Below are 43,582 nucleotides of genomic sequence, written 5' to 3' on the forward strand. Positions count from 1 at the left end.
AGGGCCGCCGCGGCGTGATGGTGGCGCTCAACCCGCCGACGGTGGACTACGTGCCGCTGGCCGAGGCCACCAGCCGGCAGAAAACCGTTCCGCTGGACTGCGATGCGATCCAGACCGCCCGGGACATGGGCATCCGGTTCGGCGATGAAGGCCTCGCCGATGGCTGAGCGGGAACCGCGTCGCGGCGACTACGGTGTCGACGGGTCGTTCAAGCGGGTGCCGCTCGGCGGGCAGGTCGCCGGGCTGGCGCTGGGGTGCAGCGCGCTGGCGATCTACGCCGGCATCGCCTTGGCCCGGGGACCGGTCTGGGCCGGCGTGGTGGCATTGGTGCTCGACGCCGGCATCCTCGCCCAGGTCGGGCTGTACTGGCACGCCACCCGGGCCGGCAAGTTCACGGTGTGGGAACGCATCCTCGACGGCCTGCGGCTGCGCGGCGACGAAACGGTGCTGGATATGGGTTGCGGGCGCGGTGCGGTGCTCTGCGCCGCGGCCAAGCGGCTGCCGGCGGGCCGGGCGATCGGCGTCGACCTGTGGCACGCCGACCAGACCGGCAACTCCGCCGACGCCACCCTGGTCAACGCCGCACTGGAGGGGGTGGCCGAGCGGGTCGAGGTGCGCACCGGTGACATGACCGCGCTGCCGCTGGCCGACGCCAGTGTCGACGTGGTGGTGTCGAACCTGGCGATCCACAACATCCCGAGCCGCGATGGCCGTCGCCGCGCTGTGGCCGAGGCGGCCCGGGTGCTGCGGCCCGGCGGCCGGCTGGCGATCGCCGACCTGTGGGAGGTGCGTGCGCACGCCGCCCAACTGCGTGAAATCGGTTGGGGTGACGTGCGATGGCGCAACCTGGGATGGCGGATGTGGTACGGCGGGCCGTGGACCGCAACCCGGCTGGTGACCGCGACGAAACCGGGCTGAGCCGCGCACCGGAGCTGCCCGCATCTTCGCGTTCGGGCCCGACTCTCGTCGTGCCACGGGGACATCGGCATGAGGTATGTGCCCACCTCCGAGCGACAACCAACGTTATGTCAGGTGCGCGGGCCGGGTGCGAGCGGGGCGCGATGGCCGGGTGCGATGGCCGGGTGCGCGAGCCGGCGCGGTGGGCCGGGTTGCGATGGGCCGGGCACGTGGGCCGGGCACGTGGGCCGGGCGCGCGGGCCGTTGTCGCTCGGAGGCGGGCAACAGCCACATTCCCCTGGCGCCGCAACGGGTCGAGCCGATGGCGCCGCAACCGGGCCGATGGCGCTGCAACGGGTGGGGCCGATGGTGAACGAGCCGGGTGAGAAGGCGTCAATACCCAACCGTGAACCCGTGCCGCAGCACCAGATCCGCGGTCACCTCGGGGCGCTCCGACAGCGGCCACGACTCGACCTCGAACGCCTCGACGGCGAAGAACGCGTAGTTGACCGAGGTCTCCGGGGTGGTGCGCGACCGGTAGACGATGGCGTCCGGGCACTCGTCGGGCTCGGGCCACCAGCGCCGCACCGCGTCGGCCAGGCACTGGCAGGTGGCCCACACCGCGTCGTGCTGACCGGTGCTGATCTGGTCATCGACTCCCAGGGCGTCCAGATTGCGTTCGGTGCGCAGATCCAGCACCCGCAGATGCCTTGCGGCGGTCAGCCGCACCAGGTGGTGGCCGGCGTGGTCGGCCGGGATCATCAGCCCGGTCAGCCGGTAGCGCTCCCGGAACGCCCCGAGCAGATCGGTTGCGCCGTAACGGGTGCGGAACGCCCCCGACGGCGGGTCGAACCGGTAGCGCGGCTCGTCGAACCCTTGCCACGTCCAGGCGTCCGGGGGCTCGGCGTCCAGCCGCCACAGCTGCGTCCCGGCGGTGATCCGGCGGCGGCGTAGCCCGATCGGCCGGGCCTGCGGCAGCGCGGCCCGGTAGCCGGCGGGAAGCTCAGGCACCGAGCGAGGTCAGCATCCGCCGGGCGGCCGGCGCGGTCTCGGGGTGGCGCAGCGCCTCGGCGATCGAGACGCCGCCCAACTCGTCGTGGGTGAGCCGCATGATGCGGTCGGCGGCCAGCGGGTCGGAGGTGAACCGCCCCAGCAGCTCCAGGATCTCGGGGAGGTCGGCGCGTACCCGGGCGTCGTCGAATTGCCAAGCCGGGAACCAGGTTTGGTTGCCCACGGCCGCTCCGGTCAGCTTGCCCCGGCTCCGCAGCCGGTGCACCGCCTGCGGCGTGCCGAGTCGCAGCAACTCCTGGACCTTGGGGGTGGGCAGTGCGCCGGCGACGAAGTCGTCGATGAGCGCGGCGCGGCGCTGGTCGTTCAGCGCGTGGGCGGCGATGCGCTCCAGGGTGCCCTGCGGCGCCGTCGGCGCCTCCAGCAGGACATCGAGCACCTGGGCGAACCCGGCATCGGTGCGGGCGCGCTCGGCGACCTGGCGGGCGATCGGTGCGACGGTGGTGGGCATGGGTCCAGCTTACCTGCCGCTGGCCGCAATTGAAACAATCGAAACAACTTAATCAGGTGTCGCGCCGGCGCGCCAGCGCCCGCCAGCCCAGTGCCACCGCCGCCAGCGCCACGATCGCGCCCAGCAGCGGCCAGACGCCCAGCGCGTCGACTCGATCGGCCAGCCAGGACTGCACGGCGCCGGCCGCATGGATCACCGGATCGTCGGCTTCAGCACCGGCGAAGTACAGCCGGATCTCGTAGTAGCCGTAGTAGGTGACGTACAGCCCGGTCAACAACACGATCACCCCGGCGATCCGGCCCACGTACGGCAGCACCCGCCGCAGCGCCGAGGTGGCCGACGACCCGGCCAGCGCCACCGCCAGGGCCGCCACCCCGACGGTGATGCTCATGCCGGCGGCGTAGGCGACGAACGCCAGCACGCCGGCCAGCGCCGAACCCTGCTGGAAGGTGGTGCTGATCACCGCGAGAAACGGTGCGATGGTGCACGACAGCGACGCGACCGCATAGCCCACGCCGTAGCCGTACATCGACGCCAGCCGTGCGGTCGGCGTCCCGCCGGCCGCCGGCAGCAGCACCGCGATGTCCCGGCCGGAAAGCAGCCAGGCGCCCATCGCCAGCAGCAGCACGCCGATGACCACGGTGGCGAACGGCAGATACTTCTGCGCCGAAGCGATCAACGGCGACACCGCCAGGCCGAAGATCCCGAAGACCGTCAGGAACCCGGCCGACATCGTCACCGTCGCCGCGCCGGCCCGGACCAGCGCGGCCGGGCGCGACGTGTCCCGACTACCGGCGATCACCAGCCCCAGATACCCCGGCAGAAACGCGAACCCGCACGGGTTGAGCGCCGCAACCAATCCCGCGCCGAGGGCGAAACTCAGTGTGGCGGTGTCGATCATGAATTCTTCAGCGTCTGCACCCGCGCACTCAGATCGGCCTCGGACAACGAACCCTTCACCACCTCGACTTCGCCGCCCGGGCTGATGAAGGCATACGCCGGCTGGCGGGTCACCCCGAAGCGGGCCCACACCGCCGCGTCGGTGTCCGCCAGCTCGGTGAAGCCGTCGACGCCGTACTTGGCGGTGAACTCCCGCAGCGCGTCTGGCTGATCACGGGCGCCGACGCCGACGAAGGTCACCGCCGGGTTCGCCGCGGCCACCCTCGCGACCAGCGGTGCATCCTTCTGGCACGTGGGACACCACGGCGCCCAGAACCACAGCACCGCGGGCCTGCCAGCCAGGCTCGCGCCGGAGAACGGCCGGCCGTCGAGGGTCTGCGCGGTGAAGTCCAGCTGGGTGCCCTCGGCCGGCGTCCGGGAACCGCAGCCGGCAACCAGCAGCACCGCCGACAGCAGGAACGTGAGCAGGCGAAGTCCAGGAGTCTTGGCAGGGGGCATGTCGCCGAGTATGCCATCGGGTGCTGCCGGACTAAGGTCGCTCGCATGGCCCGCGGACGTCTGGAACACACCGCCGACATCGCCGCGGCACCCGAAGCCGTCGCCGCGTTCCTGGCGAACCTGGTCAACTACGAAGCCCTGCATCCGATGCTGGTGGACGTGCGTCGGATTCCCGGTGGCACCGACGGGGCCACCCGCTATCTGGCCCCGCACCGCATGCGTCTCTACGGCGTGCCGATCCGCTTCACCTGCCGGGTGGAGCTGCGCACCGACGGCCCCGGCGACATCGTGAGCCACACCCGGCAGCGGCCCGGCATCGAGATGTGGTCGACGGTGACGGTGCGCCCGCACGGCGCCGGCAGCCGGTTGCGCGAACACGTCGACATCACCGCGCCCCGGCTGTTGATGAACACCGTGCTGCGCGACGGCGGCGCCTCGCACGCCGCGATGTGGGAGAACCTGCGGCGCCATTTCGCAGATTGAGCGACCCGGGCATGCTGGAAGCCATGAACCGAAGCGAGATCACCGAGCAGATCGTGGCCGCCCGGCTGGCCAAGGGCCTGAGCTGGCAGGAGCTGGCCGACGCGATCAACCGGCCGGTGGTGTGGACGACGTCGGCGCTGCTGGGCCAGCAACCCATCCCCGCCGAGCTGGGCGAGATCGTGGTCGGCCTGCTGGGATTGGATCGCGCCGTGGTGCCGGTGCTGGCCGCGGTGCCGATGCGCGGCGGGTCGCCCGGCGCGGTCCCTGCCGACCCGACGATCTACCGGCTGCACGAGGCGGTGAGCGTCTACGGCCCGGCGATCAAGGAACTGATCCACGAGCAGTTCGGCGACGGCATCATGAGCGCGATCAATTTCAGCGTGGACATCGACAAGAAGCAGCATCCCGGCGGTGACCGGGTGGTCATTACTTTCGACGGCAAATTCCTGCCCTACGAGTGGAATTCAGCGGACTGAGTCCGATGGCCGCCCGCCGATCCGGTACGACCGCCCCGCTGACCGCCGACCTGGTGCTGTCCGGCGGGGGAGTCCGGTTCATCGGGCTGGTCGGTTCGGTGGTCGCGCTGATGGACGCCGGTTACTCGGTGCAGCGTATCTCCGGGGTGTCCGGCGGCTCGGTGGTCGGCACCATCCTGGCCGCGGCCGCGCAAGGCGATCAGCTGACCGCGGCCCAGATCAAGGAGTTGGCGCTGTCGGTGCCGCTGGACACCTGGCGTGACACCGACCTACCGGTCCCGCTGCTGGGGGCGGCCTACGGGTTCCTGCGCGACAGCGGTCTGTACCGCGGCGACGTCGCCCACGACTGGATTCGCGGTGAGCTGGCGAACCTGGGCGTGCGCACCTGGGGTGACCTGGCCTACGACCATGACAACCTGCTGGCCGAGCGGCGCTACCGGGCGGTGGTCACGGTGACCGACGTGACCACCGGCCAGCTGGTCCGGCTGCCGTGGGACTACCGGCGGGTCTACGGACTCGATCCCGACGAGCAGTCCGTCGCCGACGCGGTCCGCGCCTCGATGTCGGTGCCGTTCTTCTACCGCCCGATGACGCTGACCAGCGCCGACGGGCGACGCTCCACCCTGGTCGACGGCGGAGTGCTGTCGAACTTCCCGATCTACACCTTCGACCGGCTCGACGGCCGGGTACCGCTATGGCCCACCTTCGGGGTGACGGTGGTGCCCGAGCTGTCCGGCGGCGAGATCGGCGACATGGTCCCCGGGCTGCGCCCACTGCGCATGTTCGGGCAGTCGCGGCTGCTGGAGAACCTGGTCAGCACGCTGCTGATCGGCCACGACCAGACCTACCTGAACCAACCGTGGGTCAGCGTGCGCGCCATCAAGGTCAACCCGACCGACGTCGGCGTGCTGGACTTCGGGATCTCCCGCGACCGGCTCGAAGAGCTCTTCAATAACGGCTACACCGCAACGCAGGACTTCCTGGCGACCTGGGACTGGCCGGCCTACCTGGAGCAGTTCCGGGTCACCCACTACCCCGGCGGCGGTCCGGCCCGCCCGGAGTGATGCCGCCTCAGTGGCGGTGCTTGCCCAGCTCCGCGCTGGCGTCACCGAGTCGCACCGTGATGTCGGTGTTGCCGGCGCCATCCAGCTGCTCGCGGCCCCGCAGCCGGTCCTGGATCTCGCGGGCCGCCCCGTTGATCCGCTCGATCTCGGCGCGGAACACGTCCGGGCGGGTCTCCTTGGACGCGTAGTGGAAGTAGCTGAGCAGGCTGCGCAGCAGCTCCAGCTTCTGCTTCTCCCGCTTGGCCAGGTCGTGCGTCGTCATCAACTCGACCCGCCGCACCGGGGGCAGGTCACCCCAGTCGAGCGTCACCTTGTTCTCGTAGCGGGTGCGCTTGCCGCGCCCGAACCAGCCTTTGGGCTCCTCGGGGGTGTCGTAGTAGCTGACCGTCCCGGTGAACCGCGACTCGATGCCCTCGCCGAGTTCAGCCCGGTCGATTGCCGAGTCCCACACCGTGCGCCACTCCTGGTTGGGCGCCAGCACCGTCAGCTCCTCGGGCAACTGCAAGGCCACCACGTCGGCGTAGCCGTCCGAGGCCGTCTCGTAGCGCGCCACCGTGGGCGGCTGGGCGAACGAGAACCCGATGTCGTAGGCGGCGGTCTTGCCGAAGTTGCGCACCACCAGCTCGATGACGTGCCAGTCCGCGGCGTGCGGCTCCATGAACATCGCCACGTGCGGGCGGGTCTGCTCGGCGGCCGCCCGCCGGTTGCGCTGCAGCTGTCGGTTCAGGTAGATCAGCGCCAGCACGGTGATCCCGATCGCCAGCCACGCGGCAAACGCCAGCCACGCCTCCGGCCCCGCATGCGTGATGTCGTACCAGCGATCCTCTACTGATCCCATCGGCTATCCCCTCATCCGCCCATCAGCATGCGCCACCGGTCCAGGCTGTCGGCGCGAAACACGTAGTTGGATCGCTTCACCTCCGAGAGCGCGGCGCTCGGGTCAGCGGAATACCAATGGCCGGGAAACACCGTCGGGTCGCCGGGCAGGGCGGCCAGCTGCTGCAGGCTGCGATACATCTCATCGGAGTCCCCGCCTGGGAAATCGGTGCGCCCGCAGCCGTCCAGGAACAACGTGTCCCCGGCGACCAGCCGGCCTTCTCGACCGGACCCGAGCAGGAAGCACTGACTGCCCGGGGTGTGCCCGGGGGTGTGCAGCAGCTCGATCTCGATGTCGCCGACACTGACCTTGTCGCCGTGTTCATGCGAGGTCAGGTCCGCCATCGCAATCCCGGTGATCCGCGAAACCCACTGGGCCTCATGGGTGTTCACGTGAACCGGGACGCTGACCCGCTCCAGCAGCTCGGCGAGGCCCTTCAGTTCGAAGCCCATCATCGAGCCGCCCACGTGATCGGGATGGTGATGGGTCACCAGCACCCCCGACAGCCGCATGCCGTCGGCCTCCACCGTGTCGAGCAGGTCGCCGGCGGCGTAGGCCGGGTCGACCACCACGGCGTCGCCGGTCTGCCGGTCACCGATCAGGTACGCGAAATTGCGCATCTGGGCGGCCATCGGGTCCCCGACCGCGAAATCGCGTCCGGAGAGCAACTGGCGGAAATACAGCCTGTCGGATTCGGGCACGCCCTCCACCCTAAAGCAGTCGATTGCAACTGCGGCGGAGCCGGGCGCAGGGGCTACCGGCCACTGCGGTTTGGTGACCTCATGGCCGAGGTTGTAACCTTCTACAGGCTTACGGCGCCGCAACGCCGCCGTGGGCGAGGCCCCCTTAGCTCAGTCGGCAGAGCGTTTCCATGGTAAGGAAAAGGTCAACGGTTCGATTCCGTTAGGGGGCTCGGTGGACGCCGGGCCTGCTGGCAGGTGTATTACCCGCGGCGATGTAGCTCAGTTGGTTAGAGCGAACGACTCATAATCGTTAGGTCGCCGGTTCAAGTCCGGCCATCGCTACAACGACAACCAGCGCAACAACAGACGAAAGAGGGCAGCTGACGTGGCCTCCAGCACCGATGTGCGGCCGAAGATCACCTTGGCCTGTGAGGTGTGCAAGCACCGCAACTACATCACCAAGAAGAACCGCCGCAACGACCCCGACCGGCTGGAGCTGAAGAAGTTCTGCCCCAACTGCGGCAAGCACCAGTCTCACCGCGAATCACGCTAGGTAGCGCGAGCCGTGTCGTTGGCCGAGCGCCTCGCCGGGGCGCACTACCGCTACCCCGACCACTACGAGGTGGAGCGGGAGAAGATCCGTGAATACGCTCGCGCGGTCAAGGCCGTGGACCCGGCCAGTTTCGACCTGCGGGCGGCCGCGGGCCTCGGCTACGAGGGCCTGGTAGCCCCGCTGACCTACATCTCGGTGTTCGGGCACAAGGCGATCTCGTCGTTCTTCGAGCACGTCGGTGTCGCCGTCGATGACGCCCAGATCGTCCAGGTCGACCAGAAGCTGGAGTTTCACCAGCCGATCAAGGAAGGCGATCGGCTCTACTGCGACGTCTCGGTCGAATCGGTTCGCCGCGCACACGGCACCGACATCATCATGACCAGGCAGGTGGTCACCAACGCTGCCGGTGAGACCGTGCAGGAGACATACACGACGCTGGCGGGCCGCGCCGGCGAGGGAGAAAAGGGTTTCACCGATGGCGTTGCGTGAGTTCAGTTCGGTCAAGGTCGGCGATCAGCTGCCGGAACGGGTCATCCCGCTCACCCGGCAGGACCTGGTGAACTACGCCGGCGTATCCGGCGACCTGAACCCGATCCACTGGGACGACGAGATCGCCCAGCAGGTCGGCCTGGACACCGCGATCGCCCACGGCATGCTGACCATGGGTCTCGGCGGCGGCTACGTCACCGCCTGGGTGGGTGACCCGGGCGCGGTGACCGAGTACAACGTCCGCTTCACCTCCGTGGTGCCGGTGCCCAACGACGGCAAGGGCGCCGAGATCACCTTCAGCGGCCGGGTGAAGTCGGTCGACCCCGAAACGAAGTCGGTGACGGTCGCGCTGACCGCCACTGCCAGCACCAACGCGGACAAGAAGATCTTCGGACGGGCGGTCGCCTCGGCGAAGCTCGCCTAGGGGAAAACGATGGCGATTAAAACCGACATCCGAGGGCTGATCTGGCGCTACCCCGAGCCGTTCGTGGTGGGCCGCGAGAAGATCCGCGAGTTCGCCAACGCGATCAAGGCCGAGGACCCCGCCTGCTACGACGAGAAGGCGGCGGCCGAACTGGGCTACGACGCGCTGCTGGCGCCGCTGACCTATGTGGCGATCCTGGCCAAGCTGGTGCAGTCGGACTTCTTCCGCAACGTCGACACCGGCTACACCACCATGCAGATGGTGCAGGTCGACCAGGGGTTCACCTTCCACCGGCCGATCAAGGCCGGCGACGTCCTCTACGCCCGGATGGAGATCGCGTCGGTCAACGAACGCTTCGGCGCTGACATCGTCACCACCCGCAACATCTTGACCGACCCCGACGGCGACGTCGTGTTGGAGGCGTTCACCACGATGATGGGCCATGAGGGCGACGATTCGGTCAGCCTGAAGTGGGACGCCGAATCCGGTCAGGTCGTCCGAACGGCCTGATTAGTTGCGGCTGTCCCGGCTTCGGCTCACCTCCGCCGTCCCTTCGGGCCGACTCCGGTGAGCCTCGCCGAACAGCCTGGTTGGTCCCGGCTGTCCCGGCTTCGGCTCACCTCCGCCGTCCCTTCGGGCCGACTCCGGTGAGCCTCGCCGAACAGCCTGGTGGGTCCCGGCTGTCCCGGCTTCGGCTCACCTCCGCCGTCCCTTCGGGCCGACTCCGGTGAGCCTCGCCGAACAGCCTGATTAGTAACTGACCCGGGCGGCGAGGTACACTCGAATCTCGGGGTTTTCCCAGCACTAGCGCGCTTTCCGTGAGCGAACGGGGAGCGCGCGAATTGTGTGGGCCGGACACGGTGCACAGGTGAAGCTCGGAACGCGCAGGTTGGCCTGCCAACCGCGAAGGGGCGTAGCTCAACTGGCAGAGCAGCGGTCTCCAAAACCGCAGGTTGCAGGTTCAAGTCCTGTCGCCCCTGCTGACGTGCCATGGTGGACAGTGGACACTGGACACTGCCGGGCACGGTACGGCAATACGTAAGCGAGAAGAACGAAGGAGCATGCGGTGACCGACGAGCTCGACCGTCCCGACGCCGCAGCCGGCGGCGACAGCGAGGCCGACTCCACCGGCCGCGGTCGCACGGCCGTGGCGAGCATGCAGGTCGGCGTGCCGCTGCGGCCCACCGGTAAGCGCTCCCGGCGCCGTGGGGCCGCCGATGGCGACGCCGCCGAGCCGGAGTCGACGGCGACGGAGCTGGGCACGGACGACACCGGCGTCAAGAAGGCCAAGAAGGCCAAGAAGAAGGCGGACGGGCCGTCGCGCAATCCGTTCGTTTTCGTTTTGAACTATCTCAAGCAGGTCGTCGGCGAGCTTCGCAAGGTGATCTGGCCGAACCGCAAGCAGATGGTCACCTACACCGCGGTGGTGCTGGCGTTCCTGGTCTTCATGGTGGCTCTGGTCGCCGGGGCGGACTACGGATTCGCCAAGCTGATCCTGCTGGTGTTCGGCGAGTGAAGTAATTAGGGAAGGACTGACAACCGTGACTACCTTCGACGGCGATACGCCCGCGGGCGAGCCGGTCGACGTGGCGGAGACGACCGAGGCGCCTGCCGAGGCCCCGGCTGAAGAGACCGTTGCGGCTGCTGACGCCGCTGAGACCGCGGAGGGCGCCGAGCCGGCCGAAGCCGAGCCGGCCGAAGCCGAGCCGGCGGAGGAGCTCGACCCCGCGGCGGCCCTGAAGGCGGAGCTGCGCACCAAGCCGGGCGACTGGTACGTCATCCACTCCTACGCCGGCTACGAGAACAAGGTGAAGGCCAACCTCGAGACCCGCGTGCAGAACCTCGACGTCGGCGACTACATCTTCCAGGTGGAGGTGCCCACCGAAGAGGTCACCGAGATCAAGAACGGCCAGCGCAAGCAGGTCAACCGCAAGGTGCTGCCGGGCTACATCCTGGTACGGATGGACCTGACCGACGACTCCTGGTCGGCGGTGCGCAACACCCCGGGTGTCACCGGGTTCGTCGGCGCCACGTCGCGCCCGACCTCGCTGCCGCTGGACGACGTGGTCAAGTTCCTGCTGCCGCAGGGCGCGGCCAAGAAGCAGGGGCGCGGCGCCGCGGCGGCCACGGCGACCACGCACGACGGCGGTCTGGAGCGGCCGGTCATCGAGGTCGACTACGAGGTCGGCGAGTCGGTCACCGTCATGGACGGCCCGTTCGCGACGCTGCCCGCCTCGATTTCCGAGGTCAACGCCGAGCAGCAGAAGCTCAAGGTGCTGGTGTCCATCTTCGGTCGCGAGACACCTGTGGAACTGACCTTCAACCAGGTCTCCAAGATCTAAGTAGTAGCGAAAGGAACACCAACACTCATGGCCCCGAAGAAGAAGGTCGTCGGTCTGATCAAGCTGCAGATCGAAGCCGGCCAGGCCAATCCCGCGCCGCCGGTGGGACCCGCGCTCGGTCAGCACGGCGTCAACATCATGGAGTTCTGCAAGGCGTACAACGCCGCCACGGAGAACCAGCGCGGCAACGTCGTCCCGGTGGAGATCACCGTCTACGAGGACCGCAGCTTCACCTTCGCGCTCAAGACCCCGCCGGCCGCCCGGTTGCTGCTCAAGGCCGCCGGCATCGCCAAGGGTTCGGCCGAGCCGCACAAAACGAAGGTCGCCAAGGTGAGCTGGGACCAGGTCCGCGAGATCGCCGAGACCAAGAAGGCCGACCTCAACGCCAACGACGTCGAGGCCGGAGCCAAGATCATCGCCGGCACCGCCCGCTCCATGGGCATCACCGTCGAGTAGTACCCCTCGACGAATCGACCGAGCACGACCGAGCGGGGCGAGGAACGAGCCCCAGCGAGGGAATGCGAGGGAGCATTCGGCGAGAAACAAGTACGTGGGAGGGCCAGCTTCGGCCCGCAAACCACAACCAACCACGAGATTGGATAACCGATGAGCAAGAACAGCAAGGTCTACCGCGCCGCCGCCGAGAAGGTGGACCGCGACAACCTCTACACCCCGTTGCAGGCCGCCAAGCTGGCCAAGGAGACGTCGTCGACCAAGCAGGACGCCACCGTCGAGGTGGCCATCCGGCTCGGCGTGGACCCGCGTAAGGCCGACCAGATGGTCCGCGGCACCGTGAACCTGCCGCACGGCACCGGTAAGACCGCCCGGGTCGCGGTGTTCGCGGTCGGCGAGAAGGCCGAGCAGGCCACCGCCGCCGGCGCCGACGTGGTCGGTAGCGACGACCTGATCGAGAAGATCCAGGGTGGTTTCCTCGACTTCGACGCCGCGATCGCCACCCCCGACCAGATGGCCAAGGTCGGTCGCATCGCCCGCGTGCTGGGCCCGCGCGGCCTGATGCCCAACCCCAAGACCGGCACCGTCACCCCCGACGTCGCCAAGGCCGTCTCCGACATCAAGGGCGGCAAGATCAACTTCCGGGTGGACAAGCAGGCCAACCTGCACTTCGTCATCGGCAAGGCCTCGTTTGACGAGTCCAAGCTGGCGGAGAACTACGGCGCCGCCCTCGATGAGGTGCTGCGGCTCAAGCCGTCGTCGTCGAAGGGCCGTTACCTCAAGAAGATCGTGATCTCGACGACGACCGGCCCCGGCATTCCGGTGGACCCGGCCGTCACCCGCAATTTCACGGCTGAGTAGGCACGCACTGGAAAAGCCCCCGCCCGCTTGCGCGTGACGGGGGCTTTTCTACGTGATCTGGCTCAGGCCGCTTGCTTGACGTAGCTGACCAGGCTGACGTCCAGGGCCTCGTCGGTGAAGTAGTACTCGCAGCCACGCAGATACTTCATGTAGCGCTGGTAGACCTCTTCGGACTGGATCGCGACCGCTTCGTCGTGGTGCGCCTCCAGCGCGTCACCCCAGATCCGCAGGGTCTTGATGTAGTGCGACCGGAGTGAAAGCGCCTCGGGCACAGTGAAACCGGCCTTCTCGCCGTGCTCCACCATCATGTCGGTGGTGGGCAGCCGCCCGCCCGGGAAGATCTCGGTGAGGATGAACTTGATGAACCGGGCCGTCTCGAACGTCAGCTTCTTGCCGCGCGCGTTGAGGTCATACGGATGGAAGCTGACACTGCTCTGGATGGCCATCCGGCCGTCGGCCGGCATGATCTCGAAACAATTCTTGAAGAAGTCGTCATAGTTCTCGAAGCCGAAATGCTCGAACGCCTCGATCGAGACGATCCGATCCACCGGCTCGTTGAACTCCTCCCAGCCCTGCAGCAGCACCCGGCGGGAACGCTCGGTGTCGATCTCGTCGAGCAGGCGCTGGGAGTAGACGTGCTGGTTTTTGCTCAGCGTCAGCCCGATCACGTTGACGTCGTACTTCTCGACGGCGCGCTTCATGGTCCCGCCCCAGCCGCAGCCGATGTCGAGCAGCGTCATCCCGGGCCGCAGGTTCAGCTTGTCCAGGTTCAGGTCGACCTTGGCGACCTGCGCCTCCTCCAACGAGATGCCCGGCGGCTCGAAGTACGCGCAGCTGTAGGTCCGGCTCGGGTCCTGGAATAGCGCGAAGAAGTCGTCGGACAGGTCGTAGTGGGCCTGGATGTTCTCGAACTTCGGACGCATCCCCGCGGCGCGTTTGGCCTTGTCCACCACCTGTTTGTCCACCATTTGTGACTGGTTGCCTTCCTGATGTAACCCGTCGTGACCGGACCTGGCGGTTGCCGTCTGGTCCGTGCCGGTCAACTGTTGCAGCTTAGCGGGTTGAGGGTGAATCGGTTGACGTGAAATGTAGCCAAGCCGTAGCCCCCACGGCAGGCGGATCCCCCGCTATTTCTCCAGCGTGTACTGGTGGACGCTGTTGTAGCCCTCGCGGAACAGCTTGATGCAGCCGTTGAGGTACTTTTCGTAGCGGTCGTAGACCTCCTGGCCCTGCAGGGCCAAGGCCTCTTCCTTGCGCGCGGCCAATGCCTCGGCCCAGTCGCGAAGGGTCGGCGCGTAGTTGGGCCCGATCTCGTCGTCGCGGGTGCAACGGAACCCGGCCTCGGCGGCGTAGAGCCGCGGCATCTCCGCCGACGGCAGCTGACCGCCCGGGAAGATCTCCTTCATGATGAACAAGGTGAACTTGGCCAGGTCCATGGTCAGCGGGATGCCCTTGCGCTGCGCTTCGTCCTGGCCGCTGATGGCGGTGATGGTGTGCAGCAGCATCCGGCCGCCGTCGGGCAGCGCGTTGTAGGTGATCTCGAAGAAGTCCGGCCAGCGCTTGCGGCCGTAGTGCTCGAATGAGCCGATCGACACGATCCGGTCCACCTTGTCGGTGAACTCCTCCCACCCCTGCAGCCGCACCTCGAAGTCGCGGCTGGTCTCCGCCTGCGACAGTTTCTTGATGGCGTACTCGCGCTGCTCCTCCGACAGCGTGAGCCCGATGACGTTGACGTCGAACTTCTCCAACGCCCGCTGCATGCCGCCCCCCCAGCCGCAGCCGACGTCGAGCAATGTCATGCCCGGACGCAGATCCAGTTTGCCCAACGCCAGGTCGAACTTGGCGATCTGGGCCTCGTCGCGGGTGGTGTCGGCACGTTCGTAGTACCCGCAGGTGTAGCCCATGGTCGGGCCCAGGAACAACTCGAAGAACTCATTGGAGATGTCGTAGATCGACTGCAGTTCTTCGTACTTGGGTTCCAATTTCGGCATGGTTCGGTTTACTCACGATCTTCTGGGGGATAGGAGGAGGCCCCGACATCGTACCGTCTGGTGTTAGCCGGACAACAATTAGCTAGTGGCCGGCGGCAAACGTGGTGGTCAACTCGGTGATCACCGGATCCCACAGCTCCTCGGGAAGGTCATGTCCCATCCCCTCGAACAGCACCAGCCGGGCCCGGTCGATGGCATCGGCGATCGCCCGCCCGCCCGATGGCCGCATCAACTTGTCGGCCAGGCCGTGGATGACCACCGTCGGTGCGGTGATCAGTTGGTTGTAGGCGGCCAGGCTCCCGCTGGCCAGAATGGCGCCGAACTGGCGGGCGATGCCCCACGGGTAGTAGCTGCGTTCGTAGGCCTCGATGACATTGGCCCGCAACTGCTCCTCCGGGGTCGGGTAGCCGGGGCTGCCGATGATCCGGCTGGCCCTCACCGCGTTGTCGATGATCACCTCCCGCGGCGAGTCCGGCGGTGGCCCGGACAGCAGCGCCAGCAACGCGCGCGGCGCCGGCGGGGGCAGGAACCGGCGGTTGTTGCTGGAGAAGATCACGCCCAGCGACCGGGTCCGCTCGGCGAACCGGGCCGCGAACACCTGGGCGATCATTCCGCCCATCGAGGCGCCGACCACGTGAGCCCTGTCGATGCCCAGGTGATCCAGCAGCGCGGCGGCGTCGTCGGCCATGTCCTCCAGGGTGTAGACCGCTGAGCCGGGCTTGCCCAGCCAGAATCGCACCATCTGGGGCACCAGTGCGCCGCGGGCATGCTTGCGGCCCAACTTGCTGGAAAGGCCCACATCCCGGTTGTCGTAGCGGATCACCCGCAGCCCCTGGGCGACCAGCTTCTCGCAGAAGCCGGTGCGCCACAGCAGCAGCTGCGCCCCCAGGCCCATCACCAGCAGCACCGGCGGGTCGTCCGGGCTGCCCATGTCCTCGTAGAAGATCTCCAGCTCGCCGGAGCGAGCGGTGCCGCTGCGCACCTCCACGGCTACACCTCCGGTGCTTCGTTGTGTTCACGGCTGACGTCGACCATGAAGTTGGCGAAGTAGCCGGTCAGTTGTGGATCGGACATCATCTGCCAGCGCGGCGCCAGCAGCTTCATGTAGCGCTCCACATAGAGGAACTGCTTGCCGATCAACACCAGCTCGCGTGGCAGCTTGACGTCGTAGGCGTCGGCCAGCGCGCCGAGTTGCCGGCCGATCTCGGCGTAAGACAGGTCGCCGAGGGTCTTCATGGTCAACGGGGTGGAGAACGCCTCCAGATCCTTGGCGGCCTGCGCCTCGGGCTTCATCGTGCCGACCGCGCCCATCAGCACCACGATCTTGCCGGCGGCGGCGTGGTCCTTTTTGACCAGCAGCGCATACACCAGCTCGCGCAGCAGCCACCGGGTGCGCGGGTCGATGCGGCCCATGATCCCGAAGTCCAGGAATACCACGCGCCCCTGGTCGTCGACGAGCAGGTTGCCGGCGTGCAGGTCGCCGTGGAACAGGCCGTGCCGCAGCCCGCCCTCGAAGGTGGAGAACAGCAGCGCCTTGACCAACTCCACGCCGTCGAAGCCGGCCTTGCGGATGGCCGGGGCGTCGTCGATGCGCACGCCGGAGACCCGCTCCATGGTGAGCACCCGCTCGCTGGTGAAGTCCCAGTGCACGTCGGGCACCTTGATGTTGCGGCCCAGCGGTGAGGCGTGCAGGTGCGACACCCAGGTCTGCATGGACTGCGCCTCGATGCGGAAGTCCAGCTCCTCGGCGAGGTTGTCGGAGAAGTCGGCGACGACGTCCTGCGCCGACAGTCGGCGGCCCAGCTTGGCCAGCTCGACGAGTTGCGCGAACCGTTTGAGGATCTGCAGGTCGGCGGCCACCCGGCGGCGGATGCCCGGGCGCTGGATCTTGACGACGACTTCCTCGCCGCTGTGCAGTGTGGCGAAGTGGACCTGGGCGATGGACGCCGACGCGATCGGGGTCTCGTCGAACTTCGCGAACAGCTGCTGCGGTTCGGCGCCCAGTTCTTCGACGAACAGCTTATGCACCGCTTCCGGGTCGGCCGGGGGAACCGAGTCCAGCAGGCCGCGGAATTCGCGCGACAGCGGCTCGCCGAACGCCCCGGGGCTCGAGGCGATGATCTGGCCGAACTTGACGTAGGTGGGTCCCAGGTCGGCGAAGGTCTGCGGCAGTTCCCGGATCACCTTCTGCTGGATGGGGCCCGGCCCGAGCAGCCGGGTGAAGACCCGGGTGGCGGCGCGGGTGAGCTGCCACCCGGTGGCGCCGATGCGGGCTGCCTCGACCGGCAGTGGCACCCGGTCCAGCCGGGCCACCTGGCGGGGTGGGGTCGAACTCATTGCTGCAGTCTGCCAAATCACCGGCGGAAGTTCTCCGCCAGCGCACCGTGCTACGCCGTGGCGCCTGGTCGCCAGGGGGTCAGCCATGCGGTCGGTTCCCAGCCCTCGAACCCGGCGATCAGTTCGTACATGGTGGCACCGTCGATGCTTTCCCGGATGATGTCGGCGTGCCCGGCGTGCCGCGCCAGCTCGTTGATCAGGTGATGGAACACCCAGCGCACCGTCCACGCGTCGACGTCGGCGGGGAACCACGGTGCGTCGCGCGGCACCGGCACCGCGGCGTCGAGGTCGGCGGACTCCAACAGGCGCAGCGTCTCGGCGTTTTGCGCCGCGAACGCCTGCAGTGCCCCGGCCAGGCTTTCGTCCTGGCGCAGTACGTACTGGTCCTGGTATTCGCGGGCCCTCTGCTCGCCCGGTCGGCTGTCCGCGGCCGGTGCGGCCGGCGCGGCGGCGACGCGGGACATCCAGCTGCGTTGCATCCCGGTGGCGTGCTTGATCAACGCGCCGATCGACAGGGAACTGGCGGTCGGGGTGGCACGGGCCTGCTCATCGGTGAGGCCGTAGGCCACCGCGAAGTAGGCGCTGTGGTGATAGGCCACGAATTGGCGCAGGGCGTCGCGTTCGTCGGTCACCGGTGGTGCAAGCCCGGGCATGGTCTAGTCCTTTCGATCGAGTCGGTGCGCGTACAGGTCACGCAGGCACGCGATTTCGGCGCCGTGATGGATGACTTCGCGGTTGATGTGCAAGACCAGCTCCGCCATGGTGCGGTCGGCCCACGGCCCCTCTGCGGCGCCGATGGGCCGGTCCAACGCGGACTCATCGAGGCCACGTACCCCGGCGAGCCAGCCCGCGTAGGCGTCGTCGAGCTGGCGCAGCGCGGTGGCGGCATCGAGGGCATAAGGCCAGCTCTGGTAATCGGCCGGCGGCCCGCCGAAGTGGTGGTGGTTGCGCATGGCGAACACGCCGACGATGACGTGCGCCATCCGCCAGGCGATGGTGGTGAACGGCGCCGGCTCGGGCGGCGGCAACGCAAAGTCGATGCCGTCGCGGCGAACGGACCAGCAGCCGGTTACCGCCTCCCACAGGTACTCGTCATCGGTGAGGCCGTCCAGCCGCGGGCGCAGCTGGTTCTGCCAGTGCCAGTCGAGCTGGTCGGCCAACAGGTCACGTGAAACGGGCATGATCCGAGCCTGCCAGCCGGGTCGGACAATTCCCACGCGTGCACTCCAGAACAAGCGGTCGCCGAAAGACTCCGCTCGGTGGGCAGCGCATCCGTACGTTTGGGGAATGCGGATCCTCGACGTCGAATCGACCGAGAAGTTCGTCGGGCCGGTCGACGCCCCCGTGCAGCTGGTCCGGGTCGAGTACACCGGTGCCACCGCGCCGACACCGGTGCGGGTGGACGGTGACGGCCTAGTAGGGGAAGCCGTCGCCGAGCCGGGCAGCGGCGTCGTCGAGGTGCCGGTGACCGTCGCAGACCCGGTGCCGGGCCGGCAGCGCGCCGCGCGGGCCAACGGCACCGGTTTCACCTTCACCGTGGCCGAGCCGGGCTGGACGATGTTCATGGTCGGGCACTTCCACTACGACCCGGTGTGGTGGAACACCCAGGCCAACTACACCAGCGCGTGGACCGAGCATCCGCTGGGCGCGTGCCGCCAGACCAACGGCATCAACCTGGTGCGCGACCACCTGGACTGGGCAAGCGAGCACCCCGAGTACAAGTTCGTCATGGCCGAGGTCGACTACCTCAAGCCGTACTGGGACACCCACCCGGCCGACCGCGCCGAACTGCGCCGGCTGCTGGCCCAGGGCCGTGTCGAGGTGATGGGCGGCACCTACAACGAGCCCTCGACCAACCTGACCGACGCCGAGACGACGATCCGAAACCTGGTGGCGGGCATGGGTTTTCAGCGCGACATCATGGGCGCCGATCCCGCTACGGCCTGGCAGCTCGACGTGTTCGGCCACGACCCGCAGTTCCCCGGGATGGTCGCCGACGCCGGGCTGACCTCCAGTGCGTGGGCGCGCGGGCCGTTTCACCAGTGGGGGCCGATGGCTGGCGGCGGGGATCCGAGCCGGATGCAGTTCGCCTCCGAGTTCGAATGGATCTCACCGTCCGGACGCGGCCTGCTGACCCACTACATGCCCGCCCATTACGCCGCCGGCTGGTGGATGGACGCCCGGGAGACGCTGGCCGACGCCGAGGACGAGGTGTACCAGCTGTTCCTCGAGATGAAGAAGGTCGCCGCCACCCGCAACGTGCTGCTGCCGGTGGGGACCGACTTCACCCCGCCCAACCGCTGGGTGGTGCAGATCCACCGGGACTGGAACGCCCGCTACACCTGGCCGAAGTTCGTCTGCGGGCTGCCGCGCGAGTTCTTCGCCGCGGTACGCGCCGAACTGGCCGAGCGCGGCGAGAGCCCATCCCCGCAGACCCGCGACATGAACCCGATCTACACCGGCTGCCACGTCTCCTACATCGACACCAAGCAGGCCAACCGGGCGGCCGAGCGGGCGCTGCTGTCCGCCGAAACCTTCGGGGTGTTCGCCTCGGCGCTGACCGGGGCCGGCTACCCGGAGGCGGCGCTGGCCAAGGCGTGGGCGCAGCTGTGTTACGGCGCCCACCACGACGCGATCACCGGGTCGGAGGCCGACCAGGTGTACCTGGATCTGCTGACCGGCTGGCGCGACGCCTGGCAGTGGGGTGCCGATGCCCGCGACGCCGCGCTGGCGGTGCTGTCGGGCTTGGTCGACGCCGGTTCCGGGGCCGGCCAGAGCGCGGTGGTGTGGAACCCGGTGGCCGCCGACCGCACCGACGTGGTCACCGTGCACCTGGACCCGCCGCCGGCGGCCGGTGTGCGGGTATTCGATTCCGACGGCACCGAACTGCCCGCCCACGTCGAGCACGGCGGCCGATCCGTGAGCTGGCTGGCTCGCGACGTGCCGTCGCTGGGCTGGCGGGCCTACCGGCTGATCTCCGACGCGGGCCCGCAGGGCTGGGCCCCGATGCCCGGCACCCGGATCTCCAACGAGCACCACCGGCTGACCGCCGACCCCGGCCGCGGCGGCGGCATCACCTCGTGGCGCTGCGACGGGCGCGAAATGATCATCGAAGGCGGGCTGGGCAACCAGCTGGCCGTCTACGACGAATACCCCAAACACCCGCAATCCGGTGAGGGGCCGTGGCATCTGGTGCCCAGCGGCAACCTGTTCACCTCGGCGGTGGCCACCGACGTCACCGTGCGGGCCTACCGCGGCCCGCTGGGGGAGCGACTGGTCGTCTCGGGGCGGATCCGGGATGTGCTGGCCTACACCCAGACCCTGACGCTGTGGCAGGGCGTGGACCGGGTGGACTGCTCCACCGCCGTCGACGAGTTCACCGGCGCCGATCACCTGCTGCGGTTGCGCTGGCCGTGCCCGGTTCCCGGTGCGCTGCCGGTCGCCGAGGTTGCCGACGCGGTGATCGGCCGCGGCTTCGCGCTGTTGCACGAGCCCAGTGGACGCTCGGTGGACACCGCGCAGTTCCCGCGGACCCTCGACACCCCGGCCAACCGCTGGTTCGGGCTGTCGGCGACGGCCCGCATCCGGGTCGGCGACGGCAGCAGGGCGGTCTCGGTGGCCGAGATCGTCACTCCGGACGACCGTGCGGCACCGCGGGAGCTGCTGGTGGCGCTGGTGCGCGCCGGTGTCACCGCCAGCTGCTCGGCGGCCGACGGGTCCCGCTACGGCGACCTCGACGTCGACTCCAACCTGCCCGACATCCGGATCAGCCTCGGTGGGCCGGACCGCAACGCCTTCACCCGCACGGTGCTGGATGCCGCCGATCCGGCCTACGCCGCCGACCTGGACCGCCAGCTGCAGCGGCACGGCCGGGCCCGGGTCTGGGTGCCCGCGGCCAAACCGCTCGCGGAGGTCTGGGTGCCCGGAGCCGACCTGACCGGTCCGCGTGCCCTGCCGGTACTGGTGATCGCCGCCGGTGACGAGGCCGCACTGGCCGCGGAGATCGCCCGGGTCACCGAGGAACTGGCCGACAACGAGATCAGCGTCGAACAGAGCGCCCGCGCTGACCTGGAGCCGTTCGAGGCGCGCACCGTCGCGCTGATCAACCGCGGCGTGCCCAGCTTCGCCGTCGACACCGCCGGCACGCTGCACACCGCACTGCTGCGATCCTGCACCAGCTGGCCGTCGGCGGCCTGGGAAGACCAGCCGCGACGTACCGCACCCGACGGCAGCGCCTTCCAGCTGATGCACTGGACGCACACCTTCGACTACGCCCTGGTGGCCGGTGACGGCGACTGGCGCCAAGCCGGCATCCCGGCGCGCAGCGCGGAGTTCGCCGACCCGCTGCTGGCCGTCCCGGTGACCGACGGCTCCGGGGCGCTGCCGGCGACAGGCTCGCTGTTGCGCATCGACTCCGCCGGCGCGGTCGGCCTGGGCGCGCTCAAAGCCGCCGGCAACCCGACCGCACGGGCCAGCGCACAACCCGTCGACCCCAGGACCATCACGCTGCGGCTGGTGGAGACGCGCGGAGCCGATGCCGCCGTGACACTGCGCAGCGATGTCGGGACGGTGGGCGTGCTTGGTCGCGCCGACCTGCTGGAGCAGGCCCGCGAGCACCCGGACCCGCAGCGGTTGCACGGCTACGAGATCGCCACCGTCACCGCCCGGCTCGACGTCGAACGCCTGGGTGCCGCCGGCCCGTTGGCGCCCGAGGCCGAGACCGCCCAGCCGCTGTACGCCCGCTACTGGCTGCACAACCGCGGGCCGGCGCCGCTGGGCGGCATGCCGGTGACCCCGGCGCTGCATCCACACCGGCTCGACGCCGACCCGGGTGCGCAGTTGAGCCTGGACCTCACCGTGGCCAGCGACAGCATCGATGCGGAACTGGCCGGTGCGGTGACGCTGGCGTGTCCGGCGGGCTGGAAGGCAGCGCCGGCCGGGCATCCGGTGCAGGTGGATGCCGGGGGGTATACCGGCGTCCCGATAGGGCTGACGGTGCCGGCCGACGCCCCGCCCGGGCTCTACCCGATCCGCGCCCGCCTCGACCTCACCGGTGACGTACCGCCGTCCTGGCGCCAGCCGGTGGAGGACATCGCGGTGGTGCGCGTCGGCGATCCCGGCGCCGACCGGCTGCTGTCCATCGACGGGCCCGGCGCGGTCGAGGTCAGCGCCGGGCAATCCGCGCGACTGCGTGTCACCGTCGGCACCGACGCGCACGCCGATCTGCCGGTGGAGGCGCATCTGATCAGCCCGTGGGGCACCTGGGAATGGTCGGGGCCGGCTGCGGTGGGTGCGGTGGTCCCGGCTCGCGGCAGCGTTGACGTCGAGTTCACGCTGCGCCCGCCGGTATGGGCACCGCCCGGGACGTGGTGGGCGCTGGTACGGGTCGGCGGGGCGGGCGCGCTGGTGTACTCACCGGCGGTGCGGCTGGTGGTGCTGGCGCCCGGCACGAGCGGGCTCGACTGATGGCCGCCGTGCTGGCACTCGACGTCGGCGGCACCAAGATCGCCGCCGGCCTGGTCGACGCCGACGGAGCCCTGACCTACACCGCGGTTCGGCCCACCCGCGGCGACCAGGACGCCGAGGTGGTGTGGGCGGTGGTGGCCGAGCTGCTCGACGACGTCCTGGCGAAGGCCGCCGGGCGGGTGGGCGCGGTCGGGATCGGCTCGGCCGGACCGGTGGACGTCAACGCCGGCACGGTCAGCCCGATCAACATTCCCGGTTGGCGGGGGTTCGGCCTGCGTGACCGGGTGGCCGAAGCGGTGCCGGGAGTACCGGTGGTGTTGGGCGGCGACGGCGTCTGCATGGCGCTGGGCGAACACCGGCACGGCGCCGGGCGCGGCACGCGGTCGATGCTCGGCATGGTGGTCTCCACCGGGGTGGGTGGCGGTCTGGTGCTCGACGGCGCACCGTTTCACGGCCGCACCGGCAACGCCGGGCACGTCGGGCACGTCGTCGTCGACCCCGGCGGCCAACCGTGCCGGTGTGGCGGGCGCGGCTGTGTGGAGACCATCTCCTCCGGGCCGTCGATGGTGCGCTGGGCGCTGACCAACGGGTGGAGCCCGATGGGTCCCGACGCTGATGCCAAAGCGCTCGGTGCCGCTGCCGAGGCCGGTGACCCGGTGGCGTTGCGCGCATTCCGGCGCGGCGCCGATGCGCTGGCGGCGATGATCGCCTCGGTGGCCGCCGTGTGCGATCTGGATCTGGTGGTGATCGGCGGCGGCGTCGCGAAATCCGGTGCGCTGCTGTTCGATCCGCTGCGGGCCGCGCTGGCCGAGCACGCCCGGCTGGACTTTCTGACCGGGCTGCAGGTGGTGCCCGCCGAACTTGGTGGCGACGCCGGGTTGGTGGGCGCGGCGGCGATGGCCACCCTGCGTTGATGCTGGCTACTCCGCGTTGATGCTGAGCCTAGGGTGACGAACTGCGAGTGCGGTGCGCCCTGGGCGCAGCGTCAACGAGCCAGGTGCCTGCGCCCCCAATCGCAGAGCGCCTGCAGCACCGGGGCCAGCGTCGCGCCGTAGGCGGAGATCGAATAATGCACACACGGCGGCACCGTGCCGGCGTCGTGGCGGTCGATGATGCCGTCGTCGACCAGTTCGTGCAGGTGGCGGATGAGCATCCGCTCGGTGATGCCCGGAATGCTGCGCCGCAATTCCGCGGTGCGCATCGGCCCGTCGGCCAGTCGCCACAGGATGGTGCCCTTCCAGCGGCCGTCGATGACCGACAGCGCGGCGTCGATCGGGCACTCGCCGATTTCTTTCTTCGATACCGCCACCAGCGGCTCCTATGGTGACCAATTTGTCAGTACCTTGTTTTTTGTCAGCATAACGCCCATAGTCGATGCGATGATCGGAATCGTTGCGGTTGCGGTGGTAGGTGCCCTGGCCGGCTCGGAGTTCGCGGTGGCGGCGTTCTTCAACCCGATCGTCGGGCGCCTGCCCGAGGAGGCGTTTCGGGCCGCTCGCAGCGCGAGTGCTCGGTTGCTGGGGCGGGTGATGCCGTTCTGGTACCTGGGCACGCTGGCGCTGCTGGTGATCGCCGCTGCCCTCGGCGCCGGCCCGCAGCGTTGGCTGATCGGTGCCGGGGCGGGCCTGATGGCGGTCGTCGCGCTGCTGTCGGTGACGATGCTGGTGCCGATCAACAACCGCATCGCCGCCGGTGAGGTGCCGCGCCCGCTGGCGGCGCGCTGGGACCGGCTGCACTGGGTGCGGGTGGCGCTGCTGGGGGCAGCGCTCGTCGTGCTGGTCGTCGCGGGCGCGTAACCGGCGAGGGCCGTTTTGGCTGATCGCCACCGGTCGCGCTATGGTGTGTGCCGATCCACCGAAGACCGTCGGTCACCGAGCAATCGGTTGAAGGTCCGGGAACATCCCGGCGGCCCACGCAGGAGGACGAGGCACCGGCCCCGCCGGCACGTAGTTGTGACGCCCCGACCGCTTCCTGCGCCGGGGCGTTCGTCGTTTCCGGGGCGGTTTCCGAGGCGGATCGCACGGACACTAACAGCGACCCCGAGGAGGTATGCATGGCGCGGGCTGACAAGACCGCCGCCGTCGCGGACATCGTCGAGCAGTTCAACGACTCGACCGCCACCGTGATCACCGAGTACCGCGGTCTGACCGTTGCGAACCTGGCGGAGCTGCGGCGTTCCCTCGGCGGCTCGGCCACCTACACGGTGGCCAAGAACACGCTGGTCAAGCGCGCTGCATCCGAGGCCGGTATCGAGGGTCTCGACGAGCTGTTCGTCGGCCCGACGGCGATCGCGTTCGTCCGGGGCGAGCCGGTCGACGCCGCCAAGGCCATCAAGAAGTTCGCCAAGGACCACAAGGCGTTGGTCATCAAGGGCGGCTACATGGACGGCCACGCGCTGACCGTGGCCGAGGTGGAGCGCATCGCCGACCTGGAGTCGCGCGAGGTGCTGCTGGCCAAGCTGGCGGGTGCCATGAAGGGCAACCTGTCCAAGGCGGCCGGCCTGTTCGCCGCTCCGGCCTCGCAGCTGGCCCGCCTGGCCGCTGCGCTGCAGGAGAAGAAACCGGCCGACGCTCCCGCTGCCGCCGAGGCGCCGGTTGCCGAGGCTCCCGCAGCGACCGAGGCCCCGGCCGACGCCGAGGCTTCCGCCGACACCGCCGAGGCTCCGGCCGAGGCTGCCGAATAACCCGGCATAACCCCAACCCCGACTTCCTTAACCGGAATCAGAAAGGACCGAAATCATGGCCAAAATGTCCACCGAAGAGCTGCTCGACGTCTTCAAAGAGATGACCCTGCTGGAGCTGTCGGAGTTCGTGAAGCAGTTCGAGGAGACCTTCGAGGTCACCGCTGCTGCTCCGGTCGCCGTGGCCGCTGCCGGTGGCGCTGCCCCGGCTGCCGCCGAGGCCGCCGAGGAGCAGTCCGAGTTCGACGTCATCCTGGAGGCGGCCGGCGACAAGAAGATCGGCGTCATCAAGGTGGTCCGGGAGATCGTGTCCGGCCTGGGCCTCAAGGAGGCCAAGGACCTGGTCGACGGTGCTCCCAAGCCGCTGCTGGAGAAGGTCGCCAAGGAGGCTGCCGAGGAGGCCAAGACCAAGCTCGAGGCTGCCGGCGCCACCGTCACCGTCAAGTAGTTCGCACTACGGCCCTAACCCCCGGAACCCGCGAGGTCCGGGGGTTTCGGCTGTTCAGGGCCGGGCGGTCACCGCAGCCAGTGACTGCGCCACCCGCTCGGGGGTGTCGCCGAGGGCGACCAGCAGGCCGGTGGCCATCGGCCGCAGTACCGGTCCCGCCGCGGCCACCGACGCGCCCGTCCCGCCGAAGAACCCGGCCAGCTCCAGCATCACGAAGCCGTGCATCATCGTCCAGAACTGCGCCGCAATCGCCACCACGTGAGCATCCGAGCCGTCGGCGTCTGCGTCGTTCGAGCCCAGCGCGATCCGGCCGGCCTGCATAGAACGGTGTACGCCGCGCACCAGGTGGGCGAAGCTGGGGAAGTGTACGTCGATCTCGGCCAGGCCCAACGTCAGCATGTTCTGCGTCGGCGCGTTGATGCCGTGTGCGCTGGTGCTGCCGAACATCAGTCGGTAGAGGTGCGGGCGGCCGATCGCGAATTCCCGGTAAGCGATGCCGGTGGCCAGCAGGTCTGCCACCGGATCGTCGGTCTCCGGGAGACTCAGCGCCGCGTCGAACCGGCGCAGCCCCTCCTCGGCGATCGCCGCGATCAGTTGGGCCATGCCGCCGAAGTGGGTGTAGACCGCCATCGTCGATGTGCCTGCCGCGGCCGCGATCTTGCGGGTCTGCAGCGCGTCGGGCCCGTGCTCGTCGAGCAGTCCCAGCGCGGCGTTCAGCAGGTCGTCGCGCACGCTGTGATCGGGCTGCGAAGTCACGGTTGTCATCGTCGCACAGCTGACGTACGTTAGCTATAACGTTGAAATAACATTGTTATAGGAGTGTTCATGGTCATCAAGTCCACCGGCGAGGCGGTGCCCGCGGCGAACCCGTACCTGGAAGGCTTTCTGGCGCCGGTGGACGCCGAAATCACCGCCACCGACCTGCGGGTCACCGGGCAGATCCCCGACTACCTCGACGGCCGCTACCTGCGCAACGGACCCAATCCCGTCGCCGAGGTCGATCCGACCACCTACCACTGGTTCACCGGCGACCCGATGGTGCACGGCGTGGCGCTGGGCGACGGCCGGGCCCACTGGTACCGCAACCGCTGGGTGCGCACCCCGGCGGTCTGCGCCGCGCTGGGCGAACCGTTGCCGGCGCGGATCGACGTCCGGGCCGGGATGCAGTCCGTCGGACCCAACACCAACGTGCTCGGCCACGCCGGCAAGACGCTGGCGCTGGTGGAAGGCGGCGTCGCCAATTACGAGCTCACCGAGGACCTCGACACGGTGGGCACCTGCGACTTTGACGGCACGCTGACGGGCGGCTACACCGCACACCCGCACCGCGATCCGGCCACCGGCGAACTGCACGCCGTGTCGTACTCGTTCGCCCGGGGCAACCGCGTCCAGTACTCGGTGATCGACAACGCCGGACGGGCGCGACGCACCGTGGACATCGAGGTGACCGGCGCGCCGATGATGCACGACTTCTCGCTGACCGAGAAGTACGTGGTGGTCTACGACCTGCCGGTCACCTTCGACCCGATCCAGGCGCTGCCGATGAACCTGCCCGGCTGGCTCGAAGCGCCCGCCCGTTTGGTGCTGAGCAGCCTGGTCGGCAAGGTCCGGATGCCCAGCCCCATCACCACGATGGTCAACCGCGACAGCCGGCCCCCGGCCGGGCTGCCCTACGCGTGGAACCCCCGCTACCCGGCGCGCATCGGGGTGATGCCGCGCGAGGGCGAGCCGACGGTGCGATGGTTCGACGTCGAACCGTGCTACGTCTTCCACCCTCTCAACGCCTACTCCGACGTCTCGCCGGCCGGCCAGGAACTGCTGGTGCTCGACGTGGTGCGTTACGCGAAGGTCTTCGACGCCGACCGGCGCGGGCCCGGTGATGCCCCGCCCGTCCTGCACCGGTGGACGATCAACCTGGACACCGGCGCGGTGAGCACCGAGGCCCGCGACGACCGCCCGCAGGAGTTCCCCCGGATCAACGAGGCGCTGCTGGGAGCCAAACACCGCTTCGGTTACACCGTCGGGATCAACGGCGGCTTCGTCGGCGGCGACCGGTCGGAGATGTCGACCACGCTGTACAAGCAGGACTACGCCACCGGCTCAAGCCTCACCGCGCCGCTGGACCCGCAGCTGGTGCTCGGCGAGATGTCGTTCGTGCCGCGCCCCGGCGGTCGCGACGAGGACGACGGCATCCTGATCGGGATGGGCCACCATCGCGGCGCTGACGAGGGCCAACTACTGATCCTGGACGCCGCAACCTGTGAGCAGGTGGCCACCGTGCACCTGCCGCAGCGGGTGCCGATGGGTTTCCACGGTAATTGGACACCCGCGGAGTGAGGCGGACCGGCGTTGCGGGCCGCAGCGGTGCGCTACAGTGGCCCAAGCCACAGGGGAGACGTGGCTATGACCAGACGTTGCGGAAGGACCACCAATGGGTGTCGCCATCGAGGTGCAGAATCTGACGAAGTCCTTCGGATCGGCCCGAATCTGGGAAGACGTCACGTTGACGATCCCGGAGGGCGAGGTCAGCGTCATGCTGGGTCCCTCCGGTACCGGCAAGTCGGTGTTCCTCAAGTCGCTGATCGGGCTGCTTCGCCCCGAGCGCGGTTCGATCGTCATCGACGGCACCGACATCCTGCAGTGCTCGGCCAAGGAGCTCTACGAGATCCGCACGCTGTTCGGGGTGCTGTTCCAGGACGGCGCGCTGTTCGGGTCGATGAACATCTACGACAACACCGCCTTCCCGCTGCGGGAGCACACCAAGAAGTCCGAGAGCGAGATTCGTGACATCGTCATGGAGAAGCTCGAGCTGGTCGGTATGCCCGACGACGGCTACAAGTTCCCCGGTGAGATCTCCGGTGGTATGCGCAAGCGTGCCGGCCTGGCCCGCGCACTGGTGCTGGACCCGAAGATCATCCTGGTCGACGAGCCCGACTCCGGTCTGGACCCGGTCCGCACGGCGTACCTGAGCCAGCTGCTGATCGACATCAATGCGCAGATCGACGCCACCATCTTGATCGTGACGCACAACATCAACGTCGTGCGCACCGTGCCGGACAACATCGGCATGCTCTACCGCAAGAAGCTGATCATGTTCGGTCCGCGTGAGGTGCTGCTGACCAGTGAGGAGCCGGCGGTCAAGCAGTTCCTCAACGGCCGCCGGATCGGTCCGATCGGCATGTCCGAGGAGAAGGACCAGGCGACCGCGGCCGCCGAGCAGGCCGCCGTCGACGCCGGACACGCCGACGGGGGCGTCGATGACGTGGAGGGGGTGCCGCCACAGATCGTCGCCAGCCCCGGCATGCCCGAGCGTCAGGCGGTGGGCCGCCGTCAGGCGCGGGTGCGCGAGATTCTGCACACCCTGCCTCCCAAAGCCCAGGCGGCCATCCGCGACGACCTCGAGGGCACCCAGCATTTCGCGGTGCGCGACTACCCCGCCGACGACGAAGCCCCCACCGCCTCGATCCCGGCCTCACAGGGCTGAGTCCTCGACGCCGGCCCGCACCGTGTCAGCTCTTGACGGACGGACGTAAACGGTCCAATCTGTTCCCAGCGTTTGTGTGGAGGCTCCGGCGGAGGCCAGCCAGCACCGATAGGGCCCCGGGACGCGGCAGTTGAGGATTGCGTGAGCCTGCGCTATTGTTGGACGTTGCGCTGGCTTCCTCCTGCCCACCCTTACCCGCACCCGAACCCGCAGTACCAGCCTTGAGTCGCGTCGGTCGGCTCGTTTAAGGCTTGTGACCTCATGGTTTGGCTGTTCGTGAGACCGGACAGAGCGTCCGCCAGCCGAACCAACGGTTGATATTCGCAGCGAACGGGGTCTGGTGAGAACCGGGACCCGCTGGCCGCATTAGGTGCTGGAAGGATGCATCTTGGCAGTCTCCCGCCAGAGCAAGAAGAACGCTTCAGGTACTACCACCCAATATTCTCCGAATAGCTCCGTCCCCGGAGCTCCCAACCGGATCTCCTTCGCCAAGCTGCGTGAACCGCTCGAGGTTCCGGGTCTGCTCGACGTGCAGACCGACTCGTTCCAGTGGCTGATCGGGGCGCCGGAGTGGCGCGAGGAAATGGAGAACCTGACCGGCACCGCGCCCAGGGGCGGCCTCGAGGAAGTACTCGAGGAGTTGTCGCCGATCGAGGACTTCTCCGGCTCGATGTCGCTGTCGTTCTCCGACCCGCGGTTCGACGACGTCAAGGCCCCGGTCGAGGAGTGCCGCGACAAGGACATGACCTTCGCGGCGCCGCTGTTCGTCACCGCGGAGTTCATCAACAACAACACCGGTGAGATCAAGAGCCAGACGGTGTTCATGGGCGACTTCCCGATGATGACCGAGAAGGGCACCTTCATCATCAACGGCACCGAGCGTGTCGTCGTCTCCCAGCTGGTGCGCTCGCCCGGTGTGTACTTCGACGCCAACATCGACAAGTCCACCGAGAAGACGCTGCACTCGGTCAAGGTGATCCCGGGACGCGGCGCCTGGCTGGAGTTCGATGTCGACAAGCGCGACCTGGTCGGCGTCCGGATCGACCGCAAGCGCCGCCAGCCGGTGACCGTGCTGCTCAAGGCGCTGGGCTGGACCAGCGAGGCGATCCGGGAGCGGTTCGGCTTCTCCGAGATCATGATGTCGACGCTGGAGAAGGACAACGCCGCCAACACCGACGAGGCGCTGCTGGACATCTACCGCAAGCTGCGTCCGGGCGAGCCGCCCACCCGGGAGTCCGCGCAGACCCTGCTGGAGAACCTGTTCTTCAAGGAGAAGCGCTACGACCTGGCCCGGGTGGGTCGCTACAAGATCAACAAGAAGCTGGGCTTGCCGGCCGCGCCGTCGGCCGTCGGAACGGCGCCGACCACGCTGACCGAAGAGGACATCGTGGCCACCATCGAGTACCTGGTGCGGCTGCACCAGGCAGCTCAGGACGGGGTGTCCGGCACCATGACGGTGCCGGGCGGCGTCGAGGTGCCCGTCGAGGTCGACGACATCGACCACTTCGGCAACCGGCGGCTGCGCACCGTGGGAGAGCTGATCCAGAACCAGATCCGGGTCGGCCTGTCGCGTATGGAGCGCGTGGTCCGCGAGCGGATGACCACCCAGGACGTCGAGGCCATCACGCCGCAGACCCTGATCAACATCCGCCCGGTGGTGGCCGCGATCAAGGAGTTCTTCGGCACCAGCCAGCTCTCGCAGTTCATGGACCAGAACAACCCGCTGTCGGGTCTGACCCACAAGCGCCGGCTGTCGGCGCTGGGGCCCGGTGGTCTGTCGCGTGAGCGGGCCGGCCTGGAAGTTCGTGACGTGCACCCGTCCCACTACGGCCGGATGTGCCCGATCGAGACCCCGGAAGGCCCGAACATCGGTCTGATCGGGTCGCTGGCGACCTACGCGCGGGTCAACCCGTTCGGCTTCATCGAGACCCCGTACCGCAAGGTGGTCGACGGTGTGGTCACCGATGAGATCGTCTACCTGACCGCCGACGAGGAGGACCGCTACATCGTGGCGCAGGCCAACTCGCCGCTGGAGGGCGACGGTCGCTTCACCGAGGAGCGCGTGCTGGTCCGTCGTAAGGGCGGCGAGGTCGAGTACGTGTCGTCGGCCGAGGTCGACTACATGGACGTCTCGCCGCGCCAGATGGTGTCGGTGGCCACGGCCATGATCCCGTTCCTGGAGCACGACGACGCCAACCGTGCCCTGATGGGCGCCAACATGCAGCGTCAGGCGGTTCCGCTGGTGCGCAGCGAGGCGCCGCTGGTGGGCACCGGTATGGAGCTGCGCGCCGCGATCGACGCCGGTGACGTGATCGTCGCCGACAAGGCCGGTGTCATCGAGGAGGTCTCCGCCGACTACATCACGGTGATGGCCGACGACGGCACCCGCCAGACCTACCGGATGCGCAAGTTCAACCGGTCCAACCACGGCACCTGCGCCAACCAGCGGCCGATCGTCGACGCCGGCCAGCGTGTCGAAGCCGGCCAGGTGATCGCGGACGGCCCATGCACCGACAACGGCGAGATGGCCCTGGGCAAGAACCTGCTCGTGGCGATCATGCCGTGGGAGGGCCACAACTACGAGGACGCGATCATCCTGTCCAACAGGCTGGTCGAGGAGGACACGCTCACCTCGATCCACATCGAGGAGCACGAGATCGACGCCCGCGACACCAAGCTGGGCGCCGAGGAGATCACCCGGGACATCCCGAACGTCTCCGATGAGGTGCTGGCAGACCTCGACGAGCGCGGCATCGTGCGCATCGGTGCCGAGGTCCGCGATGGCGACATCCTGGTCGGCAAGGTCACTCCCAAGGGTGAGACCGAGCTGACCCCCGAGGAGCGGTTGCTGCGTGCCATCTTCGGGGAGAAGGCCCGCGAAGTCCGCGACACCTCGCTGAAGGTGCCGCACGGCGAGTCCGGCAAGGTCATCGGCATCCGGGTGTTCTCCCGCGAGGACGACGACGAGCTGCCCGCCGGGGTCAACGAGCTGGTGCGCGTCTACGTCGCGCAGAAGCGCAAGATCTCCGACGGTGACAAGCTGGCCGGTCGGCACGGCAACAAGGGCGTCATCGGCAAGATCCTGCCGGCCGAGGACATGCCGTTCCTGCCGGACGGCACGCCGGTCGACATCATCTTGAACACCCACGGTGTGCCTCGTCGTATGAACATCGGTCAGATCCTGGAGACCCACCTGGGCTGGATCGCCAAGACCGGCTGGAACATCGATGTTGCTGCCGGCGTGCCCGACTGGGCGGAGAAGCTCCCCGAGGAGCTGTACGCCGCCGACCCGGACACCCGCACCGCGACCCCGGTGTTCGACGGCGCCCAGGAGAACGAGCTGCAGGGCCTGCTCTCCTCGACGCTGGCCAACCGTGACGGCGAGATCATGGTCAACGGCGACGGCAAGGCGACGCTGTTCGACGGCCGCTCCGGTGAGCCGTTCCCGTACCCGGTGACCGTCGGCTACATGTACATCATGAAGCTGCACCACCTGGTGGACGACAAGATCCACGCCCGCTCCACCGGCCCGTACTCGATGATCACCCAGCAGCCGCTGGGCGGTAAGGCGCAGTTCGGTGGCCAGCGCTTCGGTGAGATGGAGTGCTGGGCCATGCAGGCCTACGGCGCGGCGTACACGCTGCAGGAGCTGTTGACGATCAAGTCCGACGACACCGTCGGTCGCGTCAAGGTCTACGAGGCGATCGTCAAGGGCGAGAACATCCCCGAGCCGGGTATCCCGGAGTCGTTCAAGGTGCTGCTCAAAGAGCTGCAGTCACTGTGCCTCAACGTCGAGGTGCTGGCGAAGGACGGCGCGGCGATCGAATTGCGCGAAGGCGAGGACGAGGACCTGGAGCGGGCAGCCGCCAACCTGGGAATCAACCTGTCCCGCAACGAATCCGCCTCAGTTGAGGATTTGGCCTAATTATTTTCTAGTCCCGCAAGGGGAAAGGGAGTTACGTGCTCGACGTCAACTTCTTCGATGAGCTCCGCATCGGCTTGGCGACCGCGGAGGACATCCGGCAATGGTCCTACGGCGAGGTCAAGAAGCCGGAGACCATCAACTACCGCACGCTCAAGCCCGAGAAGGACGGCCTGTTCTGCGAGAAGATCTTCGGACCGACTCGCGACTGGGAGTGCTACTGCGGCAAGTACAAGCGCGTGCGCTTCAAGGGCATCATCTGTGAGCGCTGTGGCGTCGAGGTGACCCGTGCCAAGGTGCGCCGTGAGCGGATGGGCCACATCGAACTGGCCGCGCCGGTTACCCACATCTGGTACTTCAAGGGCGTGCCGTCCCGGTTGGGCTACCTGCTGGACCTGGCGCCCAAGGACCTCGAGAAGATCATCTACTTCGCGGCCTACGTCATCACCGACGTCGACACCGAGATGCGCCACAACGAGCTGTCGACGCTGGAAGCCGAGATGGTCGTCGAGAAGAAGGGTGTCGAGGACCAGCGGGACGCCGACCTGGAGGCCCGTGCCCAGAAGCTGGAGGCCGACCTGGCCGAGCTGGAAGCCGAAGGCGCGAAAGCCGATGTGCGACGCAAGGTTCGCGACGGTGGCGAGCGTGAGATGCGTCAGCTGCGTGACCGTGCCCAGCGTGAGCTGGACCGGCTCGACAACATCTGGGACACCTTCGTCAAGCTGGCTCCCAAGCAGCTGATCGTCGACGAGACCGTCTACCGCGAGCTGGTCGACCGCTACGGCGAGTACTTCACCGGCGCGATGGGCGCGGAGTCGATCCAGAAGCTGATCGAGAACTTCGACATCGACGCCGAGGCCGAGTCGCTGCGCGACACCATCAAGAACGGCAAGGGGCAGAAGAAGCTTCGTGCCCTCAAGCGGCTCAAGGTGGTCGCGGCGTTCCAGCAGTCGGGCAACTCCCCGATGGGCATGGTGCTCGACGCGGTGCCGGTGATCCCGCCGGAGCTGCGCCCGATGGTGCAGCTCGACGGTGGCCGGTTCGCCACGTCCGACCTCAACGACCTGTACCGCCGGGTCATCAACCGCAACAACCGGTTGAAGCGGCTGATCGACCTCGGCGCGCCCGAGATCATCGTCAACAACGAGAAGCGGATGCTGCAGGAGTCCGTCGACGCGCTGTTCGACAACGGCCGTCGGGGCCGGCCTGTCACCGGGCCGGGCAACCGCCCGCTGAAGTCGCTGTCGGATCTGCTCAAGGGCAAGCAGGGCCGGTTCCGGCAGAACCTGCTCGGCAAGCGTGTGGATTACTCCGGTCGCTCCGTTATTGTCGTGGGTCCGCAGCTCAAGCTGCACCAGTGCGGTCTGCCCAAGCTGATGGCACTCGAGCTGTTCAAGCCGTTCGTGATGAAGCGGCTGGTCGACCTCAACCACGCGCAGAACATCAAGAGCGCCAAGCGGATGGTGGAGCGGCAGCGCCCCCAGGTGTGGGACGTCCTCGAAGAGGTCATCGCCGAGCACCCGGTGCTGCTCAACCGCGCCCCCACGCTGCACCGCCTGGGCATCCAGGCCTTCGAGCCGCAGCTGGTGGAGGGCAAGGCCATTCAGCTGCACCCGCTGGTGTGTGAGGCCTTCAACGCCGACTTCGACGGTGACCAGATGGCGGTGCACCTGCCGTTGAGCGCCGAGGCGCAGGCCGAGGCCCGGATCCTGATGCTGTCGTCCAACAACATCCTGTCGCCGGCCTCGGGTCGTCCGCTGGCCATGCCGCGACTGGACATGGTGACCGGACTGTACTTCCTGACCACCGAGATCGAAGGTGACACAGGCGAATACACCCCGGCCGCCAAGGACCGTCCGGAGAGCGGCGTCTACTCCTCGCCCGCCGAGGCGATCATGGCCGTCGACCGGGGTGCACTCTCGGTGCGCGCCAAGATCAAGGTGCGCCTGGATCAGCTGCGGCCGCCCGCAGAGGTGGAGACGGAGCTGTTCGGCGAGAACGGCTGGCGTCCGGGTGACGCCTGGATGACCGAGACCACGCTGGGTCGGGTGATGTTCAACGAGCTGCTGCCCGTGGGCTACCCGTTCGTGAACAAGCAGATGCACAAGAAGGTTCAGGCCGTCATCATCAACGACCTGGCCGAGCGCTACCCGATGATCGTGGTCGCCCAGACCGTCGACAAGCTCAAGGACGCCGGCTTCTACTGGGCCACCCGTTCGGGTGTCACGGTGTCGATGGCTGATGTGTTGGTGCCGCCGCGCAAGAAGGAGATCCTGGACTCCTACGAGGAGCGCGCCGACAAGGTCGAAAAGCAGTTCCAGCGTGGCGCTCTCAACCACGACGAGCGCAACGAGGCGCTGGTGGAGATCTGGAAGGAAGCCACCGAGGAGGTGGGTCAGGCGCTGCGTGACCACTACCCGGCCGACAACCCGATCATCACCATCGTCGACTCCGGTGCGACGGGTAACTTCACCCAGACCCGGACGCTGGCGGGCATGAAGGGTCTGGTGACCAACCCCAAGGGTGAGTTCATCCCGCGGCCGATCAAGTCCTCGTTCCGTGAGGGCCTGACCGTGCTGGAGTACTTCATCAACACCCACGGCGCCCGAAAGGGTTTGGCGGACACCGCGTTGCGTACCGCGGACTCGGGCTACCTGACCCGTCGTCTGGTGGACGTCTCGCAGGACGTGATCGTGCGCGAGCACGACTGCGGCACCGAGCGCGGCATCCTGGTGGAACTGGCCGAGGTGGCAGCCGACGGTTCGCTGATCCGCGACCCGTTCATCGAGACCTCGGCGTACGCCCGCACGTTGGCGGTCGACGCCGTCGATGGCAACGGCAATGTCGTTATCGAGCGCGGCCACGACCTCGGCGACCCGTCGATCGAGGCACTGCTGGGTGCGGGTATCTCGCAGGTGAAGGTGCGGTCGGTGCTGACCTGTGCCACCGGAACCGGCGTCTGCGCGACCTGTTACGGCCGGTCGATGGCCACCGGCAAGCTGGTCGACATCGGCGAGGCCGTCGGCATCGTCGCGGCGCAGTCCATCGGTGAGCCCGGTACCCAGCTGACCATGCGCACCTTCCACCAGGGTGGTGTCGGTGAGGACATCACCGGTGGTCTGCCGCGGGTGCAGGAGTTGTTCGAGGCGCGGATCCCGCGTGGCAAGGCGCCGATCGCCGACGTCGCCGGACGGGTGCAACTCGAGGAGGGCGACAAGTTCTACAAGATCACCATCGTGCCGGACGACGGCGGCGAGGAAGTGGTCTACGACAAGTTGCCCAAGCGTCAGCGGCTGCGGGTGTTCAAGCACGAGGACGGTTCCGAGCGGTTGCTGGCCGACGGTGACCACGTCGAGGTCGGACAGCAGCTCATGGAGGGCTCGGCCGACCCGCACGAGGTGCTGCGCGTGCAGGGTCCCCGCGAGGTGCAGATCCACCTCGTCAAGGAGGTCCAGCAGGTCTACCGCGCTCAGGGCGTGTCGATCCACGACAAGCACATCGAGGTGATCGTCCGGCAGATGCTGCGCCGGGTGACCATCATCGACTCGGGCGCCACGGAGTTCCTGCCCGGTTCGCTGACCGAGCGGGCCGAGTTCGAGACCGAGAACCGTCGGGTGGTGGCCGAGGGCGGCGAGCCCGCGGCCGGCCGTCCGGTGCTGATGGGGATCACCAAGGCGAGCCTGGCCACGGACTCGTGGCTGAGTGCGGCGTCGTTCCAGGAGACCACCCGCGTGCTGACCGATGCGGCGATCAACTGCCGCAGCGACAAGCTGCAGGGGCTGAAGGAGAACGTGATCATCGGCAAGCTGATCCCGGCCGGCACCGGGATCAACCGCTACCGCAACATCGCGGTGCAGCCGACCGAGGAGGCCCGGGCCGCCGCGTACACGATCCCGTCCTACGAGGATCAGTACTACAGCCCGGACTTCGGCGCCGCCACCGGTGCCGCGGTTCCGCTGGACGACTACGGGTACAGCGACTACCGGTAGTCCACGACGAGAAGGGCCTCGGGGTACACCCCCGGGGCTTTTCTCGTCGGCGCCGCGTTGGTGTCGCGTCGGTGCGCCCCGCTCGAGCGGCAATCGTACGACGGACTTGCGGCGTGTCGCGTCGTGAGATTGCCGCTCGGCGGCCGGCGCAGGCGTGCTCGGGCCCCATCGCGGGTATGTGGGACCAGGTGAACCACACCGCTCACGGCCGCAGCCAACGTCAGCGCTACCGGCGCAAGATCCAGCAGTGCCTCGACGTCTTCGAGGCGATGCTGGCGCAGTCCGACTTCGACTGTGCGCAGCCGCTGACCGGCATGGAGATCGAGGGCAACCTGATCGACGGTGACTACCGGCCGGCGATGTCGAACTCCGATGTGCTCGCCACGATCGACGATCCGGCATATCAACGCGAACTGGGCGCCCACAACATCGAATTCAACGTCCCGCCGCGGCCGCTGTGCGGGCGGTCGGGACTGGAGTGGGAAGCCGAGGTGCGCTCGAGCCTCAACGCCGCCGAGTCCAAGGCCCGCGCCGACGGCGCACGCATCGTGATGATCGGCATCCTGCCCACGCTGATGCCCGAGCACCTGGCCACAGGCTGGATGAGCGACTCGGCCCGGTATGCGGCACTCAACGATTCGATCTTCGCCGCCCGCGGTGAGGAGCTCGCGATCGAGATCGACGGCCCGGAGCCGCTGAGTCTGTACGCGGCGACGATCGCGCCGGAGTCGGCGTGCACCAGCATGCAGTTGCATCTGCAGGTGTCGCCCGCGCAGTTCGCCGACCACTGGAACGCGGCGCAGGTGCTGGCCGGCCCGCAGTTGGCGTTGGGCGCCAACTCCCCGTACGTCTTCGGCCACCGGCTGTGGGCGGAGACCCGGGTCGAGTTGTTCGCCCAATCCACCGACACCCGCTCCGACGAACTGAAGAACCAGGGCGTGCGGCCGCGAGTTTGGTTCGGCGAGCGGTGGATCACCTCGATCTTCGACCTGTTCGAGGAGAACGTGCGCTACTTCCCGTCGCTGCTGCCGGAGGTGTCCGACGAGGATCCGGCCACCGAGCTGGCGCAGGGCCGCACCCCACAACTCGCCGAGCTGCGCCTGCACAACGGGACGGTCTACCGGTGGAATCGGCCGGTCTACGACGTCGTCGACGGACGGCCGCACCTGCGCGTGGAGAACCGGGTGCTGCCGTCCGGTCCGACGGTCGCCGACATGCTGGCCAACGCGGTCTTCTACTACGGCCTATTGCGCGGCCTGGCGCACCAGCGGCGGCCGCTGTGGTCCCAGATGAGCTTCGCCACCGCCCACGCCAACTTCCGGGCGGCCGCCCGTCACGGCATCGACGCCCGGCTGTACTGGCCCGAGCTGGGGGAGGTGAGCGTAGCGGAGCTGACCCGGCGCGAACTGCTGCCGATGGCCCGTCGGGGCCTCGACGACTGGGGGGTGGCCGCCGAAGTGTCCGACCGCTTCCTCGGCATCATCGAGGGCCGGGTCGCCACCGGGCGCAACGGCGCCACCTGGCAGGTGGCGACGGTGCGGGCGCTGCAGGCGCAGGGGATGAGCCGGCCCGAGGCGCTCACCGAGATGCTGCGGCGTTACTGCGCGCAGATGCACACCAACCAGCCGGTGCACACCTGGCAACTAAGCTGACCACCGTGTTGATCGGTTCCCATGTGCGCCCGGCCGATCCGTTGGCCGCTGCGGCGGCCGACGGCGCCGACACGGTGCAGATCTTCCTCGGCAACCCGCAGAGCTGGAAGGCCCCCAAGCCGCGTGAGGACGCGGCACAGCTGCGGGAGGCCGCGTTGCCGATCTACGTGCACGCGCCGTACCTGATCAACGTCGCCTCCCCGAACAACCGGGTGCGCATCCCCTCGCGCAAGGTCTTGCAGCAGACCTGCGACGCCGCCGCCGACATCGGCGCGGCCGCGGTGATCGTCCACGGCGGACACGTCACCGCCGACGACGATGATCCACTGGCCGGGTTCATCCGCTGGCGCAAGGCGCTCGACCAGCTCGAGACGACCGTTCCGGTCTATTTGGAGAACACCGCCGGCGGGGACCACGCGATGGCCCGCCGCTTCGACACCATCGCCAGGCTGTGGGATCACATCGGCGACACCGGGGTCGGGTTTTGCCTGGACACCTGCCACACCTGGGCGGCCGGGGAGTCCCTGCCCGATGCGGTGGAGCGGATCAAGGCCATTACCGGGCGTATCGACCTGGTGCACTGCAACGACTCCAAGGATGCCGCCGGGTCGGGTCGGGACCGCCATGCCAACTTCGGCACCGGGCAGATCGATCCGGAGCTGTTGGTCGCCGTCGTCAAGGCCGCCGGCGCCCCGGTCATCTGCGAGACCGCCGAGGAGGGCCGCAAGGCCGACATCGCCTTCCTGCGAGAACGCCTCGGCTGACGGCGGCGCGGAGACCATACGCCCCGATCCAGCCGAAAATGCATCCGTATTGACTTATTTTCCTAAAGGACTATGACAAACGGTTGGTAATGTGCTATTAATTTGCTAGGCCCCGTCAGTACGGCGGCTTACACGATCTCTTTTGCTGGAAGGATCCCCATGGCTGGGCGGCGCGGCTGCGGTGCGGCAGGGATGAGCAGCGCTTAGCCCGGCGCCCCATAGACGCGGCGATCACGGCCCGGAACCTCCCGACCTCGGGCCGTGATCGCCGTTTGTTTGCCGGCCATAAGTCGGATTACATCCGTTGTGCAAACGTCGAAAAACTGTAATACTCGGTCATGGCCGATACGCACATCGTAACCAACCAGGTTCCACCCTTAGAGGGCTACAATCCGGCCTCCTCGCCGGTCCTCATCGAGGCGCTGATCCGTGAGGGCGGCCAGTGGGGCGTCGACGAAGTCACCGACCTCGGTGCCCTCTCCGGCTCCCGGCAAGTGCAGCGCTGGGGTGAACTCGCCGATCGCAACCGCCCGGTTCTGCATACCCACGATGTGGTCGGCAACCGCATCGACGAAGTCGAATACGACCCCGCCTACCACGAGTTGATGCGCACCGCGATCGCCCACGGCTTGCACGCCGCGCCGTGGGCCGACCCGCGGCCGGGCGCCCACGTGGTGCGTGCCGCCCAGACCGGGGTGTGGACCGCAGAGCCCGGCCACATGTGTCCGATCTCGATGACCTACGCGATCGTCCCGGCGCTGCGCTACAACCAGGAACTGTCGAAGACCTACGAGCCGCTGTTGACCAGCCGGGTCTATGACCCCGAGCTGAAGGTGCCGGCCGACAAGGCGGGCCTCACCGCGGGCATGTCGATGACCGAAAAGCAGGGCGGCTCCGATGTGCGCGCCGGTACCACCCAGGCGGTGCCCAACGCTGACGGCAGCTACACGCTGACCGGGCACAAGTGGTTCACCTCCGCGCCGATGTGCGATGTGTTCCTGGTGCTCGCCCAGGCACCCGGCGGCCTGAGTTGCTTCTTCCTGCCGCGGGTACTGCCGGATGGCACCCGCAACCGGATGCGGCTGCAGCGGCTCAAGGACAAGCTCGGCAACCACGCCAACGCCTCCAGCGAAATCGAGTACGACGGCGCCACCGCGTGGCTGGTCGGCGAGGAGGGCCGTGGCGTCTCGGTCATCATCGAGATGGTCAACCTGACCCGGCTGGACTGCGCGCTGGGCAGCGCCACCAGCATGCGGATGGGGCTGGCCCGCGCCATCTATCACACGCAGCACCGAAAGGCGTTCGGCGACTACCTGATCGACCAGCCGCTGATGCGCAACGTGCTGGCCGACCTGGCGGTGGAGGCCGAAGCGGCCACCCTGGTGACCATGCGGATGGCCGGCGCCACCGACAAGGCGGTCCAGGGTGACGACCGGGAGGGCCTGCTGCGCCGGATCGGGCTGGCGGCCACCAAGTACTGGGTGTGCAAGCGCGCCACGCCGCACGCCGCCGAGGCGATGGAATGCCTGGGCGGCAACGGCTACATCGAGGACACTTTGATGCCGCGGCTCTACCGGGAGGCGCCGCTGATGGGCATCTGGGAGGGGTCGGGCAACGTCAGCGCACTGGACACGTTGCGGGCCTTGGCAACCCAGCCCGACTCGGTGACGGTGCTCTTCGATGAGCTGGCCGACAGCGCCGGGCAAGACGTGCGGCTTGACGCCCACGTCGCTGCTCTCAAGACCCAACTGGGCGACCTGGGCGGTGATCTTCAGGGCGCCCAGTATCGGGCCCGCAAGATCGCCGAGGACATCTGCCTGGCGTTGCAGGGTGCGCTGCTGGTGCGTCACGGCCACCCGGCGGTGGCCGAGGCGTTCCTGGCGACCCGCCTCGACGGCCGGTGGGGCGGCGCGTTCGGCACCCTGCCGGCCGGCCTGGAGCTGGGGTCGATCCTCGAGCGGTCCTTGGTGAAGGACTGAGGGACCGGCGAATTCATGCGGCACCACATCGCCCCGGTTGAGTACGACAACCTGCGGACGATGACCTACGAGGTCACCGACCGCGTCGCCCGGATCACCTTCGACCGCCCCGAGAAGGGCAACGCGATCACCGCCGACACCCCGCTGGAACTGTCGGCCCTGGTGGAGCGGGCCGACCTGGATCCGAACGTGCACGTGATTCTGGTTTCCGGTCGCGGCGAGGGGTTCTGCGCCGGTTTCGACCTGAGTGCCTACGCCGAAGGGTCGTCGTCGGCGGGCGGCGAGGGCTACCGGGGCAGCGTGCTCGACGGCAAGGTGCAGGCGGCCAACCATCGTGCCGATCAGCCGTGGGATCCGATGGTCGACTACCAGATGATGAGCCGGTTCGTTCGCGGCTTCGCCTCGCTGATGTACGCCGACAAACCGACCGTGGTCAAGATCCACGGCTACTGCGTGGCCGGCGGCACCGATATCGCGCTGCACGCCGACCAGGTGATCGCGGCGTCCGACGCCAAGATCGGCTACCCGCCGACCCGGGTGTGGGGGGTGCCGGCGGCCGGGCTGTGGGCACACCGGCTCGGTGACCAGCGTGCCAAACGCCTACTGCTGACCGGGGATTGCATCACCGGCGCCCAAGCCGCCGAATGGGGTCTGGCCATCGAGGCCCCGGATCCGGCGGATCTCGACGAGCGCACCGAACGCCTGGTGGCGCGTATCGCCGCGATGCCGGTCAACCAGCTGATCATGGCCAAGCTCGCGCTCAACACCGCGCTGCAGCAACAAGGCGTGGCGACCAGCCGGATGGTCAGCACCGTCTTCGACGGCGTGGCGCGGCACACTCCCGAGGGGCACGCGTTCGTCGCCGACGCGGTGGCACACGGGTTTCGCGAGGCGGTGCGCCACCGCGACGAGCCGTTCGGCGATTACGGCCGGCGAGCCTCGGATGTGTAGCGGCCATGCCTGACGCACCCGTCCGCATGACGGCCCGATCGGTGGTGCTGTCGGTGCTGCTGGGGGCGCACCCCGCCTCGGCCACATCTGCTGAACTACTCAATATCACAGCGGGTTTCGGCATCAAAGAGACCGCCATGCGGGTGGCGCTCACCCGGCTGGTCGCCGCCGGGGACCTGGTCCGATCCGCCGGGGGCTATGGGCTCTCCGAACGGCTGCTCGAGCGCCAGCGCCGGCAGGACGAGGCGCTGAATCCGCAGACCCGGCGGTGGGGCGGCGACTGGCTCGCCGTGGTGATCACCAGCATCGGCTGCGACGCCCGAACCCGGGCCGCCTTGCGATCCCGTCTGACCGAGCGGCGATTCGGCGAACTGCGCGAAGGGATTTGGATGCGGCCCGACAATATCGCCGTCGACCTGGGCGCCGAGCTGACCGCGCACACCCGACTGCTCACCGCGCGTGACGAGAAACCGCCCGAACTCGCCGGCAGGCTATGGGATCTGGCCGGGTGGGCGGCAACCGGCAACGAACTGCTCGCCGAGATCGCGGCTGCCCCCGACGTGCCCGGCCGCTTCATCGTCGCCGCTGCCATGGTCCGCCATCTGCGCCGCGATCCGGTACTGCCCACCGAACTGCTCCCGCCGGACTGGCCCGGAGACCGGATCCGCAGGCGTTACGCGGAATTCGTCGACGAGGTGGCCGCGCAGCGCGACGCCGGCCGAACGGTGGAGGTGCCATGAACGTACGAGTGGAGCGCAGCGGCGCGGTGACCACGGTGATCCTGGACCGGCCGGAGGCGCGTAACGCCGTCGACGGACCGACCGCCGCCGCGTTGTATCAGGCCTTCGCCGAATTCGACCGCGACGACTCGGCAGCCGTGGCGGTGCTGTGGGGCGACCACGGAACCTTCTGCGCCGGAGCCGATCTCAAGGCGTTCGGCACCGAGAAGACCAATCAGACCCATCGCAGCGGGCCGGGGCCGATGGGGCCGACCCGGATGACGCTGACTAAGCCGGTGATCGCCGCGGTGAGCGGCTACGCCGTGGCCGGCGGCCTGGAACTGGCGCTCTGGTGCGACCTGCGGGTCGCCGAGGCCGACGCGGTGTTCGGCGTGTTCTGCCGGCGTTGGGGGGTACCGCTCATCGACGGTGGCACCGTTCGGTTGCCCCGATTGATCGGCCACAGCCGGGCCATGGACATGATCCTCACCGGGCGGGCCGTGGACGCCGCCGAGGCGCACGCGATCGGGCTGGCCAACCGGGTGGTGCCCACCGGGCAGGCCCGCGCCGCCGCCGAGCAGTTGGCCGGCGAACTGGCCGAGTTGCCGCAGCGCTGCCTGCGCTCGGATCGGCTGTCGGCGCTGCACCAATGGGGCATGACCGAACCGCATGCGATGGATC

At 68.5% G+C, this 43,582-nt stretch carries 41 protein-coding genes and 3 tRNA genes; 30 read left to right on the top strand and 14 right to left on the bottom strand.

All coding sequences use genetic code 11. The features are described from left to right. Positions 1-159 precede the first annotated feature (159 nt). Positions 160-918: a class I SAM-dependent methyltransferase gene (locus tag DQP56_RS08235; protein WP_112684470.1), complete on the top strand. Its 759-nt coding sequence runs from the start codon at positions 160-162 to the stop codon at positions 916-918. Between the two features lie 372 nt (positions 919-1,290). Here DQP56_RS08235 and DQP56_RS08240 read toward each other — a convergent pair whose 3' ends face one another. From DQP56_RS08240 to DQP56_RS08255, 4 genes are read right to left on the bottom strand one after another with little or no spacing between them, the layout of a single operon-like run. Further along, a complete protein-coding gene (locus tag DQP56_RS08240) occupies positions 1,291-1,908 on the bottom strand; it encodes an RES family NAD+ phosphorylase (RefSeq protein WP_112684471.1) in 618 nt (205 codons plus the stop codon). Next, on the bottom strand, positions 1,901-2,416 hold the full coding sequence (locus tag DQP56_RS08245) for a hypothetical protein (protein WP_112684472.1): 516 nt from the start codon (positions 2,414-2,416) through the stop codon (positions 1,901-1,903). Before DQP56_RS08245 ends, DQP56_RS08240 begins: the two co-directional genes overlap by 8 nt. 52 nt (positions 2,417-2,468) lie before the next feature. After that, on the bottom strand, positions 2,469-3,317 hold the full coding sequence (locus DQP56_RS08250) for a cytochrome c biogenesis CcdA family protein (protein WP_112684473.1): 849 nt from the start codon (positions 3,315-3,317) through the stop codon (positions 2,469-2,471). After that, positions 3,314-3,814 carry a redoxin family protein gene (locus tag DQP56_RS08255; protein ID WP_165824945.1) on the bottom strand — a complete coding sequence of 167 codons (501 nt, stop codon included), beginning with the start codon at positions 3,812-3,814 and terminating at the stop codon, positions 3,314-3,316. Before DQP56_RS08255 ends, DQP56_RS08250 begins: the two co-directional genes overlap by 4 nt. A 45-nt stretch (positions 3,815-3,859) precedes the next feature. Between DQP56_RS08255 and DQP56_RS08260 the strand changes: the two genes are divergently transcribed. The 3 genes from DQP56_RS08260 to DQP56_RS08270 are packed head-to-tail and all read left to right on the top strand — an operon-like array spanning position 3,860 to position 5,837. Continuing rightward, positions 3,860-4,297 (top strand): SRPBCC family protein, encoded by a 438-nt coding sequence (locus tag DQP56_RS08260; protein WP_112684474.1) that lies wholly within the window; start codon positions 3,860-3,862, stop codon positions 4,295-4,297. Between the two features lie 23 nt (positions 4,298-4,320). Further along, complete coding sequence (gene cynS / locus DQP56_RS08265) at positions 4,321-4,773, top strand: cyanase (protein WP_526022704.1); 453 nt, start codon at positions 4,321-4,323, stop codon at positions 4,771-4,773. A gap of 5 nt (positions 4,774-4,778) precedes the next feature. Then, on the top strand, positions 4,779-5,837 hold the full coding sequence (locus tag DQP56_RS08270; RefSeq protein WP_112684502.1) for a patatin-like phospholipase family protein: 1,059 nt from the start codon (positions 4,779-4,781) through the stop codon (positions 5,835-5,837). Positions 5,838-5,844: 7 nt separating this feature from the next. Here DQP56_RS08270 and DQP56_RS08275 read toward each other — a convergent pair whose 3' ends face one another. Together DQP56_RS08275 and DQP56_RS08280 are read right to left on the bottom strand one after the other, a co-directional pair. After that, complete coding sequence (locus DQP56_RS08275) at positions 5,845-6,675, bottom strand: DUF8453 domain-containing protein (RefSeq protein WP_112684476.1); 831 nt, start codon at positions 6,673-6,675, stop codon at positions 5,845-5,847. Positions 6,676-6,686: 11 nt separating this feature from the next. Further along, positions 6,687-7,415 (bottom strand): MBL fold metallo-hydrolase, encoded by a 729-nt coding sequence (locus DQP56_RS08280; RefSeq protein ID WP_112684503.1) that lies wholly within the window; start codon positions 7,413-7,415, stop codon positions 6,687-6,689. Between the two features lie 139 nt (positions 7,416-7,554). On the opposite strand from DQP56_RS08280, the gene DQP56_RS08285 reads away from it, so the two are divergent. The 11 genes from DQP56_RS08285 to rplA all read left to right on the top strand — a co-directional run bounded on the left by DQP56_RS08285 (position 7,555) and on the right by rplA (position 12,519). Beyond that, positions 7,555-7,627 (top strand) — tRNA-Thr (locus tag DQP56_RS08285). Between the two features lie 38 nt (positions 7,628-7,665). Continuing rightward, positions 7,666-7,739, top strand: a tRNA-Met gene (locus DQP56_RS08290). A gap of 43 nt (positions 7,740-7,782) precedes the next feature. Next, a complete protein-coding gene (gene rpmG, locus DQP56_RS08295; RefSeq protein WP_013827599.1) occupies positions 7,783-7,950 on the top strand; it encodes a 50S ribosomal protein L33 in 168 nt (55 codons plus the stop codon). Between the two features lie 12 nt (positions 7,951-7,962). After that, a complete protein-coding gene (gene hadA, locus DQP56_RS08300) occupies positions 7,963-8,439 on the top strand; it encodes a (3R)-hydroxyacyl-ACP dehydratase subunit HadA (RefSeq protein ID WP_112684477.1) in 477 nt (158 codons plus the stop codon). Next, positions 8,426-8,863 carry a (3R)-hydroxyacyl-ACP dehydratase subunit HadB gene (gene hadB, locus DQP56_RS08305; RefSeq protein ID WP_013827601.1) on the top strand — a complete coding sequence of 146 codons (438 nt, stop codon included), beginning with the start codon at positions 8,426-8,428 and terminating at the stop codon, positions 8,861-8,863. Before hadA ends, hadB begins: the two co-directional genes overlap by 14 nt. A gap of 9 nt (positions 8,864-8,872) precedes the next feature. Beyond that, positions 8,873-9,373: a (3R)-hydroxyacyl-ACP dehydratase subunit HadC gene (hadC, locus tag DQP56_RS08310; protein ID WP_112684478.1), complete on the top strand. Its 501-nt coding sequence runs from the start codon at positions 8,873-8,875 to the stop codon at positions 9,371-9,373. A 397-nt stretch (positions 9,374-9,770) separates the two neighbouring features. Continuing rightward, positions 9,771-9,843: transfer RNA gene (locus DQP56_RS08315), tRNA-Trp, on the top strand. An 86-nt stretch (positions 9,844-9,929) separates the two neighbouring features. Beyond that, positions 9,930-10,379 (top strand): preprotein translocase subunit SecE, encoded by a 450-nt coding sequence (gene secE, locus DQP56_RS08320; protein WP_112684479.1) that lies wholly within the window; start codon positions 9,930-9,932, stop codon positions 10,377-10,379. A 25-nt stretch (positions 10,380-10,404) separates the two neighbouring features. Next, positions 10,405-11,205, top strand: a complete 801-nt coding sequence (nusG, locus tag DQP56_RS08325) for a transcription termination/antitermination protein NusG (protein WP_112684480.1) — start codon at positions 10,405-10,407, stop codon at positions 11,203-11,205. A 27-nt stretch (positions 11,206-11,232) separates the two neighbouring features. Next, positions 11,233-11,661 (top strand): 50S ribosomal protein L11, encoded by a 429-nt coding sequence (rplK, locus tag DQP56_RS08330; RefSeq protein WP_112684481.1) that lies wholly within the window; start codon positions 11,233-11,235, stop codon positions 11,659-11,661. A 150-nt stretch (positions 11,662-11,811) separates the two neighbouring features. Next, positions 11,812-12,519 carry a 50S ribosomal protein L1 gene (rplA, locus tag DQP56_RS08335; RefSeq protein WP_112684482.1) on the top strand — a complete coding sequence of 236 codons (708 nt, stop codon included), beginning with the start codon at positions 11,812-11,814 and terminating at the stop codon, positions 12,517-12,519. Positions 12,520-12,581: 62 nt separating this feature from the next. On the opposite strand, the gene DQP56_RS08340 is transcribed toward rplA, so the two are convergent. From DQP56_RS08340 to DQP56_RS08365, 6 genes are all read right to left on the bottom strand, one after another. Next, on the bottom strand, positions 12,582-13,442 hold the full coding sequence (locus DQP56_RS08340) for a cyclopropane mycolic acid synthase family methyltransferase (RefSeq protein ID WP_112684504.1): 861 nt from the start codon (positions 13,440-13,442) through the stop codon (positions 12,582-12,584). Positions 13,443-13,646: 204 nt separating this feature from the next. Continuing rightward, complete coding sequence (locus DQP56_RS08345) at positions 13,647-14,510, bottom strand: cyclopropane mycolic acid synthase family methyltransferase (protein WP_112684483.1); 864 nt, start codon at positions 14,508-14,510, stop codon at positions 13,647-13,649. A gap of 82 nt (positions 14,511-14,592) precedes the next feature. Beyond that, positions 14,593-15,498: an alpha/beta fold hydrolase gene (locus tag DQP56_RS08350; protein WP_112684484.1), complete on the bottom strand. Its 906-nt coding sequence runs from the start codon at positions 15,496-15,498 to the stop codon at positions 14,593-14,595. Positions 15,499-15,500: 2 nt separating this feature from the next. Further along, positions 15,501-16,847 carry an ABC1 kinase family protein gene (locus tag DQP56_RS08355; RefSeq protein WP_205868824.1) on the bottom strand — a complete coding sequence of 449 codons (1,347 nt, stop codon included), beginning with the start codon at positions 16,845-16,847 and terminating at the stop codon, positions 15,501-15,503. A gap of 50 nt (positions 16,848-16,897) precedes the next feature. Further along, positions 16,898-17,500, bottom strand: coding sequence for a DinB family protein (locus tag DQP56_RS08360; RefSeq protein ID WP_112684486.1), 603 nt, complete (start codon positions 17,498-17,500; stop codon positions 16,898-16,900). A gap of 3 nt (positions 17,501-17,503) precedes the next feature. Beyond that, the gene (locus tag DQP56_RS08365; RefSeq protein ID WP_085258890.1) at positions 17,504-18,028 is read right to left on the bottom strand and encodes a DinB family protein; all 525 of its coding nucleotides are present in this window, start codon (positions 18,026-18,028) and stop codon (positions 17,504-17,506) included. 106 nt (positions 18,029-18,134) lie between these two features. Between DQP56_RS08365 and DQP56_RS08370 the strand changes: the two genes are divergently transcribed. Beyond that, positions 18,135-22,313 carry a glycoside hydrolase family 38 N-terminal domain-containing protein gene (locus DQP56_RS08370; protein WP_112684487.1) on the top strand — a complete coding sequence of 1,393 codons (4,179 nt, stop codon included), beginning with the start codon at positions 18,135-18,137 and terminating at the stop codon, positions 22,311-22,313. Next, positions 22,313-23,227 (top strand): ROK family protein, encoded by a 915-nt coding sequence (locus DQP56_RS08375; protein WP_112684488.1) that lies wholly within the window; start codon positions 22,313-22,315, stop codon positions 23,225-23,227. The genes DQP56_RS08370 and DQP56_RS08375 overlap by 1 nt, the downstream gene beginning before the upstream one ends. A gap of 71 nt (positions 23,228-23,298) precedes the next feature. On the opposite strand, the gene DQP56_RS08380 is transcribed toward DQP56_RS08375, so the two are convergent. Then, positions 23,299-23,622 (bottom strand): winged helix-turn-helix transcriptional regulator, encoded by a 324-nt coding sequence (locus tag DQP56_RS08380; RefSeq protein WP_112684489.1) that lies wholly within the window; start codon positions 23,620-23,622, stop codon positions 23,299-23,301. 70 nt (positions 23,623-23,692) lie between these two features. On the opposite strand from DQP56_RS08380, the gene DQP56_RS08385 reads away from it, so the two are divergent. From DQP56_RS08385 to rplL, 3 genes are all read left to right on the top strand, one after another. Further along, positions 23,693-24,109 carry an anthrone oxygenase family protein gene (locus DQP56_RS08385; RefSeq protein WP_112684490.1) on the top strand — a complete coding sequence of 139 codons (417 nt, stop codon included), beginning with the start codon at positions 23,693-23,695 and terminating at the stop codon, positions 24,107-24,109. Between the two features lie 257 nt (positions 24,110-24,366). Then, the gene (gene rplJ, locus DQP56_RS08390; protein WP_112684491.1) at positions 24,367-24,996 is read left to right on the top strand and encodes a 50S ribosomal protein L10; all 630 of its coding nucleotides are present in this window, start codon (positions 24,367-24,369) and stop codon (positions 24,994-24,996) included. Between the two features lie 55 nt (positions 24,997-25,051). Further along, on the top strand, positions 25,052-25,441 hold the full coding sequence (gene rplL, locus DQP56_RS08395; protein WP_085084645.1) for a 50S ribosomal protein L7/L12: 390 nt from the start codon (positions 25,052-25,054) through the stop codon (positions 25,439-25,441). Positions 25,442-25,495: 54 nt separating this feature from the next. Here rplL and DQP56_RS08400 read toward each other — a convergent pair whose 3' ends face one another. Further along, positions 25,496-26,206: a TetR/AcrR family transcriptional regulator gene (locus DQP56_RS08400; protein ID WP_112684492.1), complete on the bottom strand. Its 711-nt coding sequence runs from the start codon at positions 26,204-26,206 to the stop codon at positions 25,496-25,498. A 60-nt stretch (positions 26,207-26,266) separates the two neighbouring features. Here DQP56_RS08400 and DQP56_RS08405 point away from each other — a divergent pair, with 60 nt between their 5' ends. The 10 genes from DQP56_RS08405 to DQP56_RS08450 form a co-directional block, all read left to right on the top strand. Further along, positions 26,267-27,778: a carotenoid oxygenase family protein gene (locus DQP56_RS08405; protein WP_112684505.1), complete on the top strand. Its 1,512-nt coding sequence runs from the start codon at positions 26,267-26,269 to the stop codon at positions 27,776-27,778. A gap of 94 nt (positions 27,779-27,872) precedes the next feature. Next, positions 27,873-28,925, top strand: a complete 1,053-nt coding sequence (locus DQP56_RS08410; RefSeq protein ID WP_112684493.1) for an ABC transporter ATP-binding protein — start codon at positions 27,873-27,875, stop codon at positions 28,923-28,925. A 370-nt stretch (positions 28,926-29,295) separates the two neighbouring features. After that, complete coding sequence (gene rpoB / locus DQP56_RS08415; protein ID WP_112684494.1) at positions 29,296-32,850, top strand: DNA-directed RNA polymerase subunit beta; 3,555 nt, start codon at positions 29,296-29,298, stop codon at positions 32,848-32,850. A gap of 35 nt (positions 32,851-32,885) precedes the next feature. After that, positions 32,886-36,836, top strand: a complete 3,951-nt coding sequence (locus DQP56_RS08420) for a DNA-directed RNA polymerase subunit beta' (protein WP_112684495.1) — start codon at positions 32,886-32,888, stop codon at positions 36,834-36,836. 176 nt (positions 36,837-37,012) lie between these two features. Next, the gene (locus DQP56_RS08425) at positions 37,013-38,488 is read left to right on the top strand and encodes a glutamate-cysteine ligase family protein (RefSeq protein WP_112684496.1); all 1,476 of its coding nucleotides are present in this window, start codon (positions 37,013-37,015) and stop codon (positions 38,486-38,488) included. A gap of 5 nt (positions 38,489-38,493) precedes the next feature. Continuing rightward, the gene (locus tag DQP56_RS08430; protein ID WP_112684497.1) at positions 38,494-39,252 is read left to right on the top strand and encodes a deoxyribonuclease IV; all 759 of its coding nucleotides are present in this window, start codon (positions 38,494-38,496) and stop codon (positions 39,250-39,252) included. A 338-nt stretch (positions 39,253-39,590) separates the two neighbouring features. Further along, positions 39,591-41,231: an acyl-CoA dehydrogenase family protein gene (locus tag DQP56_RS08435; RefSeq protein WP_112684498.1), complete on the top strand. Its 1,641-nt coding sequence runs from the start codon at positions 39,591-39,593 to the stop codon at positions 41,229-41,231. Between the two features lie 15 nt (positions 41,232-41,246). Then, complete coding sequence (locus DQP56_RS08440; RefSeq protein ID WP_112684499.1) at positions 41,247-42,182, top strand: crotonase/enoyl-CoA hydratase family protein; 936 nt, start codon at positions 41,247-41,249, stop codon at positions 42,180-42,182. A gap of 5 nt (positions 42,183-42,187) precedes the next feature. Further along, positions 42,188-42,922 (top strand): PaaX family transcriptional regulator C-terminal domain-containing protein, encoded by a 735-nt coding sequence (locus DQP56_RS08445; protein WP_165824946.1) that lies wholly within the window; start codon positions 42,188-42,190, stop codon positions 42,920-42,922. Then, on the top strand, positions 42,919-43,582 hold a 664-nt coding region (locus DQP56_RS08450), incomplete at its 3' end, for a crotonase/enoyl-CoA hydratase family protein (protein ID WP_112684506.1). The genes DQP56_RS08445 and DQP56_RS08450, both read left to right, overlap by 4 nt.

It is taken from the genome of Mycolicibacter senuensis (genome assembly GCF_003284925.1).
In the GTDB taxonomy this organism is placed as follows: Bacteria; Actinomycetota; Actinomycetes; order Mycobacteriales; family Mycobacteriaceae; genus Mycobacterium; species Mycobacterium algericum_A.

Bases quoted from the DNA above. Each gene is read 5' to 3' on its own strand.
- rplK (WP_112684481.1), top strand. From the start codon at position 11,233: ATGGCCCCGAAGAAGAAGGTCGTCGGTCTGATCAAGCTGCAGATCGAA.
- DQP56_RS08355 (WP_205868824.1), bottom strand. From the start codon at position 16,847: ATGAGTTCGACCCCACCCCGCCAGGTGGCCCGGCTGGACCGGGTGCCA.
- DQP56_RS08340 (WP_112684504.1), bottom strand. From the start codon at position 13,442: ATGCGTCCGAAGTTCGAGAACATCCAGGCCCACTACGACCTGTCCGAC.
- rplL (WP_085084645.1), top strand. From the start codon at position 25,052: ATGGCCAAAATGTCCACCGAAGAGCTGCTCGACGTCTTCAAAGAGATG.
- DQP56_RS08375 (WP_112684488.1), top strand. From the start codon at position 22,313: ATGGCCGCCGTGCTGGCACTCGACGTCGGCGGCACCAAGATCGCCGCC.
- DQP56_RS08235 (WP_112684470.1), top strand. From the start codon at position 160: ATGGCTGAGCGGGAACCGCGTCGCGGCGACTACGGTGTCGACGGGTCG.
- DQP56_RS08255 (WP_165824945.1), bottom strand. From the start codon at position 3,814: ATGCCCCCTGCCAAGACTCCTGGACTTCGCCTGCTCACGTTCCTGCTG.
- DQP56_RS08440 (WP_112684499.1), top strand. From the start codon at position 41,247: ATGCGGCACCACATCGCCCCGGTTGAGTACGACAACCTGCGGACGATG.
- DQP56_RS08425 (WP_112684496.1), top strand. From the start codon at position 37,013: ATGTGGGACCAGGTGAACCACACCGCTCACGGCCGCAGCCAACGTCAG.
- DQP56_RS08345 (WP_112684483.1), bottom strand. From the start codon at position 14,510: ATGCCGAAATTGGAACCCAAGTACGAAGAACTGCAGTCGATCTACGAC.
- DQP56_RS08435 (WP_112684498.1), top strand. From the start codon at position 39,591: ATGGCCGATACGCACATCGTAACCAACCAGGTTCCACCCTTAGAGGGC.
- DQP56_RS08405 (WP_112684505.1), top strand. From the start codon at position 26,267: ATGGTCATCAAGTCCACCGGCGAGGCGGTGCCCGCGGCGAACCCGTAC.
- DQP56_RS08275 (WP_112684476.1), bottom strand. From the start codon at position 6,675: ATGGGATCAGTAGAGGATCGCTGGTACGACATCACGCATGCGGGGCCG.
- DQP56_RS08385 (WP_112684490.1), top strand. From the start codon at position 23,693: ATGATCGGAATCGTTGCGGTTGCGGTGGTAGGTGCCCTGGCCGGCTCG.
- DQP56_RS08370 (WP_112684487.1), top strand. From the start codon at position 18,135: ATGCGGATCCTCGACGTCGAATCGACCGAGAAGTTCGTCGGGCCGGTC.
- rplA (WP_112684482.1), top strand. From the start codon at position 11,812: ATGAGCAAGAACAGCAAGGTCTACCGCGCCGCCGCCGAGAAGGTGGAC.
- DQP56_RS08360 (WP_112684486.1), bottom strand. From the start codon at position 17,500: ATGCCCGGGCTTGCACCACCGGTGACCGACGAACGCGACGCCCTGCGC.
- DQP56_RS08270 (WP_112684502.1), top strand. From the start codon at position 4,779: ATGGCCGCCCGCCGATCCGGTACGACCGCCCCGCTGACCGCCGACCTG.
- rplJ (WP_112684491.1), top strand. From the start codon at position 24,367: ATGGCGCGGGCTGACAAGACCGCCGCCGTCGCGGACATCGTCGAGCAG.
- DQP56_RS08365 (WP_085258890.1), bottom strand. From the start codon at position 18,028: ATGCCCGTTTCACGTGACCTGTTGGCCGACCAGCTCGACTGGCACTGG.
- DQP56_RS08245 (WP_112684472.1), bottom strand. From the start codon at position 2,416: ATGCCCACCACCGTCGCACCGATCGCCCGCCAGGTCGCCGAGCGCGCC.
- hadB (WP_013827601.1), top strand. From the start codon at position 8,426: ATGGCGTTGCGTGAGTTCAGTTCGGTCAAGGTCGGCGATCAGCTGCCG.
- cynS (WP_526022704.1), top strand. From the start codon at position 4,321: ATGAACCGAAGCGAGATCACCGAGCAGATCGTGGCCGCCCGGCTGGCC.
- hadC (WP_112684478.1), top strand. From the start codon at position 8,873: ATGGCGATTAAAACCGACATCCGAGGGCTGATCTGGCGCTACCCCGAG.
- DQP56_RS08400 (WP_112684492.1), bottom strand. From the start codon at position 26,206: ATGACAACCGTGACTTCGCAGCCCGATCACAGCGTGCGCGACGACCTG.
- DQP56_RS08445 (WP_165824946.1), top strand. From the start codon at position 42,188: ATGCCTGACGCACCCGTCCGCATGACGGCCCGATCGGTGGTGCTGTCG.
- DQP56_RS08410 (WP_112684493.1), top strand. From the start codon at position 27,873: ATGGGTGTCGCCATCGAGGTGCAGAATCTGACGAAGTCCTTCGGATCG.
- DQP56_RS08260 (WP_112684474.1), top strand. From the start codon at position 3,860: ATGGCCCGCGGACGTCTGGAACACACCGCCGACATCGCCGCGGCACCC.
- DQP56_RS08250 (WP_112684473.1), bottom strand. From the start codon at position 3,317: ATGATCGACACCGCCACACTGAGTTTCGCCCTCGGCGCGGGATTGGTT.